Here is a 57,671-nt window from a genome sequence, read left to right on the forward strand (position 1 = left end):
AGGGATATCCGATACACATTACGTAGGCGGGCTCTGTGTGTGGACAGCTTACGGTTGGGTTGAAAAGCGGATATTTCTATTTGGGACCTACACAAAAAATAATGATAATTTGTATTATGTAAATTATTGGATAAGCGCGAATCCAAAGGATTGCAGCGCTTCACCGCCATTTACGGCAGTGAACAACACATACGCTTCACTACATTGCATCTTCGTGCAGCCAGACTCCCGCGCCTCATCGCGCATTCGGCCAAATTATCCGGGCCAATATACGCGATGAAGAACGGTTGGGCCGACAGAACGACAGCGCCAACCGCCCAGCTTTCAGATGCGTCCCACAGCGTGCGTCACGCCTTCCTGACGAATTCCGATTTCAGACTCATTGCGCCAAAGCCATCCACTTTGCAGTCGATGTCGTGGTCGCTATCGACCAAGCGGATGTTCTTTACCTTCGTACCCATCTTGATCACGCCGCCCGAGCCTTTGAGCTTGAGATCCTTGATGACCGTCACCGTATCGCCGTCCTGCAGGACATTGCCCGCTGAATCGCGATAAACCTTGGCACTGGGTTCGGTCGAAGCAGCTGCTTCCGCCACGGGCCATTCGTGGGCACACTCCGGGCAAATATAGACGGCGCCATCTTCATACACGAATTCGGAATGGCATTTCGGACACGGCGGCAATACGTTCATAAGTCGACCCTCGCACCTGCAACGGCGTTGGTTTTTGATCTGTAAAAAAAAGTCCTGCGACAACGCGCAGGCGGATATGAGCGCGGGGCGCTCTGCCTTTTCGGGCAGGCTGGACGCGTATGGGATTTACCGGCGCACCCGCGTCCCGACGGTGCTTTTCGTCTTGTACGTCACGCCGTGCTGCGCGAGGTATTCGCGGATCAATTGACGGACGACTTGTGAAGGAGTCAGATCCTGCGCCGCGCACAGTTCTTCGAATGCGGCCTTCTTGGCGGGGTCAATCAGTATCGTCAGTCGGGCGCTTTTGGTTTCCATCACGCGGAGGCTTGCCGTCCAAATATGTTAATCAAATTACAATCGATGCCGGACGGCAGCGACCACAACATGGCCTGGCTGCGGCGTCCCGCGACGGCGGCAGCTTAGCATACTGATCCAGGCGGGAATGCACGCCGTGCCTGAAAGCCACAACCAGTTCGCGCAAGCCAGCAGCGCGATCCATGCCGCTCAAGCCGCGTCTGCATGCCTGTGCCCCTTGACCAGAAATTCCCGCAATCGCATGTCCCACTGAGGCTCGCGCACGGTAATCGCGTCGGATTCGATGCACGTCATGTTCCGATCGAAACGCATGGCGCAAAGCTGGTGGACCGGCATCTCGCGAACAAAGAACAGGCCGGTATCGTCGAGTAACAGGCTCGGCCTGCGCCTGTAGCGCGCCGCCATGACCGAAAGCGCGTCCTGCGCATGGCGCGCGGCTTTTGCCGGATAGACGAACACGACGTTGACGCCCGTCGCATCGAGCCTGTCGCATGTTGTCTCGAAGCGATGGAGCAACTGAAACCCACGCCCGCTTGCTTGACCGACGCACACGGCGACAAGCCCCTGCTCGCCCGCCGCCTCGCGCAGAGACAAGCGTCGGCAGTCGTGCGACAGCAATGGAACCTCGACGTCAACCATCCCAAACCCCTTTCGGCTCGCTGCGCCGGCGTCTTCATTGGCCAGCTCATTGGCCAGCTCATTGGCCAGCTCATTGGCCAGCTCATTGGCCAGCTCATTGGCCAGCGGCAGGCAGCCCTGCTGTCGTTACACGAGTGTAATTGCATGTTAATGTCATTTGCATGATATGTAAATGCAGCCACGCTGTTCCTGCGTAACGCTCCGCTCTGGTCATGCCGGAGCAGTTCTGCTAGCCTGTTCATGCCGTTAACATACGGTGTTAACCAAATGCGCTCGCAAATGCGCTCGATATGACACGAGTCACCTGCACACCACGCATGCATAGTTGGCGGAATCCGGCGTTGTCATTCTGCTCAACGCCCGGCTTGATTCTGCTCGCTCCGATGCTCGCAGCATCGACTCGTGCGAAGATCGATACACGCGAAAGCGTGCTTTCGGGCGGCCTCGATCCTGGCGTTGGCGCGTACGCGAAGCACATGAAGAAACACAACGAAATAGCTTGCGGCGCCTAGCTGACGCGACAGGAGACCAGGTTCGATGGAACATCGCTTCGTGATCCAGCTCGCTCTGTACGTTGTCGCCGGCTGGCTGGCGATCGGGAGCGCGGGTCTCGCGAACCTGCGCCGCACACGCGTGGTGGCACACGCGCTGTTCCCCGCGGGCGCCCTCCTCGGCATGCTGATGTTCGGCCTCGGCGTCGCCGGTATGACCGGCGACGTACAAACCATCGTGCTGCCGCTCGGTCTCCCCGGCTTGCCATTCCACTTCCGCCTCGATGCGCTCTCGGCCTATTTCCTCGCCGTGCTCGGCATGGTGAGCACAGGCATAAGCGCATTCTCCGCAGGCTATTTCCGCAAAGGCGAAGGCACCTCACCCGGCCTGCTGTGCTTCGAATATCACGTGTGCCTCGCGAGCCTTGCGCTCGTGCTCCTCGCCGACGACGCCTACAGCTTCCTCGTCGCCTGGGAAGCGCTGACGCTTTCCGCCACGTTCCTCGTGATGAGCAACTCGCGCATCGCCGAAATCCGCAGCGCGGCTTTTCTCTACTGCCTGATCTCCCACGTCGGTGCGCTGGCAATCCTCGTCGCTTTCGGATTGATGCAGGCCGATACCGGCGACTACACTTTCGCCGTCATGCGCGCGCAGCACCTCGCGCCCTTCCCGGCGTCGGTCGCTTTTGTGCTTGCGCTCGTGGGCTTCGGCGCAAAGGCAGGCATCTTTCCGCTGCACGTGTGGCTGCCCGAGGCGCACCCCGCCGCCCCCTCACCGGTTTCCGCACTCATGAGCGGCTTCGTGCTGAAGGCCGGCCTCTACGGGCTGCTGCGCACCGTCTTCGATCTGCTGCACCTGCAAATCGCCTGGTGGGGCGTGCTGATGCTCGCGCTCGGTCTGTTCAGCGCGCTGCTCGGCGTCGTGTTCAGCGCGATCCAATCGGACATGAAGCGGCTGCTCGCGTATTCGTCGATCGACAATATCGGGCTGATGTTCGTGAGCCTCGGGCTCGCCGTCCTGTTTCGCGCGTTCGGCATGAACAGCCTCGCCGCGCTTGCGATGACCGCGTTGCTCTATCAGATCGCGAGCCACGCGGCGTTCAAGAGCCTGCTGTTCGTCGGCACGGGCGCCGTGCTGCATGCGACGGGCGAGCGCAATCTCGGCCGCCTCGGCGGCCTGATTCACAGGATGCCGTGGACGGCCTGGACGGTACTGGTCGGCGCACTGGCAAGCGCCGGGTTGCCGCCGCTTTCGGGTTTCGTCTCCGAATGGCTGTTGCTGCAGAGCTTTCTCTTCACGCCCGCCCTGCCCAATACCTTCCTGAACATGGCCGTGCCGGTCATCGCCGCGCTGGTCGCGCTCGTTGCGGCGCTCGCGGGCTACACGATGGTCAAGTTCTTCGGGATCGTCTTTCTCGGACAACCACGCGAAGCCTCGCTCACGCGTGCACGCGATACCGGTGTGTGGGGGCGCGTGGGCTTCTGCTGGTTCGTCGCCGCAACCGTGCTGCTCGGGTTGCTGCCCGTGCAGATCGTCCGCCTGCTCGCACCCGTCACGCGCCAACTCGCAGGCGCCGATCTCGGCGAGGCGGTGTCGGCAAGCCGCTGGCTGCTGCTCGCCCCCACCAGCGTCGATCGCGCGAGCTACATGCCCGCCGTCTTCCTTGCGTTCTTCCTCGGCTGCTGCGCGCTCGCGTGGCTGCTTGTGCGGCGCTTCTATCACGGCCGGTTGCGTCGCTCGGCGCCATGGACCTGCGGCAATCCGTTCGTGACCGCACGCATGCAGGATACGGCGGAGGGCTTCGGCCAGCCGATTCGCGAAATCTTCACGCCGCTCTTCAAGATCGAGCGCGACACGCCCTCGCCGTTCGACACGCAGCCGACCTACCGCGTGGTAATCGCCGACCGCACGTGGGGCTGGCTCTACGCGCCGCTCGTACGCACCGTACAGCGCATCGGCGCGCTCGCAGGCAAGCTGCAGACCGGCCGCATTGCCGTCTACCTCTCGTACAGCTTCGCCGCGCTGATCGTTTTGCTCATTCTGGTGCGCAGATGATCACGTTTTCCGGACTGCTCTCGCAAGCGCTCGAAATCCTCGTGGCACTCGCCGCGGCGCCGCTCCTGTCGGGCTGGGTCGCCATCTGCCGCGCACGGCTGCAAGGCAGGCGCGGCCCCAGCATCTGGCAGCCGTACCGGACGCTGCACAAGCTCTTCAACAAAGAATCGGTCGTGGCGCAGCACTCGAGTCCCATCACGCGCCTCACGCCCTATGTCGTCTGGGGTGCGATGACGCTTGCGTGCGCAATCGTCCCCACGCTCTCGACCGATCTGCCGCTTTCGCCGGCCGCCGATGCAATCGCGCTCGTCGGGCTGTTCGCGCTCGCGCGTGTCGCGACTTCGCTCGCCGCGATGGATGCAGGCACAGCGTTCGGCACGCTCGGCGCGCGTCGCGAAATGCTCGTAGGCTTCCTCGCCGAGCCCGCACTGCTCATGGTGCTGTTTTCCGCCTCGTTGATCACGCAATCGACGCTGCTCACGCGCATCGTCGCCCTGCTCGGCCATGGCCAGCTGGCCATCTATCCGAGCCTCGCGTTTGCGGGCATCGCGTTCACCATGGTGTCGCTCGCCGAAAACGCGCGCCTGCCGGTCGACAATCCCGCGACGCACCTCGAACTCACGATGATCCATGAGGCGATGCTCCTCGAGTACTCCGGGCGCCATCTCGCGCTGATCGAATGGGCATCGAGCCTGAAGCTCTTCGCGTACTCGTGCATCGGCCTGGCGCTCTTCGTGCCCTGGGGCATCGCCGAGGCGGGCAACCCGCTCGCGCTGCTGTTCGCCGTGCCCGTGCTGTTCGCAAAGCTCCTCGCGGGCGGCGCGCTGCTCGCGCTTGTCGAGACGCTCAACGCCAAGATGCGGCTCTTTCGCGTGCCCGAATTCCTCGCGACGGCGTATCTGCTCGCCGTCATCGGCATGCTCGTCCATTTCCTGCTGGGGGCGTAATGCACGGGCTTGCCACGCAGATCATCAATCTCCTCGCCGCGATCCTGTTGTTGATCTCCTTCGCGATGCTGAGCCAGCGGCGCATTCTCGCGCTGATCCATCTGTACACGCTGCAGGGCCTCGTGCTTGCCCTTGCCAATCTCGTGCTCGGCTCCCTGCTCGCCGACACGCACCTCTACGTCTCCGCCGCGCTGACGCTCATGCTCAAGGTCGGGCTGATTCCGTGGATTCTCTATAGGCTCGTGCAACGCCTGAACGTGACGAGCGACATCGAATCGCTGCTCAACATTCCCGCCACGCTGCTCACGGGCATCGTGCTCGTGATCGTCGCGTTCAACGTCGCGCTGCCGCTCACGCAGTTCGCTTCGTCGGTTGCGCGCGGCACGCTCGGCATCGCGCTCGCGTGCGTGCTGCTCTCGTTCCTGATGATGATCACGCGCGCGAAAGCGATCCCTCAGGTGATCGGTTTTCTCTCGATGGAAAACAGCCTCTTCTTCGCGGCGGCGGCCGCCACGAACGGCATGCCGATGCTCGTCGAACTCGGCATCGGCCTCGACGTGCTCGTGGGCATGCTGATTCTCGGCGTGTTCATGTTCCAGATCCGGGAGCAGTTCGACAGCCTGGATATTCCCCACCTCGGCGAGCCCGACGATGATTAACGCCTGGAGTGTCGCCTGGAGTTTCGTCTGTTGTAGCGCCTGGATTCTCCCGGCGGTGCTCGCGCTGCCGCTCGTGGCGAGCGCGACGCTCGCGCTGGCAGGCGCGCATCGCATCGCACCTGTCCTGAACGCCGGGTTCAGCCTCGTGACCTTCGCCGCCACGCTCCTGCTTGCACAGAACACCGTGGCGCACGGCCCGGCATTCGCGTTCGGCCAGTTGTTCTACGTCGATCCGCTCAACGTTTTTCTCGCGGCGCTAACCGCATTCGTCGGCTGGACCACGGCCGTTTTCTCGAAGCCGTACATGCGCACCGAGCGCGACCGCGGCCGGATGAGCGCGGGCCGCACGCGGCTGTATCACGCGATGTACCAGTTGTTCGTGTTCGCCATGCTGCTCGCGCTCCTGACCAACAACATGGGCGTGTTGTGGGTTTCGATGGAAGCCGCGACGCTCGCGACCGTGCTGCTCGTAAGTGTCTATCGCACTGCGGCCAGTATCGAGGCGGCGTGGAAATACTTCATCCTGTGCGGCGTCGGCATCGCGCAAGCGCTCTTCGGCACGATCCTGCTTTACCTCGCTGCAAGCCGAGGCCTGGGCGGCAGCAACGCCCTGCTCTGGACCAGCCTCAATGCCGCCAAGGCGAGCCTCGACCCCGTCATCGTGTCGCTCGCATTCGTGTTCCTGCTGATCGGCTACGGGACCAAGGTCGGCCTCGTGCCGATGCACAACTGGTTGCCCGACGCCCACGCCGAAGGCCCGACGCCGATCTCCGCCGTGTTGTCCGGGCTGCTGCTCAACGTCGCGCTCTATGCGGTGCTGCGCTGCAAGGTGCTCGCCGACGGCGCGCTCCAGAACGGCCTGCCCGGACGGCTGCTCGTGGGCTTCGGGCTGCTCTCCGTGCTCGTCGCGACGTTCTCGCTCCTCAGGCAGAAGGACGTGAAGCGCCTCTTCTCGTTCTCGTCGATCGAGCACATGGGCATGATGAGCTTCGCGTTCGGGCTGGGCGGACCCGTGGCGACGTTCGCGGGCCTGCTGCACATGACGACGCATTCGCTGATCAAATCGGCCATCTTCTTCACGGTGGGCCACGCCGCGCAAAAAACCGGCACGCAGTCCATCGACGGCATTCGCGGGCTCGTTCGCGTGAGTCCGCTCGTCGGCTGGGGCATGATCCTCGGCACGCTCGGGATTCTCGGCATGCCGCCGTTCGGTGTTTTCACGAGCGAATTCCTGATTCTCACCACGGCGATCCATGCGCAACCCTGGGCCGTACCGCTTCTGATGCTGGCGCTCGCCGTCGCGTTTGCAGTCATTTTCCGGCACGTGCAAGGCATGGCATTCGGCGAACCGACTGCGCGCCGCCTCGACCATCGGCCCGCCGTGCTGCCGGTATTCATTCATCTGGCCATCGGGCTTGCGCTCGGGCTCTACATCCCCCCCTGGCTTGCGGCGTGGTATCACGCGGCCGCGGCCATGATTGCAGGATGATTCATGCGGATCGACGCACTCCAGTTACCCGGCCTCAGCCCCCTCGCACACTTCGCCGATCGGCCGGTCACGTTCGTTGCACAGGCCGATGCCGCCGCATGGATCGACGTCGCCAACCTCGTCGCGCAGGACGGCGGCCGGCTGGTCACGATGTGGGGCGCCGAAGAGCGCGATGGCACGTTCACGATATGCGCGGCCTATGCCGTCGAAGACGGCCTGCTCTGGGTCCGGCTGCCGCTTGAAAAAGGATCGTCCGGGCCCGCCGAGTACCCGGATCTCTCGGCGCGCTTTGTCTGCGCAGCCCGCATGCAGCGCGCCGTCCACGATCTGACCGGGCTGCGCGCATGCGGGGCGGACGACACGCGCCCGTGGCTGAATCACGGCAACTGGCCCGCCGACTACTTTCCGTTGCGCAAGTCCGCATCCGGCCTGGAGCGCTTCGAATCGAACGAAGCGGATTACGCGTTCACGCGCGTCACCGGGGACGGCGTGCACGAAATCGCGGTGGGGCCCATTCACGCGGGCACCATCGAACCGGGGCACTTCCGTTTCTCCGTCGTCGGCGAAAAGGTGCTGCGGCTCGAAAAGCGGCTCGGCTACGCCCATCGCGGCGTCGAGCGTCTGTTCGAGCGAACGCCGGCACTGGCAGGCCATCGCGTCGCGGGCAGGATCGCGGGAGACAGCAGCGTAGCGTTCGCATGGGCGTACTGCATGGCGCTCGAGCGTGCGCTCGGCACGACCATTCCGATGCGCGCGCAATGGTTGCGTGCGCTACTGCTCGAACGCGAGCGCGTCGCCAATCATCTGGGCGACCTCGGCGGGCTCGGCAACGATGCGGGCTTCGCCTTCGGGCTCGCGCAGTTTTCGCGGATGAAGGAGGACTGGCTGCGCCTGAACGAGCAGGCCTTCGGCCACCGTTACCTGTTCGACGCGGTCGAGCCCGGCGGCGTCGCGCGCGATCTCAGCAAGGCTTGCGCCGACGCGATCGTCGCCCAGAGCGAGCGCATCGAGCGCGAGGTCCGCTCGATGCGACGCATCTACGACGATCACCCGGGATTGCAGGATCGCTTCACGAACACCGGCATGCTGAACCCGCAGATGGCCGCCCAGTTCGGCGTATGCGGGCTCGCCGCGCGGGCGAGCGGCGCCACCATGGATCTGCGCAGCGATCATGGACCGGTCCCGTATAGCGAGATTGGCGCGCGCCATGCCAGCGACAAACGCGGCGATGTCGCCGCCCGCGTTGCGCTGCGGTTTAGCGAAATCGATGAATCGCTGCGCCAGATTCGCGCGATCGTCGCGGGGCTGCCAGGCGGCAGCGTTGCCGTTCTACCTGAAATCGCGCGCCCGCCTTCATATGGCGCCGGGTGGATCGAAGGCTGGCGCGGCGACGTGCTGGTCGCGCTCGAAACCGGCGAGGACGGAACGCTCGCCCGCTGCCATTGCCATGACCCGTCATGGCAAAACTGGCCTGCCGTCGAAGTTGCGATCATCGGCAATATCGTTGCGGATTTTCCGCTCATCAACAAATCGTTCAACCTCTGCTATGCGGGGCACGACCTGTGACGTGGCAACTTCTCAAGCGAATCGCGAGCACCCGCGCACCGGCCGAACCCGTCCCCGAGGGCGGCAACGACTGGCGCACGGAATCCCAGCAGCTGCACCAGCAAATCCTCGACGTGCTGGGCCGCGCCCTGTGTATCCGGCAGATCGACGCGGGCTCGTGCAACGGCTGTGAACTGGAGATTCACGCGCTCAACAACCCGTACTACAACATCGAGGGACACGGGATCCGCTTCGTTGCGAGCCCCCGGCACGCAGACATGCTGCTGATCACCGGACCGCTCGTATCGAACATGCGCGAGGCCGTGCGACTGGCCTACGAGGCAACGCCCGCTCCCAAGCTGGTGGTGGCCGCCGGAGAGTGCGCGTGCACCGGGGGGATATTCCGGGACAGCTATGCCGTCTGCGGTCCGCTCGCGCGGTTGCTGCCCGTCGATGTCACCATACCGGGCTGCCCGCCTTCGCCGGTCGAACTCCTGAGAGGCATTTTCGCCGCCGTTCGCGCTTCGAAGGGTTAGGCGGGGAATTCGTATTTCGCAATCCCGGGAAGATCTCCGATGTAGTCGTGAAGTCCCGAGTGAGTGACAGTGACATTTGTCGCGCCACGCACTGTGCCGCCGTGACGAAGAACCAGTTTGCAGAACGCAAAATCTTCTCCAAGGCCAGGGCGTGACTGAAAATATGAGTCGCAACGCAACCCATCATATTCATTCATATAATAAGAAGTGAGTTTGGCCACTCTTCTGAGACGCTCGAAACATGAGCGCGAAACAAGCATCAACCCCGAGCCGACAGCATCGACGGGAATCAATTGTCGCCCGACGGAAACCGTCGCCGCATTGTTCGGTATGGAAAACATACCTTCATAGATACCGCCGAGATTAGCCAGGTGCGCTGGATTGATATCGGGATTAGCCAGCACGATCTTCTTGATACGATGCCAGTCGATTTTTCGCTTTGGACAGATGACACCGACCACATCGGCATCATTCACCTGCTCGAACATCGCAATTAACTCATCGACGCTAAATCCTATATCGTCATCGACAAACAAGACATGCGAGCAATTCGTTTCTTTCAGAAAAATACTAACCAGCAAATTTCTGGCGTGGTCTATCGGGCTGACTCCGTTGAGAATTTTGATGTCGAATCCAAAGCCCCTGGAATAGCACTTTGCCTGCAGCTCGGAAATGGATCGCACGTAACTTGACGACATCATGGCCCGGAGACTTGGGGTGGCAATGCAAATGGAAAAGTTTTCCATTCCGCCGACTTTCATAACAATTCACCTCTTGCGCCGCTGAACGTATCGACAATCTGGCCTCCCGTTCTCGCGCCCTGCCTGCGCAACCGGCACTCGAAACCCTGCGCGGCAAGAAGCAAGAGAGAGAATATTTCTGGAAGCCCCGGCTATCCCCGACAACGTCCGAAATCTGTTGAAAGTAGTGTGAAATTTCCGTAGGAGTCCAGTAACGCCAGACGTCTGAGCCAAACTCCAGAATTGAAGCAACCGTGGAGTGAAGGCTACCACGACACCCAATCGCAGAGTCGGGTCCATGCATGAATGAACAGCACATCATGCTGTTGAAGTTGGCCTTCGACTCCGATTGTCATAACGATCCAGCAGTTGGTTAGTCATACTGACGCCCCGACAACGTGTATCACTTTTCATCCAGACACACCGGAGATCAGAAAATGACAGCACCTGAATCGAGGCCCCAAGCCGTACCGACAAAATCGTCCGACCCTGGGCTTCAATCCTGCCACCGCGTCCGCCACTGGCTGGCCTGCGGCGCACTGCTCCTCTCCATCGCCCCGAGCGCTTTCGCGTGGGGCGATGGAGGGCACCGGATCGTCGCGAAGATCGCCGACCACTACCTGACGAGCAGCACGCGTGCCGCCGTCAACGCAATGCTCGCAAACGACAGCACTGGCCTGACCGCGACAGACATGGCCAGCGCAGCGAGCTGGGCCGACCGCTATCGCAACAAACATCCTGAAACTGCGAACTGGCACTTCGTCGACACTGAAATCAGCGACGGCGACATCGATGCCGCGTGCTTTGGCCATCCGCCATTGCCGCTCAACACGCCAGCTTCCGCCGGCCCGGCTACTGCATGTGTGGTCGATAAAGTGGATCAATTCACGAAGGAACTGGCGGCGCCTCAGACCACCGACGCCGAGCGTCTGCTCGCACTCCAGTTCCTGCTGCACTTCGTTGGCGACCTGCACCAGCCGTTGCATGCAAGCGACAGCAGCGACCGCGGCGGCAACGACAAGCTGGTGTCGGCACCCGGCATCGCGCCTGGCAAGCTGCATAGTTACTGGGACACGGCGTTCGTCAAACGGCTCGGCAGCGACACCAATACGGTCGCCAGTCAATTGATCGGCAACATCACCTGCGACCAGGCCGCAATCTGGCAGACGCGGACACCGCGCGACTGGTCTCTGGAGGCGTTCGACATCGCGAAGCAGGATGTGTACGGCAAGCTGCCCGCGCCGAACAGTTCGGGAACCTATGCGTTATCGGACGACTATGTCTCCACTGCACAGCAAGACGTCGCTCTGCAATTGAGCCGCGCGGGCGTGCGGCTCGCGATGGTGCTAAACGGCGCAAATCTGAAGATGCTGGGGGCGACAAGCCCGCCGGGCTCGACCAACCCGCCGGGTTCGACAAGCCCGCCGGGCGATGGCGTTCTGGTGTGGGTCAACACGAAGACAGGCGTTTATCACTGCCCTGGCTCGGCGTATTACGGTAATACGCAGCAGGGCGTCTACATGTACGAAGATCAGGCGAAAGCGGGCGGCTATCGTCCAGCGGGAGGAAAAACCTGCTCGGCCTGATGAGGCCGCTGAGTGACTTACCGATGCACCTCCGTCCGCTTTGCCACTGACGGAGGTGCATCGGTTTCACATCTTCGAATGGTAAAGCAACGAACCCTATTGCCCAGAAGGTCCACGCCGCGCCCTCCCGATCCGCCTGGCCACCGTTTATTCCACGTTGCCGCCGATGCGTAATTTATGAGACGCGCCGGTCACGCACGCATTTACAATGCCGCGCTTCAGTTGAAATTTTCCAGCCAACGTATTCTGGGCAGATTAATTGCGCATGAAAAAATTGCTAAAGCGAATCGGCATTATCTTTGCCATATTTGTAGCATTGCTTATTGTCGGCGCCTTGCTTTCCCCCGAGCAACCGGCAACTCATACGGGTGCTGCGCACGGTGCTTCCAAAGTCGCGATTTCAATGACCGACAGCGTGTACGCACCATCGAATAGCCTTCGCTGCACTACGTGATGGCGGCGTCAGCCGCCATCGGCACGCCGCTTATTCCAGCCTCCGAATATGCTTGAGGCCAGCCGCTCCGTCTTCGAGCAATGTGCGCGCGAGTTCGTGAACAGCATGTGCGGAGAGATTCTCGTTATTCGCGGGCACCGCAAGCAGATGGCAAGCTGCCTCGCGTGCCTGGCGCTGCTGGTCGGATGCGGGCAGTGCAGCCGCGTTGGGATCCTGCACGACGAAAAAGCCATACTTGCGCAGTGAACGCAACGCCGACGATATGTTCAGCGCCCAGCGCTCGTGCTCGCTGTCGATGATGTGCTGAAGCTGCTCGCTCATAACTTTTCCCTGGAGTTAAGTCGCCTGTTCCCCGTGCGCTGTTGCACGTGCTCGTGATCGCAGCCCGTCCGGCCTAAACCGGCATACAAGCGCATCAGGGACGTCATGCCGAACCTTTACTGCATAACGGCATTGTTAGCGTCGTCTTTAGTCTCGCCTGCTTCCCGCCTGATAACGACTGCAACCTTGTATCGCGTCTTCACAGACTCGATCAGATTGATAAATTCCGGCCGAATGTGAATTCCACGATATAAACAGGATAGAGAGAATTCGCCGATTCAATAAATATTGATATCGCGTGTGGCCAATAAAATTGATTGAAACATCAAAATCAAATTATCACACCACCAGGCTTAATTGCATTTACGCAACTCATTTGAGAAGGCAATTTAACGGTTTAGTTTTGCGTCGTACATGGGTTGCCGCAATTGCTCGACGTTTCGCCGCATCCTCTGTCAGCAAAAGATCGTTCCGTGCTCTGCACGGCTTGTGGCCGTTGTGGCCCCGATGCCACGGCGCAACACCATGGCGCAACACGATGGCAACAATTACGCGCACCTGGGTTTGCCGTTCCGCAAAGCGCTTCTTTGTGCTCGCCTCTTCTCCGAAAACGGACGTTACCCGGCTCCCTGCCGGCCCGGTTTGCAGGGGGCGGATCACGGTTATCGCATTTACTCAAAACAGATTAAAAACGATGCGTAAATGATGTTTATAAGTATAAAAATCATACAAGTTCAATGTATAAACCCAATAAATTTTGATACTGTTCGTGTCGCATTCCGCTAATTGCCTTCTCTAAATTTTGACTTCACCGTCAGATTAATTCGAACCGCATTGCGCAATGCATCCGGCGGATCCGTTCGGCTGTTTAATTTTTGCAAAGCAACCATTCATCGCATTCAGGCGGTTGCCTTATTCACGAGGTAAGGTATCAGGAATGTAAAATGAATAAAATATATCGTTCGATCTGGAATGAAGCGCTGGGCGCATGGGTTGCGGGATCTGAAATCGATGCCGTTCGCGGGAAATCTGCCGGCGCCGTCAATAAGAAAGCGATTGCGGCTGCTGTTTCATTGGCGGCACTTTTCGTTTCCAGCCCAGCCATGGGCCAATACTCCGCTGGGGGCGGTAACGCAACGGGGGCCAACTCGATTGGTATTGGTACCAATGCCAGTGCAGGCGGGGCTTACGGCGTTGCGGTGGGTAACAACTCCACCGCATCGAATGCGGGGACCGTCGGCTTGGGCTCGGGCGCAAGCAGTGGCGGCGTGGGATCTGTTGCACTGGGTAACGACACCCGCGCAGCCGGAGACAGTTCGGTTGCAATTGGTGGAGGCAACAATACCGGCACTGGCGGAGCGAGTGCCCAGGGTGTAAATGGCGTTGCTATTGGCCGCAACGCTTTAACCGATTCGACTACAACCGGTGGTGTGGCGATTGGCTACGGCGCAACGGCTACAGCGGGCGGACTCAACGGCGCTATCGCAATCGGTACGTCCGCAGTGGCGTCAAATGCGTCGGCCGCGGTGTTTGGCCCCAATGCAACCGCCTCAGGCGCAAGCAGTTCGGCTCTCGGTAACAAAGCAACCGCCTCAGGCGCAAGCAGTGTGGCTCTCGGCAACTGGGCGTTAGCCAACGGCTCCACGACGACAGCCCTTGGCCCCAATGCCACAGCAAGCGTCACTGGATCGGTTGCACTGGGTCAGGCAGCCACTACGGTTGGAACGGCGACATCGGCGACCGCCGGTATCGGCGTGTATAGCAGCGCAACGATCGGAAACCTCACTTTCGGTAACTTTGCTGGTTCAAGCGGTGCGGCAGGCGTGGTCAGTATCGGCGGCACCGGTACCGAGAAACGTCTCCAGTTTGTCGCGGCCGGTTTGGTCACCCCCACGAGCACCGATGCAATCAACGGTAGCCAGCTTTATTCTGTCGCAAGCACGACGGCGTCGAGTATCGCCAGTTTGTCTACTTCCGACTCGACAGCGTTGAGTTCTCTGTCGACCGGGCTCAGTACAGCCGATAGCTCGATCACGTCGTTGTCGACGTCGACCTCGACCAACGCCAGTTCTCTGTCGACCGGACTGAGTTCCACCAACAGTTCTCTCACCTCGCTGTCGACGTCGACCTCGACCAACGCCAGCTCCCTGTCGACCGGACTGTCGACAGCCACCAGTTCGATTACTTCGCTGTCGACGTCCACGTCGACCGGTATAAGCTCGCTGTCGACCGGATTGAGTTCGACAACCAGCACCGTCACATCGCTATCGACGTCGACCTCGACGGGACTCTCAACGGCCACGAGTTCGATCACATCGCTGTCCACGTCCACGTCGACCGGTATCAGCTCGCTATCGACCGGATTGAGTTCGACCACCAGCACCGTCACGTCGCTGTCCACGTCGACCTCGACGGGATTGTCAACGGCCACTAGCTCGATCACTTCGCTGTCGACGTCCACTTCGACCGGGATCAGTTCCCTGTCGACCGGATTGAGTTCGACCACCAGCACCGTCACGTCGCTATCGACGTCGACCTCGACGGGATTGTCGACGGCAACCAGTTCGATCACTTCCTTGTCGACGTCCACTTCGACCGGTATCAGTTCGCTGTCGACAGGATTGAGTTCGACCAACAGCACTGTCACGTCGCTATCGACATCGACATCGACGGGATTGTCGACGGCAACCAGTTCGATCACTTCCTTGTCGACGTCCACTTCGACCGGTATCAGTTCGCTGTCGACAGGACTGAGTTCGACCAGCAGCACCGTCACATCGCTATCGACATCGACATCGACAGGATTGTCGACGGCAACCAGTTCGATCACTTCCTTGTCGACGTCCACTTCGACCGGGATCAGTTCGCTGTCGACGTCCACTTCGACCGGGATCAGTTCCCTGTCGACCGGACTGAGTTCGACCAGCAGCACCGTCACGTCGCTATCGACATCGACCTCGACGGGATTGTCGACGGCCACTAGCTCGATCACATCGCTGTCGACATCCACGTCGACCGGCATTAGCTCTTTGTCGACTGGGCTGAGTTCAACGAGCAGCACGGTCACCTCGCTGTCCACATCGACCTCGACGGGAATCAGCTCTCTGTCGACGGGCGTCAGTTCGCTGTCGACCGGACTGAGTTCGACCAACAGCACCGTCACGTCGCTATCGACCTCGACCTCGACCGGACTCTCAACGGCTACCAGTTCGATCACATCGCTGTCGACCTCCACCTCAACCGGTATTAGCTCTCTGTCGACTGGACTCAGTTCGACCAACAGCACGGTCACATCGCTGTCGACGTCCACGTCGACCGGTATCAGCTCGCTATCGACTGGACTGAGTTCAACCAGCAGCACCGTCACGTCGCTATCGACGTCGACCTCGACAGGGTTATCAACGGCAACCAGTTCAATCACTTCCTTGTCGACGTCCACTTCGACCGGTATCACCTCCCTGTCGACCGGATTGAGTTCAACCAACAGCACAGTCGCCTCGCTATCGACGTCGAATTCGACTGGCGTCAGTTCCTTGTCGACCGGACTGAGTTCGACCAACAGCACGGTCACGTCGCTATCGACTTCGACCTCGACCGGACTCTCAACAGCGACCAGTTCGATCACTTCCCTGTCGACCTCAACCTCATCGAGCGTCAGCTCGCTGTCCACCGGTTTGAGTACGGTTGTGGTCACAACCAATAACCTGGGCACCACCACGGCTGCAGCGCTCGGCGGGGGCGCAACCTACAATGCCGCCACCGGCGCCATCTCCGCGCCGTCGTACACGATGTACAACGCGAACGGCACGACCAGCAGCGTCAGCAGCATCGGCTCAGCCATCGACCATATCAACAGTCAAGGCATCAGGTACTTCCACGCCAACTCGACCGGCGCGGACAGCCAGGCACTCGGCACGAATTCGATCGCGCTCGGGCCGAACGCCGTCGCAACCAACGCCGGTGACGTCGCGCTTGGCGCAGGCTCGACCACTGCCGCACCCAAGCCGACAGCCGGCACGACACTCGGCGGCACACCCTACTCTTTCGCCGGTTCGAATCCATTGAGTGTGGCGAGCGTTGGGGCTGCCGGGGCGGAGCGTCAAATCACCAATGTTGCGGCCGGCGAGATCTCCTCGACGAGTACCGATGCCATCAACGGTTCGCAGCTTTACGCGACCAACACCGCGCTCAATGCGCTATCGACGGGCATTTCGACGGGCACCAGCACGCTTGATTCACTGTCGACCGGTTTGAGCACGACCAACAGTACCGTCACCTCGCTGTCGACCGGATTGAGCACGACCAACAGCACGGTCAGTTCCCTGTCGACCGGCCTGAGCACGACCAACAGTACCGTCACCTCGCTGTCGACTGGATTAAGCACGACCAACAGCACGGTCAGTTCCCTGTCGACCGGCCTGAGTTCGACCAACAGCACCGTCACGTCGCTATCGACCTCGACCTCGACCGGACTCTCAACGGCCACCAGTTCAATCACTTCCCTGTCGAGCTCAACCTCATCGAGCGTCAGCTCGCTGTCCACTGGTTTGAGTACGGTTGCGGTCACAACCAACAACTTCGGTAGCAGCACGGCTGCAGCGCTCGGCGGGGGCGCAACCTACAATGCCGCCACCGGCGCCATCTCCGCGCCGTCGTACACGATGTACAACGCGAACGGCACGACCAGCAGCGTCAATAGCATCGGCTCAGCCATCGACCATATCAACAGTCAAGGCCTCAAGTACTTCCACGCCAACTCGACCGGCGCGGACAGCCGGGCGCTGGGCACGGATTCGATTGCGCTCGGACCGAACGCCGTCGCAAACTACGCCAATGACGTCGCGCTCGGCGCAGGCTCGACCACCGCTGCGCCCAAGCCGACAGCCAGATCCATCGCGACAGTCGGCGGCGTACCCTACTCTTTCGCGGGTTCGAATCCATTGAGTGTGGTGAGCGTTGGGGCTGTCGGGGCGGAGCGTCAAATCACCAATGTTGCGGCCGGCCAGATCTCCGCGACGAGTACCGACGCCATCAACGGCTCGCAGCTCTACGCGACCAACACCGCGCTCAATGCGCTGTCGACGGGCATTTCGACGGGCACCAGCACGCTTGATTCACTGTCGACCGGTCTGAGTTCGACCGACAGTACCGTCACCTCGCTGTCGACCGGATTGAGCACGACCAACAGCACGGTCGGCTCCCTCTCGACCGGCCTGAGCACGACCAACAGCACGGTCACGTCGCTATCGACGTCGACCTCCACCGGCATTGGCTCACTGTCCACCGGACTCGTATCGGCCAACAGTTCCATCGCGTCACTGTCCACCTCGACTTCGACCGCCGTAGACGGCATAAAACCGCATTACGTCAGCATCAACGATAACGGCACGCAACAGGGTAACTGGAACAATGACGGCGCAACGGGCGCCAATGCACTGGCCATCGGCGTGAACACAACCGCGGCGGGCGGCGGCGGCGTAGCCGTGGGCGATGGCGCAGCAGCGGAATCGAGTGGCGCCGTAGCCATCGGGCAGCAGACGATGGCCACGGGCGGCGAGTCCGTGTCGATTGGCTTCACCAATACCGCGAGCGGTATTAAAGCAATCGCTATCGGCAACGCAATCGTTGCAACAGGCGACAATTCGATCGCACTCGGCAGCAGTTCGACCGCAACCGCTGCCGACTCGCTCGCATTCGGCGCAAACGCCGTCGCGAACAATGCGGGCGCTGTTGCACTAGGTGCCGGTTCGATCACCGCTGCTCCGAACCCGACATCGAATGCGACGATTGGCGGCGTCACCTATGCGTTTGCCGGTGGCGCTCCGCTCAGCGTGATCAGCGTCGGCGCGCTGGGCGCAGAACGCCAGATCACCAATGTCGCCGCGGGGCGCATTTCCGCCACCAGCACGGATGCTGTGAACGGCAGCCAGCTCGACGCGGCGTATCGAGTGGTCAATTCATTGTCCACCTCGGTATCTTCGTTGAGCACGGATTTGAGCACGACCACCAGTATCGTGGATACGCTCCCGCCGCTTGCCGGCGGCAACGAATCTTTGTCGACAGGTTTGAGCACATCGGAAAGCTCGATCGCTTCGCTTTCGACAGGCATGGCGGACTTCAACAGTTCCCTGGCGTCGCTATCAACATCTTTGGCGAATCAGCCTCCTTCGTCCGGCGCTCCGGGCACGGGCGCCGACATGAGCATCCCGGGCAGCGTCGCACCGACCGTCACGCCAGGGTCGAATTCAGTTGCGCTAGGCGCAGACTCCACAAACAGCGGTCGTTCAAACGTCGTGTCGGTAGGCAACGATACGCAGCAACGTCAGATCATCAACGTCGCCCCAGGCACAGAAGGCACGGACGCTGTCAACCTTAACCAGCTCAATGCGCTTTCGACGTCGTTTACGCATTCTGCGCAGAATCAGCAAATGCAAATCAATAGCTTGAGCGCTGAACTACAAAACACCAACAAGATGGCGCGGCAAGGCATTGCCGCGGCCACTGCCCTGACCATGCTGCCGCAGGTCACACCGGGCAAAACGTTCACTGTCGCGGTTGGCGTAGCGCGTTTCGCCGGGCAATCCGGTATGGCCTTCGGCGCGAGCGCGAATCTGTCGTCGAACGCAGTGTTGAAGGTCGGCATCGGCATATCGGGAGACAACAAGACGTACGGCGCGGGATTCGGATATGGCTGGTGAGCGTAGCTACGCTCAGGGCACATTGGCTCTCTAAATTTTTTGCATGACTAAACACATGGCAAACATGCTCATAAAATCATCCCTGACCATCATTGCACTCGCCGCTGCTTTAAACGCACACGCACAATCCAATGGCGAGTCGGCCAACGAACTGCTGCAGGAGGCAGACGTCGTATTTCGTCACCTGGACAACGGGCAGATCAGAGTCGTGTGGAATGGGGCGGCCAAATTCGTGAAAGACCGTATCGAACGGGATAAATTCGAAACCAGCATCCTGGAGACCAGGAAAAAACTCGGCACGGTCAGCCGTCGTGGCTGGGCACAGATCACCCGGATCATCTACACGAACGCGCTCGAACTGCCCGACGGGCTGTATGCGAATATCGACTACGCAACGACACTCGCAACCGGTGCGACAGTGTTTGAAAAAGTGAGTTTTCGCCTCGAAGACGATGGTCGCTGGCACTTTACCGGCTACGTGCCTCGCCTGCAGCAGGGTGCTGTGCAGTGAGATATCCACGCAATCGCGGGAATCACCAGGATCGACATGGTCATTGACGTCATAATTGCCGACGATCACCCGACGATCGTTGCTGGCGTCGTCTGCATACTCGGTGCAGTCAAAGCAATAAGAATCGCCGGAACCGCGAATAATCCCGACGAGCTGGTTAAATTACTCGAAACGAAACCGTGCGATGTCCTGGTATCGGACTACATGATGCCGAACGGAACGTTTGGCGACGGCTTCGAGATGTTTTCCTGGCTGCGCCGGCGGTATCCTGATTTAAGAATCGTCGCCTTTACCGTCATCGATAGCCCGGCCATCGCGCGGCAGCTCACGCAGATCGGTGTGCGTGCATGCATCAACAAGTCTGTTGACCCAAGCTACCTGATCGCCGCCATCCACACTGCATGCGCGGATGACGCTTCCTTTTCACGCCGCGCCGTCTGCAAGGCCTGGACGCAAGAACCTGCTGTCAACGGTCTTGGCCTATGCATGGGTTTATCGAAGCCTGAGGCACAGGTGATCCAGCTCTATGCGACCGGCATGTCGACCGTCGAGATTGCGCGCAAGCTTGACCGGTCCAGACACACCATCGACGCACTGAAGGCAACTGCCATGCGCAAGCTCGGTATCGCTGACGATGCTGAATTGTTGTCTTATGCGTTCAAGGTCAGCTTTCACGGCGCAGTGCACTGAGCCTGCCCCGAAAAGCTGACGCATCGACGTCCGGATAGTTTGACGGCCCGATGGACAGGCGGCGGCTAAACCCTCAACGATGGCGGCATATAACGGCATTCATAGCGCTTGCGCACCGTGCCGTTCTCATCGACGCTCTCCAGGTACACGTCGAACTGCCACAGCCTCACCATGTGGCGCAGCACTTCATCGGTGTCGTTGGAAAGATGGCGGTTGTCGCTCATGAAGTGGCGCAGCGTGAGGCTTCGGTCGCCGCGCATATTGACCGACCAGACCTGGATGTTCGGCTCGCGATGATGCATGTCGTATTGCCGCGAGAGCGCCTGGCGCACGTACTGGTAGCCGCTGTCGTCGTGGATCGCGGAGACTTCGAGCGCGTCGCGCATGTCGTCGTCGAGCACGGAAAAGAGCCGCATTTCGCGGATCAGATGTGGCGAGAGATATTGCGCGATGAAGCTCTCATCCTTGAAATTGCGCATCGCGTAGTGCAGCGATTTGAGCCACGGGCTGCCCGCCAGTTCGGGGAACCACTTGCGGTCTTCGTCGGTGGGGTTTTCGCAGATGCGGCGAATGTCGCTCATCATGGAAAATCCCAGCGCATACGGATTAATGCCGCTGTAATAGTGCTTCGTTACGGGCGGCTGATACACGACGTTGCTGTGCGAGTGCAGGAACTCCATCATGAAGCCGTCTTCGAGTTTGCCTTGCGCATACAGCGTATTGAGCAGCGTGTAATGCCAGAACGTGGCCCACCCTTCGTTCATGACCTGCGTTTGCCGTTGCGGATAGAAATACTGACCGATCTTGCGCACGATGCGAATGACTTCCCGCTCCCACGGCTGCAAGAGCGGCGCATTTTTCTCGGCGAAATAGAGCAGGTTTTCCTGCGGCTCGGGCGGGAAACGCTCTTCCACTTCCTCAGCGAGCGGCCGATGCCTCGCGGGCAGCGTGCGCCACAGATCGTTGACCTGCGACTGCAGATAGGCTTCCCGTTCGCGTCGCATCGCGGCCTCGCGCTCGAGCGAAAGCTTTTGCGGACGTTTGTAACGGTCCACGCCGTAATTCATCAGCGCGTGGCAGGAATCGAGCAGTTCCTCGACGCGATCAAGGCCATAACGCTCTTCGCATTCGGCAATGTAGTTTTTCGCGTAGACGAGATAATCGATGATTGCGTGGGCATCCGTCCAGAGACTGAACAGGTAATTGCCCTTGAAAAACGAATTGTGACCGTACGCGGCGTGCGCGATGACGAGCGCCTGCATCGTCATCGTGTTCTCTTCCATGAGGTACGCAATGCACGGATTCGAGTTGATGACGATCTCGTACGCGAGCCCCATCTGGCCGCGCCGGTAACTCTTCTCGGTCGCGAGGAAGTGCTTGCCGAACGACCAGTGCCGATAGTTCACCGGCATGCCAACCGATGCGTAGGCGTCCATCATCTGCTCGGCACTGATCAGCTCGAGCTGGATCGGGTACACGTCAAGCTCATATTGCTCCGCAACATGCGCGATGTGCGTGTCGTATTCCTCGATCAGTTCGAAGGTCCAGTCGGACGGGCACGGCAACGGCCGTCTATCGGCTAAGTCCATGTGCACTTCCCTTGGCTCGCGAAGCCCACGCTCCGGCTCGCGAGCGGGTTCGGAAACATGACCCGGTTCCCCGGCGGCGGGCGCAGTGGCGTCCTCCCTCACACCACGGTGCCCCTTATCGTGGCCACCAGTCTTCCGGCGCTCGGGCTGATAGCCGCGCGCTTCGTTGTGCAAGTGGCGTGTCGTCATGATGTTTCCACCTGCTTTTCAAACAACTCCCGGAAAACCGGGTAAATATCCGCCGCGGAGTCGACTTTCTTCATCGCCAGATGCGGCTGCGTAAGCGCCAGTTGCGCGTATTCGAGCCAGAGATTCTGCTCTTCGGGCGTCACCTGGATATACGCAAAATAACGCACCTTCGGCAGGATGTCATCCAGGAGGATCTTACGGCACTTCGGCGAATCGTCCGTCCAGTTGTCCCCGTCCGACGCCTGCGCGCCGTAGATATTCCATTCGCTCGGCGAATATCGGTCCTCGATCACCTCTTTCATGAGTTCCAGCGCACTGGAAACGACCGTACCGCCGCTCTCGGTGGAATGGAAAAAGGTGTCTTCATCCACCTCTTCGGCACGCGTATGGTGACGGATGAACACCACCTCGATGCGCTCGTAATTACGCTTGAGAAAGAGGTAGAGCAGGATGAAAAAGCGTTTGGAAAGATCCTTGCGCTGCTCGTCCATCGAACCGGACACATCCATCAGACAAAACATCACAGCCTGGCTCGAAGGCTGTGGCTGTTTGATGCGGTTCACGTAGCGCAGATCGAAGGGATCGATGAACGGAATGCGCCAGATGCGGCCGCGCAGATGGTGGATCCGTTCTTCGAGGTCGCGGATTTCTTCGCGCCGGTCGGCCGGATCGGCCTTGAGCACCTCGAGTTGCTCCTCGAGTTCATGAAGTTCGCTGGCGAGCGGCGCACCCAGCGCGATGCGCCGCCCGAGTGCGCTGCGCAGCGAACGTACGACATCGATGTTGTTGGGCGTGCCCTCGGCGGCCCAGCCCATGCGGATGCTCTTCCAGGTGGGCACGGCCATCAGATGGGTTTTGACGAGGCGCGGGAGTTCGAGGTCGTCGAAGAAGTACTGCATGAACTCTTCGCGCGACAGTTCGAACACGAAGTCATCCTGGCCTTCGCCTTCGTTGCTCGCCTGGCTTCCGCCGCCGCCCGCGCCGCCTTGCGGACGCGGAATGCGGTCGCCGCGCACATAGTCCTCGTTGCCCGGATGCACCATCTCGCGCCGCCCGCCTGGACCGTGGCGGAACGACGGTTCGGCGATATCCTTGCGCGGGATCGTGATGCTCTGGTTATTCTGGATGTCCTTGATGCTGCGATCACGCACCGCTTCCGATACGGCGTGACGAATATAGTTTTTCACGCGGCGCAGAAAGCGCTCGCGGTTTGCAATGCTCTTGTTCTTGCCGGCCAGCCTGCGGTCGATGATTTGATGAAGCACATTCAGTCTCCCGCTCCAGTTTCGAATGAGCGAGGCGCAGCGCGTTGTGCATCTGCGTCGCGCTTATGGCCATGCGGCCCGCGCCCCGCCGGAAGCCCGTGCGACCCGCCGCCGTAAAGCAGTGGCGGCGCGGCGCACGGACGGTAAAGCTTCCTCGCTCATGATGACTTGCGCACCCGCAGATACCAGTCGCACAGCAACCGCACCTGCTTCGGCGTATAGCCCTTCGTCACCATGCGGTTGACGAAGTCTTCGTGCTTGCGCTGCTCTTCCGCCGAGCCCTTCGCATTGAACGAGATGACCGGCAAGAGCTCTTCCGTGTTGGAGAACATCTTCTTTTCGATCACCACGCGCAGCTTCTCGTAGCTGATCCATGCTGGATTCTTCCCGGCGTTGGCGGCCCGTGCGCGCAGTACGAAGTTGACGATCTCGTTGCGGAAGTCCTTAGGATTGCTGATGCCAGCCGGTTTCTCGATCTTCTCCAGTTCGGCATTGAGCGCCGCGCGGTCGAAACTTTCGCCCGTGTCATGGTCGCGGAATTCCTGATCCTGGATCCAGAAATCGGCGTACGTGACGTAACGGTCGAAAATGTTCTGCCCGTATTCCGAATACGATTCGAGGTACGCGGTCTGAATCTCCTTACCGATAAACTCGGCGTAACGCGATGCCAGCACGTCCTTCACGAAGGACAGGAATTTCTGCTCGGTTTCCGGCGGGAACTGCTCGCGCTCGATCTGCTGTTCGAGCACGTACATCAGGTGCACCGGATTCGCGGCTACTTCGGTGGAATCGAAGTTGAACACGCGCGAGAGAATCTTGAATGCGAAGCGCGTGGAGACGCCGTTCATGCCCTCGTCCACGCCCGCGAAATCGCGGTACTCCTGATACGACTTCGCCTTCGGATCGGTGTCCTTGAGATTTTCGCCGTCGTAGACCTGCATCTTCGAAAAGAGGCTGGAATTCTCCGGCTCCTGCAGGCGCGTGAGCACGGAAAACTGCGCCATCATCTTGAGCGTGCCCGGCGCGCAGACGGCCTGGGCCAGCGACGAATTGCGCAACAGCTTCTCGTAGATCTTCATCTCTTCCGAGTAGCGCAGGCAGTACGGCACCTTCACGACAAAAATCCGGTCGAGCAGCGCCTCATTGTTGCGGTTGTTGCGGAATGCCTTCCACTCCGACTCGTTGGAGTGCGCAAGGATGATGCCGTTGAACGGAATTGCACCGAACCCTTCCGTGCCCTTGAAGTTGCCTTCCTGGGTTGCGGTGAGCAGCGGATGCAGCACCTTGATCGGCGCCTTGAACATTTCCACGAATTCGAGCAAACCCTGATTCGCGAGGCACAGGCCGCCCGAGTAGCTGTAGGCATCGGCATCGTCCTGCGCATACTGTTCGAGCTTGCGGATGTCGACCTTACCGACGAGCGAAGAAATGTCCTGATTGTTCTCGTCGCCAGGCTCGGTCTTCGCAATTCCCACCTGCCGCAGAATCGACGGATAGCGGCGCACCACGCGGAAGCGCCGGATATCGCCGTTGTATTCATGCAGGCGCTTGACTGCCCAGGGGCTCAGAATGCTCTTGAGATAGCGGCGCGGAATGCCGTACTGCTCTTCGAGGATGGGACCGTCTTCGTCGTAGTCGAACAGGCCGAGCGGCGATTCGTTGACGGGCGAACCCTTGATCGCATAGAACGGCACACGTTCGAGGAGCTGCTTGAGCCGCTCGGCGATCGACGACTTGCCGCCGCCCACGGGACCGAGCAGATAGAGGATCTGTTTCTTCTCTTCGAGGCCCTGCGCTGCGTGGCGGAAATACGCGACCACCTGTTCGATCACGTCCTCCATGCCGTAGAACTCGCGGAATGCCGGATAGACCTTGATGACCTTGTTCGCAAAGATGCGCGACAGGCGTGGATCGTTACGCGTGTCGATCTGTTCGGGTTCGCCGATTGCCGTCAGCATGCGTTCGCCCGCTGTGGCGTACGCACTGGGATCTTCCTTGCAGAGCGCGAGATACTCCTCGAGCGAGAGTTCTTCCTCTCGCGTTTTTTCGAAGCGGGTCGCGAAGCTGCTGTAGATATCCATGCTACCTCCTCGCTAGATCTTCGACCGATGTCACGCGCGGCGCGCCCGTCGGAAACGACATCGCTCGAATTCATCCTAAACCCTTTTCTATTTTTTTTCACAGAGAAATCGCGCCGGATAAGGCCAGGTGAAAGACTGCTTGGAGCACGACCGGGCACGCCGTACAATCAGTTTCCTCTGGACGAGCAAAATCCAGGCCGCGTCCGCAATCGACGCGCAGCAAACGCCGCTTTCGGCTTTCGCCTTTCGGCTTTTGCACCTTTGGGCGTTCGCCGTCTCATGCCTCCACTGGACGCTTCTTTTTCGCAGGCGTCTGCGCGTTATCCCTCACGTCCCCCACTTTCCGTCATGGGCGGCAGCACCTGATTTGTCCATGCTGTTGTCCCTGCGCGTCACCGTTTATTTTTCTTTTATTTTTGGTGCAGCCCGCATCCGTTCTGCATGCGCGCCAATCATGCGATTCGCGCGTGCGGACGTTAACTGTCCCTACCAGCAGTAGTGGCTTGGACCGCGCGCGAAACTGGCAAGCCAGACAGCTTGCGCGGGCAAAACACGCAACCCGAAAAAAAACCGCCTCGCGTTACGCGAGGCGGTTTCTCGTGTTCAATACCGGAGCGCGGCAGCGCCCCGCGCACTAGACGAACTCGATCTCCACTTCGCCAAGTCCGTCGATGTGCCCGTGCAGCAGTCCCGGCCCCGCGATACGATGCGCGCCGACATAAGTGCCGGTTGTCACCGTCCACTCGGGTTCGATCGTGATGCCCATGGCGGCGCAGTGGTTGACGAACCACACCAGCAATTCACGCGGGTCGCCTGCCGGGTTGCCGGGCGCCTCGGGCACGAGCGATGCCCCGTCGAAGGAAAGCTCCAGCTCGGGTGCGACGAAGTCGAGCGAGCGCGCGAGCGCCGCGTAGGGCAGCGCATGGCCGGTCACCAGCGCGCCGTTGTTCTGTGCGTCGGCCAGTTGTGCAAGCGGCGCAACATTCGGCCACTCTGCGAAGCGGCTGTCGACAATCTCGATGGCCGGCAGAATCTGCCCGACCCGCGCAAGCACCTCGTCGCGCGCGTAGGCATCGGCGCGTGGCGCGATCGGCTCGGCAAAACGGAACGCAATTTCCAGCTCCACCAGCACGCGGAAAAACGCTTGCCGTTCGAGCCGCACGGGTGAGGCGTAGATGAGCGTCGCCGGAATCGGCGCACCGGACGCCGGTCCGCCCGGCGCGCGCGCACCGACCTTCCAGCCGCCGGTAGTCGTGCCGAGGCCCGCCATGACGGCCTGCTGGATGGCGTAGGCCGTAGCCGCATCGGGCGGCAGGCACATGGGCGCTGCCGTGTCGATCAGCTGATGCTGGCGGCGCGCATTCACGAGGCGCTGCGCGAGGTCGTCATGCGTCATGTCTGGGTCCTTTTGTTCTATTAGGCGTGACCGGCACGGATGATCCATGCAGTCGGATGTCGTTGTGTCGGGGTGCTTGCTCGCCGTGGGCGCGCCCATCGGCAAGCCGTGCGCGCGGCTCGGGTACTCGCGGCCTGCGCCGGGGTAACCGACGCGCGAGTGTACCGCGCGAATTGGGCAGCGCTCATGACACCGCTCATCAATGTACCGTAACTGCGCAGGCGTAGTGTGCGCACCAGCATTGAGCCGAACCCCAAAAAAGCCGCTGCAATGCAACAGCGTTTCAGTTCAATGGCGCGCGTTCTGGCGTGTCCGATGCAGCGGTGCAAGCACACCGTCGACACCGGCCTGGCAGGCTTCCAGCTTTACACCGTTGACGCCAAACGTTTGGCCGCCTTGAAAGGGTTTCAATGGTATGAAGATTGCGGGGTCTACAGGGGAAACTGCAGGGGAAACGCCAGCCGAACACCCAGGTGACGACGTGGCGCAAACGCAGTGCGGCAGTCGAGGGACTCAGGCTGGCACTTCGTCCAGGCCCGGGATCGACGGTTGCGCGCCCGCGCGCGTGACGGAGACGGCCGCCGCACGCAGCGCGAACTGCACCGCCGCCGGTGCCGCGACGCCGTGCGCCAGCCTCGCGGCCAAAGCGCCGATAAACGTGTCGCCCGCTGCAGTCGTGTCGATGGCCGTGACGCGCGGCGCGGGCCAATGTGCGGGCGGCGCTTCGTCGAACAACGCGCAGACGCCCTGCGCGCCGAGTGTCACAAGCACGTTGTGCGCGCCCTGACTGCGCAACGCGAGTGCGGCACGTACCGCGTCGGCGGGCGTGCTCGCAGGCAGGCCCGTGAGCGCTGAGGCTTCGAGTTCGTTGGGCACGAGGTAATCGACGAGCGGCAGCCAGTCGGCCGGAAGCGCTCCCGTGGCGGGCGCGGGATTGAGAATAGTGGTTTTGCCGAGCCGTTTTGCTGCGGCAAGCGCTGCGCGCACGGTGTCGGGCGGCGTCTCAAGCTGGCAGACCACGACATCCGCCTGCGCGAGCACCGCTTCGTGCTGCGCAATCGTGACAGGCGTTACCTCGCCATTGCTGCCCGCGACGATGACGATCGTGTTCTGGCTCGCCTCGTCGACGACGATCAACGCCACGCCCGTAGGCGCGTGCGGCGAAGTTTCCAGCGCGGCGCAGTCGATGTCTTGCGCGACGAGTCCCGCGCGCAGTTGCTCGCCGTTGGCATCGGCGCCGACGCAGCCGATCATGGCGACCCGCGCACCAAGGCGTGCGGCGGCCACGGCCTGGTTGCCGCCCTTGCCGCCCGCCACCTGCGCAAACGCGCTGCCTGCGAGCGTTTCGCCCGGTTGCGGCAGGCGCGGCGCGCGCACGACCAGATCCATGTTCAAGCTGCCGACCACCGCAACGCGTCCGCCTGCAGGCCGTGTGAATATCCGTGCCGTCACGGTTGCTCCTGGTTCAATGCGATGCGTCGTACGGCGCGCGTTCCGGTGTACGCCCCGTTTTTCGCGACGCTCTCTGCGGATTGCTTCGCATGTTCCCTGACGCGTCCCGCCTCAGGCGGCGAGCGACTTCACGTCCGAGACGCTGACGAGCGGCCCGGTCGATTCGCGTGCGATGAGGCGCGGCGCCATCAGGCGCCGTCGTCCGGGCGCGCCGGCTTCAGCGGCGCCCGAGATCCGTTCGATCAGCGTCAGTGCGGCCATCTCGCCGAGCGCGCGCACCGATTGTCCCACCGTCGACAGCGTGGGCCAGGTGAAATGGCCGAACTCGATGTCGTCGAAACCGATGACCGAGCAGTCTCCCGGCACCGAAAGACCGCGCTCGGCCGCGGCGCGCAGCGCGCCGATGCCCATCATGTCGTTGCAGGCGAAGATCGCGGTGGGGCGCACCGTATCGAGGAGCTGCGCCGCGGCGCGATATCCGCCCGAGCCCGAAAAGTCGCTTTCGACGATCGCGCCCGGCGGGATTTCGATGCCGCGCCCGGCCATCGCGCGCAGGAAGCCATGCACGCGCATCGCGCTTACAGCCGTCGAAACCGGTCCGGTGATGCAGCCGATTCGCAGGTGGCCGAGTTCGATCAGATGCCGCGTCGCGAGCCACGCGCCGCGCTCATGGTCGATCTGCACGAGATCGGCGTCGAGCCCTTCGATGTTGCGATCCACGACGACAAGCGGCTCGCGCGCTTCGGCAAGGGTCGCCGCGAGCACGGCGTCGTCGCCTGCCGACGCCAGGATCAGCCCGTCGATACGCTTTTCCTGCAGCACGCGCAGATAGCTGCGCTGCTTGGCCGGATCGTCGTCCGAGTTGCAGAAGAACACGCAGTAGCCCTTCTGTGCGCAACCATCCTCGACGCCGCGCGCAAGCTCCGCGAAATAGGGATTCGTGCCGTTCGGCACCAGCAGCCCGATCGTCGCCGTTGCCCGCGCCTTGAGCGAACGCGCCACCGCCGAAGGCACGTAGTTGAGCTCGCGGATCGCGCGCTCGACCTTGGTCCGCACGTCGGCCGACACAGGCCGCGAATTGTTCACCACATGCGACACCGTCGTGAACGACACCCCTGCCACGGCAGCCACATCCTTGATCGTCGCCATCTTTCTGTTGCTCCTGCCTCGTTTGCTGCCTGTTGCGGCCGTCTCGCCGTGCGCGCTCCACCTCCAACCGCGCGCCGCGATGCGGCTATTGCCCTCGACGGTCCACCACTGCCGCGCAGACCGCGCCCTCTGTCGATTGTTATGTCCTTCGTATGCAGCTGCTGCGCCCGTCGAGCACCGATGCCCCGAACACCGCGCCGGCAATGATGCGTTCCATCGCTTCCCTCAGGCCCTTGAGGCCCTTCAGCTCCTTCTGTCCGCTCGCGCCGGGCGTATCGTAAGTGAGCAGGCGCAAGCCGGGCCGGAAGAACAGCGTGAACATTGTCACGGGTGAGATTGCATTCAAAAAATCGCTGTGCGCCGGACCGGCATATGCACCTTGACTAGTCTGCGGGACAGACCTGGCTGGTTGCGCGGCCAACGGTTTGTTCGTCATGGCGCCGCGCTCGCTCGCGGGGCGTCGAGCCGATCGGTGACGCAGGCGGAGTGCGTCACTCACGCGACGGCACGCGACCACCCACGCCGACGCCTCGCCCGCGCGGCGGTCGAGGCCGGTACCGGCGTACGCCGGTTGCTCGTCAGTCTTGCCGACACGCGTCTTCCTCAGCATTTCAGCCGCTGCAGACATCACGTCGGGGGCAATTGCATCCATCACGATCCTGTAGTCGCGAGCCTGGCCGCGCGCGACGCGGGTAGCGAAGCGCACGCAGCACCCGCGCAGACCGGTTCAATCCACCGGCACACGCAGCACGCGGGCATTTGGGCGGTGGCGCGCGAAGCGCAGCACTCACGGCCACGTTCCGGCCGCACGCGCTAGTTTCGTCACCAACACGTATCGCATAACGGCCTGGCGGCGCATTTCTTGAGCGCATATTTCACTGTGCGATGCCGAAGACACGATGGCGAATGCGCAAAACCCGCGTGGCGAGTCTCCCGCTTTGCCGCAATTTGCGCGCTGATGCGTCATGCAATCACACCGATTCATCGCAAGCCGGGTTGCTTGAGAATTGCAAATCCGCGCTTGAGTCAACCCGCATGCCAGGCGATCGTGCGAATCGCTTAGACGCGTGCCTCCAGACGACGCATTCGCATGCATGCATGCGGCATCGTCATGGTGGAACAAGTCGCGAGAGAATCATCGTGCGATGCGGCGGATCAGGATGCGATGGTCGGTACCGAACGATACATTCGCGATGTTCGTATAGCGCGGATCGACCACGAAACGGATCTCCACCACGGGGTCGAACTGCGTCGTCACGCCGATGCGGTGCACGCCGGCGCGCAGGTACAGGGCGACGTGCTCGCCGTTCATCAGGTCGGTGACCCGCTCGCCATCGACATAGAGCGGCGCATCGCGAAACTTGACGACCAGATCCTTGGTGCGCTCGCGCCGCACATCCACGGCGAAGCGCCCTTCCCCCGGTTGCGTATAGCCGGGCAACGCGATGCGCTCGGCGGGCACCGGCCTGAAAGGCACCGGCCTCGCGGCTGTTTCGGCGCAGCCGCTAACCGTAAGCGCGGTGAAGGCAACGAGCATGGCAAGCGCTATTGCCCGGGCTGCGGCGCGCAGGCTACGGCATGCCCCATGACGCGTCATTGCGCACGGTGCGAGCAATGCATGGAACACACGCGAAAGCATGAAATGCGTCCCCTGTCTGTGTCGGTCTGCCGGGTCGTTTCGGATTATTTCCGTATATTTCTATTTATTACCATTGGGTTTTACCGGCAGGCGCTGCGCGCGTGTTCATCATGCCTGTCCGCGACAAGGCGCATTCGTGTGCGCTTGCACGGTACGTGCATAACGGCGATGATCAATGTTACCGACCTGGCAACGTGCGTGGCGCGCCCGCGCCGCTACGCGCACAAGGAGACTGAATCAATGCTGTATTTCTCGTGGATACCCGGCATCGGCATCGTCGACGCGATGTGGCTGGACGCGAACGCTCGCGGCGAAGACGTGCAATCCACCGATGCGGAGAACCACCGTTCGTGACACGCCTCGTTTTCATCTGCGGCCACGCTGGCACTGGCAAGACAACGCTCGCGAAACGCCTGATCGGACCGCTTGGCCGCGCGACGGGCGAAGCGTTCTGCCTGCTCGATAAGGACACGCTGTACGGCCGTTACAGCTCCGCTGCCATGGGGGCGCTCACGCATGATCCGAACGACCGCGACAGTCCCCTCTACCTGAAGCACCTGCGCGACCCCGAGTATCAGGGCCTGATAGATACGGCGCGCGAAAACCTCGAACTCGGCGTGAGCGTGATCGTCGTCGGGCCGCTCTCGCGTGAGATTCGCGACCGGCGGCTCTTCGACCGCGCGTGGCTCGACATCGGGCCGAAGGTGGCGCTCGCCGTGGTCTGGGTGCAGACAGCGGAAGACACGGCACATCGCCGCATCATCGGGCGCGGCAATCCGAACGATGCCTACAAGCTCGCCCACTGGGACGAATACCGGCAGCGCCGCTTCGTGCCCTCGGGCGCGCAGCTCGAAGGCCTCATCGTCTTCGACAGCACGGCGCCCGACGAGTCCGACTACGACGCATTGCTGCAGCGCATCGTGCAGGCGGCGGCGACGCCCTGAGGCCGCCCGGCGCCGCCTGCGATTCCCTTACGCCACGCTCGTCAGTGCGCGGGCGTCGAGTGTCGCGCCCTCGTACACCTGTCCAAAGCGGTTCGCGAGGAACTGATCGAGCACCACCTGCTCCTGGCGCACGAAGCCGTGTTGCGGCAGCTTCTTCTCGCGGAACAGATCGAGCACGGCGCACATCGCGCCCGCCGTGGTGATCTGGATCGCACTCATCGGCACGCCGCACACCGTCTTGGCGAAAATCTTGCGCGTCAGCACTTCCTGCACGAGCCGGCCGTTGCGCATGCCCGTCACGGTCATGAAGATCAGCACGACATCCTGCTCGGTCTCGGGCACCGCGCGGCGCAGGATCGACTTGAGCGTGTCGCGATCGGTGGCAAGGCGCAGGTCTTCGAGCAGGAACTGCATCAACGCGCGATGTCCCGGATAGCGCACCGACTTGTAGTCGAGCGATTCGACGCGCCCGGCCAGCGTCTCGCACAGCGTGCCGAGCCCGCCCGAGGTGTTGAACGCCTCGTACTCCACACCGTCCAGCGAAAAGTGTTCGAGGCCTTCTAGCGGCTGCACCCATTGCGTGCGGCTGTCGCGAATTGCTTCGCACGGCTGGCAGTACTCGTTGATGAGACCGTCCACGCTCCACGTCAGGTTGTATTTGAGCGCGTTGGTCGGGAATTGCGGCAGCGCGCCCACGCGCATCTTGACGTCGCGGATCTCGGTGAAGTGGCTCGCAAGCGCGTGCGCCGCGATGCCGATAAAGCCGGGTGCGAGGCCGCACTGCGGCATGAAGACGTGATCGGCGCCCTCGGCGAGCGTGCGGATCGCGTGCGTCGCGCGCACGTCCTCGGTGAGGTCGAAGTAATGGACGCCCGCTCCCTTCGCCGCCGACGCCACGTTCACGGCGAGGTAGTACGGCAGCGCATTCACGAGCGCGTCGTAGCCGGCAAGCGCACTGCGCAGCGCGGCGCCATCCGCGGAGTCGACGCGCTCGACGGGAATGCCGTCCGCAGCGATTTTTTCGAGCGCCTTCGGGTCACGGTCGAGGGCAACCACCTCGTAGTCGCCGGTCTCGCGCAGCATGTGGGCAATGGTGTGTCCAATCAGGCCTGCGCCGGCAATTGCGACTTTCATTTTGTATCTCCTTTGCTTGGTTATTTGGTTCGGGGCAGTGCCGCGCCCGCTAAGGACAGTCTAGGGATATGCGGAAATGGTTTATAGACGCAAAGTGCTGCGCTTCGACCTCGATTTTCGACAATTCGACCAGGTTATTCGACGATTCGTCAAAACAGGCTAAAACAGGCCGAAACAGGTCAAAACAGGCCGATGCGGGCCGAAACGAGTCGAGCGCGGCTCGCGCTGCGCCTTCAGCCCGCGACCATGCCGCGATCGATCTTGCGCGCGAGCACGATCGAAGTCGTCGTGCGCTCGACGCCGGGGATGCCGCCGATCTGGTCGAGCAGATCATTGAGGCGGTCCGGCGTTTCGGCGCGCAGCCAGGCGACGTAGTCGTATTCGCCGCTGACCGCGCAGAGTAGTTGCACCTCGTGCATCTTGCCGAGACGCTTCTGCACGTCGGCGCCATGCTTGGGCGCGATGATGAGTCCCACCCACGCCTGAAGACTCGCATCGAGCACGTCCTGGCCGAGCCGCACGCCATAACCCGCGATGACCTGCGAGCGTTCGAGCCGCGCGATGCGCGCAAGCACCGTCGTGCGCGCGACACCGAGCCGGCGCGCGAGGTTTGCAACGCTCTCGCGTGCGTTTTCCTGCAGCAGCGCGACAAGGCTGCGGTCGAGGTCGTCGAGTTGGTCGAGGCGCGGCGGTCTCATCGATGGGACGTCTCACAGTCGAAAGGATGTGGCGTCATTATCGCGCGCCGGGCGGCGCACGAGACATTGGCCGATGGCAGCGAACCTGCCTGCACTTGCGTTTCATCGTGCGCTCGCACGTGATTGCAGCGATTTCGGCGCGTATCACTTGTAAGCAGTTGTCGCGCCGCCATCGCAGCCCGACGTTATCGTGGTACTAATATCGGCTGCAATTGGCCCGGCATTAAGCCCTGATCGCTACGAAACGCTACGTAACGCCACGAAATGAACCGAGGAGCAAAAATGAAGAAAACTTTGGCCGTCCTTGTTGCCGCGCTTTCGATGAGCGGCGCCTTCGCGCAGACCGCAGCGACGCCCGCCGCGCCCTCGGCGCCCGCAGCGGCAACCCAGGAAGCGCGCGCCGCCGAGCACCAGCAGCGCGTCGAGGAACGCATCGCCTACCTACACTCGACATTGAAGATCACGCCCGAGCAGGAACCGCAGTGGAAGACCTTCGCCGATCAGATGCGCAGCAACAGCCAGAGCATGGCCGATCTGTTCAGGCAGCGCGCGAACGGTGAAACCACGCGTAACGCGCTCGACGACATGAAGCAGTACGCGCAGATCACCCAGGCCCACGCCGAGGACATGCAAAAACTCGTCACGGCGTTCGAGCCGCTGTACAACAGCTTCTCGCCGGAGCAGAAGGCGCTGGCCGACCAGACCTTCCGCCACCACGGCCGGGAAGCCGGCGGCAAGGGCGGCCCGCATTCGAAGCGCCGGGGCACGGGGCGCGCGAAGCCGGCGAGCGACGCCGCAGCGGCGCAGTAACGCAGCGCACACCGTCGCGCATGCGCTCACGCACAAGCGGTGCGCAAAACGGCGTGCGCGGCCGCCCGATTCAAGGTACCCTTGCGGACCGCATGACGGCCGGACAGTTCAGTCCGGCCGTCGTTTCATCTGGAATACGCTTTTTCGATGCAGTTCCGCTGCCGCCATCATGATTGAACTTGCCCAACTCGACCTGCGCGCCGACGCCGCTGCCCAGCGCGTCGTCAAGGACGAAACCGTCGCCGTGACCTTCGCCGCCGAACCCGGTGAACTGATGAGCCTCGAAGGCCCGAATCGCTACGCACTCGGCGACGCGATCATTACCGGCTCCACCGGCGAGCGCTGGGTCGTGTCGCGCGAACGTTTCGACGCGAAATACCTGCCCGCCGATGCGGCGCTTGCGCACGGCACGCCCGGCGCGTATCGCAACCGGCCCGCAGTCGTGCTCGCCCGGCGCATGGACGAACCGTTCACGATCGTGCGCTCCGCAGGCGGCGACCGCCTCACCGGCGCTGCGGGCGACTGGGTCATGCAATACGCGCCCGGCGATTACGGCGTCGTGAAGGCAGAGCGCTTCGCCAAGGTCTATCGTCTTGCCGACTGAGCATCGAACGCCCGCATAACCACGCGCATCACGCGCATCACGCGCAATCACGCGCAATCACGCGTGATCGGCGAGGCGCGTCACGCGAAATCCTCATCCAGCTCCAGCGTCACCTCACGCGCCACGCTCTCGCCTTTCGCGTGCTGCTCTTCCAGCGAACCGATCGTCGCTTCCACATACGCGCGCAGCACCGCAAAACTGCGGCCGCGCAACCGTGGCGGCAATGCCCGGTAGCGCGCGAGCGCGCCAGGCGCAATCGCAATGCTCATCGTCATGCGTCGCGCGGCCGAGCCGAAGCGCATCGCCACCCAATGCACCGTCAAGAGCGGCGCGCCGTTTTCGGCAGGCTGCTCGGTAAAGCGCGTCTGCTCGGGAAAGAGATCGGCGATCACGCGCGCGAACTCCTCGAAATCGGGACTCGCGCATTCAAACAGATAGTCTTCCATCCAGACCAACAAAAAAGGTGAGAAAACGCGCCGGTCGAACCCGGCTTACGCAGCGGCGTCCGCACGACGCGCCGGCCGGCAAACGCGAAACAGCACGGCAACAAGCGCGATTGCAACGGCCGCATAGACGCCATCGACCATGAGCAACGGCAGCATGCGCGCCTGAAACATCGCAGCAGGAACGTCGAGCAGTGCGTGAAGAACGATCGCGAGCGGCAGGATACCCTTCCATCGCGCACGCACGCCGCGCCACATCAGCACGGACAAGCCGATCTGGAACACGAACGCCGCAGTGCGTTCGACAACGAATACGCCTGCGAGCGACGGCGACAATCGATCGAGGATCAGATGCACGCGCAATACGGCGTCCATCGGGAGGTTGGTGAGATGCTCGTCGAGTTCGCCGCGATTGGCGAGCACGGCGAACACGATCCATTGCAACTGCACGATCACGCCAACGAGCCACGCCTCAGCGCCGCCATGCCCGATGCCGTAACCGATGCCCGTGCTGTCGGTGGACGGCTGCGCGGTCGCGGCATTCGGCGCACGTCGCGCAAGCATGCGCATCGCGATATAACGGCCCACCTCTTCGCACACACCGGCGGCGAGCGCCCCATAAACGACGAAAGCAAGCGGGTTCGCAAGCCACGCGGCGGTCGCGGGATTGACGTGCAGCATATAGCCGTTGAGCGCCCGCTCGATCACGGTCGCGAACAGCGCAAATACGGCAATGCCCGCAACCGTGTCGCGCCAGCCGAGCGCGAAAGGACGGTGCAGCCGACGATAAAGCAACACGGGCAAAAGTGCGACGAAGAGTGTCGCGAGTGAGAGGCTGATCAGCGTGGTCGGGGCTACGAACATGAGGCGCCTTATAACATCCGGCACGCGCCAACGCGCGCCGCAGCCCGAATCATCGCAGATAGCCGGACAGCGGCAAACTACTTCGCCGCGCTGACGGCTGCGGTTTCGCCTGCCTCCTCCGCGAGACACAGATCGAGAAACACCTGAGCGACCCGCGAGGCCGCGCCCGCGTGCGGCACGAGAATCGAAAAATGCCGCGCGAGCGGCTGCGGTCCGAGCGCGAGCTGGCACAAGGCACCGTCTTCGTGACGCATCGACATGGCCGATACGAAGCCAATGCCCATGCCCGCGCGCACCGCCTCCTTCACGCCCTCCACGCCCGCGATTTCCAGCGCAATCCGCATCGGCACGCCCGCTTCCATGAACGCGCGCTCCACGATCTGACGCACGCCGGAACCGTCCTCGCGCAAAACGAGCGGGTACTCGCCGAGCGTAGCGAGCGGGACGCGCGCGTCGGGCACATCGGCATGCGCGTGCGCAGCAACGGGATGCCCGCGTGGCGCGATGGCGACAATCTCGTCGTCGTGCCACGGATGCACGATCGTATCGGACGGCAACTGCGCGCCGACCGGGCCTTCGATCAGCGCGACGTCGAGCGAGCCGAGCATGCCGATGACATCCGACGTATTGCCGTTCATCGTTTCGAGCTTCACCTCGGGGAAACGCCGATGAAATGCCGCCGCCAGATACGGCAGCAAGTAGCTCGCGGGCGTCGTGCTTGCGCCGATGCGCAGCGTCCCGCGCTCCAGCCCGCGCAGCGCGTCGCGCAACGCATAGGCGTCGCGCCAGCAGTCGCGCAGCCGCGTCGCGTGCGTCGCCAGTTGCTCGCCGGTGGGCGTGAGACGCACACCGCGGCCATCGCGCACGTAGAGCGCCTCGCCGAAGGCGTCCTGCAATAACCGCAACTGGCCCGAAACCGCAGGCTGCGACAAATGCAGTGCCTCCGCGGCACGGCTGATGTTGCGATGCTCGGCGACGGCGGCAAAAGTTATCAGCTGTTCCGGGGTCATGGCGAGTAATTATAGGGTTGACCTATATTTTACGTCACAAATGACGATTATTCATATCGATATACATAAATTAGGATTAGCGCATTCGTTCTCTACCCGATTCCCGAATCGCCATGTCCGCTTCCCCTTCAACGACACTTGCGCATCAGCCGTCCTCCGCACGCGGTCTGCTCAACGGCGTCCTGTTCGTCTCTCTGCTCGCAGCGGCCGTCACCCGCCTCGCCGCGTTGCCCGCCATCGCCGGCCTGGGCCTGAGCCCGCTGATCGTCGGCATCGTCGCGGGCGCGGTCTACGGCAACGTCCTGCGCGACGGAATGCCCGAAAGCTGGGCCGCCGGCGTCAATTTCTGCGCGCGCAAGCTGCTGCGCATCGCCGTCGCGTTTTTCGGCCTGCGCGTGAGCCTTCAGGAGATCGCCCAGGTCGGCCTGCCGGGGCTCGTCGAATCGGCTGTGATCGTCGTGAGCACGCTGTCGATCGGCACCTGGGCCGGCATGAAGCTCATGAAGCTCGACCGCGACACGGCCTTGCTCACGGCCGCAGGCGGCGCGATCTGCGGCGCAGCCGCCGTGCTCGCCTTCGAATCGACGCTGCAATCGAAGCCTCACAAGAGCGCCATGGCCGTCGGCAGCGTCGTGCTGTTCGGCACGCTCTCCATGTTTCTCTATCCGGTGCTTTACCGCGCGGGCTGGCTCCATCTCGATACGCTCGGGGCCGGGCTCTACTTCGGCGGCACGATCCACGAAGTCGCGCAAGTCGTGGGCGCGGCAAGCAATGTGAGCCCGGAAGCCACGCATGTCGCCACCATCGTCAAGATGACCCGCGTGATGCTGCTCGTGCCGGTGCTGCTCGTACTCGGCGTGTGGCTCAATCGTCGTCAGGCGCACGGCCACGGTCACAGCGACAGCGCGGGGCACGCGGCGCGGGGCGCGCGCAAGATCGCGGTGCCGTGGTTCGCGCTCGGCTTCCTCGCGTTCGTGATCGTGAACTCGCTGCACATGCTGCCAGAAGCTGCGACGCAGACCGTCAACACACTCGACACTTTCGCGCTCACGATGGCGATGACCGCCCTCGGCATCGAAACGCGAATTTCGCAGGTCCGCCAGGCCGGTCCGCGCGCGCTGACTACCGGGCTCGTCGTCTATGCCTGGCTGATCGGCGGCGGTCTCGCGATTACCTGGGCAGTGGAACGCCTGTTCGGCTGACGTCCGACGCGCCGTCAGCATGCCGCCCGGATTGCCACACCGATCTCGATCTTCCCCCGGCCCGCTGGCAACGCCAGCGGCTCGCCCCGCCGCGCGCGGGGCTTTTTGCGTTTCGGCTCGCGCCCTGCCGCGTGTGTCGCGTGTGTCGCGTGTGCTGATCGGGCGTGCGGCATCCGTCGAACAACGGCGCCGGTTGCGCGCGATACTGTGCCGTACCGCCCATCGCACGGGCAGGCGTCATGGCAAAGGGGCAACCGATGGCATACGAACTGTATTACTGGGATGGCCTGCAGGGCCGCGGCGAATTCGTGCGGCTCGCGCTGGAGGAAGCACAGGCGGACTATGTGGACGTGGCACGCGGAGAGAAATCGGCGGGCCTCGGCATCGGCGCGATGATCGCCGAGCTCGACAGCCGCGCGGGCGCGTATCCGCCCTTCGCGCCGCCGTTCCTCAAGGACGGCGATCTGCTGATCCCGCAGACCGCGAACATCCTGTTCTATCTCGGACCGAAGCTTTCGCTCGCGCCGCGCAACGAAGGTCTGCGCTACGTAGCCAATGGCCTGCAGATGACGATCGTCGATCTCGTCGCCGAAGTGCACGACACGCATCACCCGATCGCAAGCGACCTCTACTACGAGGACCAGAAACACGAAGCGAAGGCGCGCGCCGCCGACTTCCTCGCGCATCGCATGCCGAAGTTCCTCGGCTACTTCGAGCGCGTGCTCGCGCAGAATCCGTCCGGCGCGCGGCACATGGTCGGCGACGCGCTCACGTACGTCGACCTGTCGATCTTCCAGATCGTCGAAGGGCTGCGCTACGCATTCCCGAAAACGACGAAGCATCTCGCCGAACGCTATCCGCACGTCTGCGCGCTGCACGATGCCGTGGCCGTGCGCCCGAACATCGCCGCGTATCTCGCTTCGCCGCGCCGCCTGCCGTTCAACGAAACCGGCATCTTCCGGCACTACCCGGAACTCGACCACACGACGCGCTAGCCACGCGCGCGCCCTCTGCCCGGCTTGCGCGCGACGGACGTCGACCACGGCTGCCGACGGCCATGCGCCGCGCCGCGTTACGCCATTTCCCCGCCGGGCGCAATGCTATGCTTGCGCCCGGCGCCGATTCCTCACACTTACACTCGTAACCTGTCCGCCGTGCTGTCATTCCTGCTGAAACTGCGCACTCGCGCCCGCAACCTGTTCCGCCTCTCCGACGCACACACGATGCTTGTCTGGTCGGTCATCGTCGGCGTCGCCGGCGCGTTCGCGACCGTGATCTTTCGCGAAGGCATCGCACTGTTGCAGCGCCTGTTTTCCGGCACGTCCGGCAGTCTCGTCGAAATGGCCAGGCATCTGCCGTGGCAGACCCGCATCTGGTTGCCCGCCGCGGGCGGTTTCATCGCGGGCTGCCTGCTGATGCCCGCCAAACGCAAGGCGCCCGGCGACGACGCGCGCACCGTTCATACCGACTATGTGGAAGCGGTGGCAATCGGCGACGGCGTGATGCCGGTCGGCAAAAGCCTTTGGCGTGGTGCGTCGTCGCTCTTCACGATTGCGAGCGGCGGCTCGATCGGCCGCGAAGGTCCGATGGTGCAGCTCGCGGCGCTCGCGGCCTCGCTGATCGGCCGCTGGGTCCACTTCGATCCGCAGCGCATGCGCCTGCTCGTCGCGTGCGGCGCGGCGGCCGGTATCACGTCGGCCTATAACGCGCCGATTGCGGGCGCCTTCTTCGTCACCGAGATCGTGCTCGGTTCGATCGTGATGGAAAGCTTCGGGCCGATTGTCGTTTCCTCGGTCGTCGCGAACATCACGATGCGCGAGTTCGCGGGCTACAAGCCGCCGTACGAAATGCCCCCGTTTCCGGCTATCTCGGGCATCGAAGTCGTGCTCTTCGTCGTGCTCGGCCTCCTGTGCGGCGCACTTGCACCACAGTTCCTCGCCCTGCTCGACGGCACGAAGTCGCGCGTCGCGCGCCTGAACCTGCCGCTGCCGGTGAAATTCGCACTGGGCGGCCTCGTCTGCGGCGTCATCTCCGTATGGACGCCCGAGATCTGGGGCAACGGTTACAGCGTCGTCAACTCGATCCTCCACTCGCCCTGGACGTGGACCGCGCTCGCCACCGTGCTCGTCTTCAAGCTCATCGCGACGACGGCGACGATCGGCTCGGGCGCCGTGGGCGGCGTCTTCACGCCGACGCTCTTCATGGGCGCCGTGTTCGGCAGTCTCTTCGGCCAGGGCATGCACGCACTGTTTCCGCACGGCACCTCGGCGCCGTACGCCTACGCGATGGTCGGCATGGGCGCGTTCCTGGCGGGTGCGACCCAAGCTCCGCTGATGGCGATTCTCATGATCTTCGAGATGACGCTCAGCTACCAGGCCGTGCTGCCGCTCATGCTTTCGTGCGTGGTCGCGTATTTCGTCGCGCGCGCGACGGGCAAGTCGTCGATGTACGAAATCACGCTACACCGCAATCGCGAGGTAGAAGAACGCACACGCCTGCGCGCCACGCAGATGCGCGAACTGATCCGCCCGGCCGATACCGTCGTGCAAGCCGACGCAACCGTCTCCGACATGACGCGCGTGTTCCTCGAATATCCGGTGAAGTATCTCTACGTCATCGACGCGTCGGGTCACTTCCTCGGCGCGGTCGCGCTCGCCGATATCACCTCGGATCTGCTGCAAAAACGCGATACATCGCAAAAGCGCGCTTCCGACTACGTGCAGATGCCCTTCAACGCGCTCACGCCGGACATGTCGCTCGCGGCGGGCCTCCAGCATTTCATGGCGTTCCGCGGCGAACGTCTGCCGGTCATCGAGAGCGTGCAACAACCGACGCTCAGCGGCGTCGTCTACAAGACCTCGCTCCTCGACGCGTATCAGCGGCTCGACCCCGAGCGCTGAAGCTGTCGCGCACGCGGTGCCGCGCGCCTCGTGCGCGCACCGCCATCGCCCGGAAAACCGCATGTCCCGTGGCTCTTCACGCCACGCACCGCCTGTCAATGCGCAACGGATTTTCTACAATGGAAATCAGCCTTGCGCGCCCCCGTGTTTGCGGGGTCCGCGAACCGGGCCGGCGCCGATCGGCAGAATCGGCCGAAAGGATGCAAACCGGAGCGAAGATGAGCGAACCGTCTCTCGATGCCGTCCGACGCGATCACGCGGGCTGGATCTTCGTTCACCTCGAAGGCGAACCGTACGACCGCGGCGAGCAGCACGGCCAGTTGCTCAGCAACGAGATCCGCAACGCGATCCGCACGGCGCGCTACCTCGCGAAATGGGACACCGGCGAGGACTTCGAGACCTTCGTGAACGCCGCCGTCACGCAGTTCGCGCCGCGGATCGACAACGAATTCGCCGACGAAATCCAGGGCATCGCGGACGGCGCGAAGCTGTCGTTCGCCGAGGTGCTTGCCTGGAACGGCTATATGGATCTGCTGCAGGGCTGGTGGCCCACGCATGCGGCGGCGCAGCAACCGCAGCAACACGTGAAGCCGTGGCGCGGACGGCGCGGCCATCACTGCAGCGCCTTTATCGCGACCGGCAGCGCGACGCGCGACGGCCGCATCGTCATGGCGCACAACTCGTGGGACCGCTACGCGGCAGGCGACGCCTTCAACGTGGTGTTCGACATCGTCCCCGAATCGGGCCATCGCATTCTCATGCAGGGTCTGCCCGGCTGCATTTCCAGCCTCACCGATTTCTGGATCACCTCGGCCGGGCTGATGGTCACGGAGACGACCATCTCCAACTTTGTCGGCTACCGCACGAGCGGCGCACCCGAGTTCTACCGCTCGCGGCGCGCGACGCAATACGCGTCGAGTATCGGCGAATGGTGCGAGATGTTCGCGATGGCGAATAACGGCGGGTACGCGAACAGCTGGCTGCTCGGCGACGCCAAGACGGGCGAAATCGCGCGCTACGAACTCGGGCTGCAGCACGCGGGTTTCGAAATCACGAAAGACGGTTTTTTCAGCGGCTTCAACGCCGCGAGCGATCTCAAGATCCGCAATCAGGAATGCGTCGGAGAAGGCGACGATTTTACGGACGTGCGCCACAACGGCGCGCGGCGGCTGCGCTTCATGCAGCTTGCCGAGCGGCACCACGGCAAGATCGACGTCGAACTGGCAAAAGAGATGATCGCCGACCATCACGACGTCTATCTCGACCGCGACGACAATCCGTGCTCGCGCACGATCTGCGGCCATCTCGAACTCGACGACGCGCGTTTTGCCGGCTCGGATCACGGACCGTTCAATCCGTGGGGCGCGAACGACGGCAAGGTCGTGGATAGCGAAATGGCCCGCGATCTCGCGTTCTGGGCGCGCTGGGGCCATCCGTGCGGAAGAGCGTTCGACGCGCAGGCGTTCATGCAGCGTCATCCGCAGTGGAACTGGCTGAACGGCTATATGCGCGACCGGCCGTCGTGGCCCTGGACCCGCTTCGAGGTCCTGCGCCCCGGCGTCTGAGCCGCATCAAAAAGCACGCACGTTCGAGACGCATTGCCGCATTTCCTGCCATGATGGAACTGTCGCAATTTCGGGATGGCGGGCTGACCGTGTACCGCTCCGGGGTGCGGCACAGCGTTTGCTGCAGCCTGTGGGCTGCATGGAAAGGAGGTCGAGCGATGAAAGCCTCGACACTGATGACCAGCGTTCTCCTCTCGGCATCGTGCTTCGCAGCGCCTGTGCGTACGGCGCAAGAAGCTCCGGTTGAACCAGCGAGTGCAGGAATGCAGTTCCACCGGGACGACGCTCCGGTCGCCCCGCCCGCTCCCAATGTCCCGGCTGCCGTGGGCGGCGGCCACGAGCATTGGGAGTATCTGAGCCTGCCGAAGTCGCGGCGCCTCGATCAGGTACTGAGCCCGGAGCTACACCAGCAGACGTGATACATAACGCACACGCAGCGACGGCGTTCGGCAGCGATTCTGTATGCTCGCCGTGCGTCGCGCTCCGCCTGACACATCGCACTGAGCGCCCGCCGCGCAAAGGACACTCCGCATGCCCGCCTCCCGCATTCCCGACGAACCCATCGATCTTCAATTCACCGACGTGCTGCGCGAGGTGCGCTGGCCGGCCAACAAGGATGATCTCGTGGCTGCCGCACGCAACGCGGGCGCCAGCAACGAAGTGGTGGGAATACTGGACGGGATGCCCGAGCAGGACTACGTGGATGTCGCTTCAGTCACGCGGCTGATCGGCAGCAACTACGGCCCTGGACTCGGTTCGTAAGTCCGCTGCTTTTACGGTTCAAGCACGTAGTACAGATGCGCGGTTCAGACGCGCAGTTCAGACGTCGCGCCCGAACACCACCCGTGCAAAAAATCGGGCCAGCACTTCTTCGACGACGGGCGGCGTGACGTGCTGCGGATCGGCCGTGGCGAGAAACTGCACACCGTCGCACAGTCCGATCAGGCCGATCACGAGCCGGTCGGGCGCAAGCGGTATGGGCGTGCCGGCGCGCGCCGAAAACTCCTCGATATACGCGGCCAGCTGGTCGCGTTTTTCCTTCATGAACGCGTTAAAGCGCGTGCGAAAGCGCGCGTCGCGCGCAGCCAGCAGCTTTGCCTCCATCCATAGCAGAAAACCCTTGTTGTCCTGCGCCATGCGGCTGTAGTAGGCGATCACGCGCGCCTCCATGTCCTCGCGCGTGGTTTCGGTTTCGAAGATCGCGCGCAGATCGGCCTGCATCGCCTCGTGGTCGCGGCGCAGCAGCTCGACGAGCAGCTCGGCCTTGCTGGCGAAGTTCGAATAGAACGCCCCGCGCGTGTATCCCGCGGCAAGCGCGATGTCTTCGACGCTCGCCCCCACGAAGCCTTTGGTCATGAAAATGGCGTGCGCAGCGTCGAGCAGGCGCTCGCGCGTCTGGTCACGGCTTTGTTCGCGGGTCAGTCGGATACGAGTCATGGGCGAGAGTCTAGCACCGAACCATTCCTCGAATTCATCTGCGCACTCAGATACAACCTTGTATTAGAATCCACTGCATCATCTGTAGCCGGTGCGCCACGCGCATCGGCGCGAGTCCGTTTCCGCAGTGCCGTGCCATGGCACGCGCAGCGCACACAGCCGCGCACTTGCGCATGTGTGCGGTCCAGCAAGTCGAGGTCCATGTGAATCATTGCGGTCGTGGCGCATCGAGCAGGATGCGCAGGCAGTCCAGTCGGTCATCGCGCGGCATTGAATGGCGCCGCCTCGCCGGTCTCCTCTCCTTGTGCGGCGCCGCAGCGCTTGCGGCATGCGGCAAGCAAACCGCCGCACCGCCCGAACCGCGCCCGGTCGTCTCGATGACCGTACACCCCGATCAGGACGGCGCGCTGGCCACGTACCCCGGCGAGGTCGAAGCGCGGTATTCGACGCCGCTCTCGTTTCGCGTGAACGGCAAGATCATCGAGCGCAGCGTGCGCCTCGGCGACGCCGTCAAGCCCGGTCAAATGCTCGCGCGCCTCGATCCGGCCGACTACGACAAGAACGCCGCGAGCGCCGCCGCGCAATTCGAGGCCGCACAGCATCGCTATGGGTTCGCGAAACAGCAGCTCGAACGCGACACGGCGCAGGCCGAGGCCAATCTCATCGCGAAAGTGCAGTTCGAACAGACGCAGGATGCGTACGCGTCGGCGACCGCGCAGCGCGATCAGGCGCAGCAACAGCTCGCGCTCGCCGAGAACCAGCGCCGCTATACGCAGCTCGTCGCCGATCACGCGGGCATCATCACTGCCGAAAACGCCGATACCGGCCAGAACGTGCAGGCGGGCCAACCCGTCTATCAACTGGCGTGGTCGGGCGATATCGACGTGTTCTTCGACCTGCCGGAAAACACCGTCACCGGCGTGAGCATCGGCGAGCACGCGCAGGTGAACCTGCCGGCGCTGCCGGGCAAGCGCTATACGGCGCGCGTGCGCGAGATTGCAGCGGCCGCCGATCCGCAAAGCCGCACCTGGCGCGTAAAGCTCACACTCGACGAACCGGATGCCGCCGTTCGGCTCGGCATGAGCGCGAACGTCGTGCTCGCGGCAAAGCACGCAGGCGCCGCGGGCGCATTTACGATTCCCGCCACCGCCCTCTTTCATGACGGCAACGCACCCGCCGTCTGGATCGTGCACCAGCCCGACAACGTGCTGCAGTTGCGCCGCGTAACGATCTCGCGCTACGACGCGAGCACGATCACCGTGACGAGCGGCCTCGACGACAACGACCAGATCGTCCTGCAAGGCGTCCACACAGTCACGACGGGCCAGAAAGTGCGCCCGGTTCCGCCGCTTCATCCCGAGGACTTCGCGTCATGAGCACGCCTCACGAAGAGGGGCGCTTCAACCTGTCTGCGTGGGCGCTGCGCCATCAGGCGCTGGTCGTCTTCCTCATTGCGCTCGCAACGATCTTCGGCGCCCTCTCCTATACGCGTCTTTCGCAGTCGGAAGATCCGCCGTTCACGTTCCGCGTGATGGTGATCCAGACCTTCTGGCCAGGCGCTACGTCACGCCAGGTCGAGGACCAGGTGACGAGCCGCATCGGCCGCAAGCTTCAGGAAACGCCGCATATCGACTTCCTGCGCAGCTACTCGCGCCCGGGCGAGTCGCTCGTGTTCTTCACGATGAAGGACTCCGCGCCCGTGAGCGAGGTGAAGGAAACCTGGTACCAGGTGCGCAAAAAAGTCGGCGATATCGCCGCGTACCTGCCGCCCGGCGTCCAGGGCCCGTTTTTCAACGACGAATTCGGCGACGTCTATACCAACATCTACGCGCTGGAGGGTGACGGTTTCTCACCGGCCCAGTTGCACGACTACGCCGACAACCTGCGCGAAGAACTGCTGCGCGTGCCCGATGTCGGCAAGGTCGATTACTTCGGCGATCCGAACCAGCGCATTTACGTCGAGATTTCCAATACGCAACTCACGCGCCTCGGTATCTCGCCTACGCAGATCGGGCAGATCATCGGCGCGCAGAACAGCGTTTCGGCGGCGGGCACGCTGACCACCGCCGACGATCGCGTATTTGTGCGCCCGAGCGGCCAGTTCAAGGACGTGAAGGCGCTTGCCGATACGCTGATCCGCGTGAACGGCCGCAGCTTTCGTCTGGGCGACATCGCCACGATCCGGCGCGGCTACGACGAGCCGACCGTCACGCAGATGCGCTACGAAGGCAAAACCGTGCTCGGCATCGGCCTGACGATGCAACCGGACGGCGACGTGATCCGGCTTGGCCGCGCGCTCGATGTGCGCGTCGCGCAATTGCGCGCCCAGTTGCCCGCAGGTTTGCGGCTCGTCGAAGTATCGAGCATGCCGAAGGCGGTTTCGCGCTCGGTCGACGACTTCGTCGAGGCCGTCGCCGAAGCCATCGGCATCGTGCTGCTCGTGAGCCTTGTCTCGCTCGGCGTGCGCACGGGCACGGTCGTCGTCATCACGATTCCGATCGTGCTCGCCGTCACGTCGCTCGTCATGTATCTGTTCGGCATCGGCCTGCACAAGGTTTCGCTCGGTACGCTGGTGCTCGCGCTCGGCCTGCTCGTGGACGACGCAATCATTTCGGTCGAGATGATGGCCGTGAAGCTCGAGCAGGGCTGGAACCGCACCAGCGCCGCCGCATACGCCTATACGAGCACCGCGTTTCCGATGCTGACCGGCACGCTCGTCACGGTCGCCGGTTTCCTGCCGATCGTCCTCGCGAAGTCGAGCACCGGCGAGTACACACGTTCGATCTTCCAGGTCTCCGCCATCGCACTGATCGCTTCGTGGTTCGCGGCAGTCGTGCTGATTCCGCTGCTTGGCTACCGCCTGCTGCCCGAGCGTCAGCGCGCGCCGCACGAGCCCGACGGCCACGAACACGACATTTACGACACGCGCTTTTATCGCCGCTTCCAGCGCTGGATCGGCTGGTGCATCGACCGAAAACTGGTCGTGCTGGGCATCACCATCGTGCTCTTCCTGATGGCGCTCGCGGGCTTCACGCTCGTGCCGCAGCAGTTTTTCCCGAGTTCAGATCGGCCGGAACTGCTCGTCGACGTGCGCCTGCCGGAAGGCGCATCGTTCGACGCCACGCTGCGCGAAGCGAAGCGGATCGAAGCCGCACTGAAGGGCCGCCCCGAAATCGACCATTCGATCACCTTTGTCGGCACCGGCGCGCCGCGCTTCTATCTCCCGCTCGACCAGCAATTACAGGTGCCGAACTTCGCGCAGTTCGTGATCACGGCGAAATCGGTGGAAGACCGCGAAAAACTCGCGACCTGGCTGCAAGGAAAACTGCGCAACGACTTCCCCGCGATTCGCACGCGCCTCTCGCGGCTGGAAAACGGACCGCCCGTCGGCTATCCCGTGCAGTTGCGCGTCAGCGGCAATGACATCGCCGTCGTGCGCGGCATTGCGGACCGCGTCGCCGCCACGATGCGCGACGATCCGCGCACCGACAACGTCAACCTGGACTGGGACGAACCCGCCGAACGCTCGCTTCGCTTCGAGATCGACCAGCAGCGGGCGCGCCAGTTGAATGTGTCTTCGGAGGACGTCGCGAATTTCCTGCAGATGACGCTCTCGGGCTACACCGTCACGCAGTACCGCGAGCGCGACAAGCTCATCAGCGTCGATCTGCGCGCGCCCGCGGCTGAGCGCGTCGATCCCGCCCACCTGCTGACGATGGCGATGCCGACGCCCAACGGCCCCGTGCCGCTCGGCTCGCTCGGCCACCTCGTCAACGACCTCGAATACGGCGTGATCTGGTCGCGCGACCGGCAGCCCACCATCACGGTGCAATCCGACGTGAAGGCAGGCGCCCAGGGCATCGACGTCACGAACGACGTCGTGAGGCGACTGCAGACAGTCCGCGCCACGCTGCCGACCGGCTATCGCATCGAGGTCGGCGGCTCCGTCGAGGAAAGTGCGAAAGGCCAGGCGTCGATCAACGTACAGCTGCCGATCCTCGTGATCGCCGTGCTCACGCTGCTCATGATCCAGTTGCAGAGCTTCGCGCGCGTGATGATGGTGGTGCTGACCGCGCCGCTCGGCCTGATCGGCGTCGTCATCGCGCTGCTGCTGTTTCGGCAGCCGTTCGGGTTCGTCGCCATGCTCGGCGTGATTGCGATGTTCGGCATCATCATGCGCAATTCGGTGATCCTCGTGGACCAGATCGAAACGGATATCCGCAGCGGGCACAAGCGTTACGACGCTATCGTCGGCGCGACCGTGCGGCGCTTCAGACCGATTACGCTGACCGCTGCCGCAGCCGTGCTCGCGCTGATTCCGCTCTTGCGCTCGAACTTCTTCGGCCCGATGGCGACAGCGCTCATGGGCGGCATCACGAGCGCGACCGTGCTCACGCTCTTCTATCTGCCTGCGCTCTACGCCGCCGCGTTCCGCGTGCACAGCAACGAGACAGACGAACCCGGCGGCGATGGCCGCCACGCGGAGAATGCATCATGAAACGGTCCGCGAACACGATGACGATGCGCGTGCGTAATGGAGGACGTAATGGACGCAGTGGACGTAATGGACGTAATGCGTCCGCGCCCTGCCGCGGCGCTTGCGCAGCCGCAGCCGCGCTCGCTTTCGCATTTGGACTCACAGGCTGTGCCTGGGGTCCAGGCGGACAAGCGCCCGCAATGCCGCAACCGGCGCACTATGGCGCGCAGCCTCAGCCGGCGCAAACTGTCGCCGCACAGGGTGTCGCGCAGCAGTTCGTGGTGGGCGCGAAACCCGTGCCGCAATGGTGGACGCTGTACGGTTCCGATGCGCTCGATGCGCTCGTCGACGAGGGTCTGCGCAACAGTCCGAATCTCGCCGCCGCCGATCACAGCCTGCAGGCCGCGCGTGAACAGTTGCGCGGCCAGATCGGCAGTTCGCTGCTGCCGACCGTCGACGCACTCGGCATCGCACAGCGCCAGCGCACGCCGGGGGTGCCGCAACTGGGCGTCGACAAGCTGCAGTACGACATCTTTGCCGGTCTCGTCCAGGTGCGATACACGTTCGATCTGTTCGGCGCGACACGGCTCAATAACCTGGCGCTCACGGCGCGCGTCGACATGCAGTTGTTTCAGTTCGACGCTGCGCGGCGCGCGCTCGCAGCCAACATCGTGGCCGCGGCGATCGGCGCCGCCACGCTTCACGAGGAAATCGACACGACCGAGCGGCTCGTCGCACTCGCCAACGCGCAGGCCGACGATATGGCGAAGCGCTATGCGCTCGGCGCGGTCTCGCATACGGACCTGTTGAGCGCGCAACAAAGTGCGGCGTCGCTCGCGACCAGTCTGCCGGTTCTGCGCCAGCAATCGAGCACGACGCGCCACGCGCTTGCGGTGCTGCTCGGCCGCACGCCTGACGCGGCGCCGCCCGATCTCGATCTCGCGAGCCTCACACTGCCGCCGCAGGTGCCCGTGGTGGTGCCATCGGAACTGTTGAAGTCGCGGCCCGACATCCAAGCCGCCGACGCCGCGCTGAAGGCCGCCGCCGCCAATGTCGGCGCGGCCACGGCGCAGATGTTCCCGAGCATCACGCTATCGGCTGCGCTTGGCCAGGCCGGTTTTTCGTGGCCGATGGTGACTTCCGGCGCGGGCGCGCTGTGGGCCATCGGCGCTTCGCTGTCGCAGCCGATCTTCCACGGCGGCGCACTCCTCGCACAGCGGCGCGCGGCGCTACAGTCGTACGATGCGGCGAACGCGTCGTACCGGCAGACGGTGCTCGCGGCGTTCCAGAATGTCGCCGATCAACTCGCAGCGCTAGAGCACGATGCGCAGGCGCTCGATTCGGCTAGCTTGTCCGCGCGCTCTTCCGAGGGCGTGTACGAGGAGACGAATGCGCGTTATCGGCTCGGCGCGGTGCCCTGGTACGCGGTGCGGCAAAGCGAGCAGCAATGGCGCAACGCGCGGCTCGACGAGATCCGCTATCGCGGCTCGCGGCTTTCGGATACGGCGGCGCTGTTCCAGGCGATGGGTAGCCCGCCTGTTGCGGCGGATGCAGGGAAGTCGTCCGCCGGTGCTGCCGTGAAGGTTGGTGCTGCGAGTGAGTAGCGATGGTGGATCGATGAGTATTTTTTTGATCGACGAAGGTAATGGACTAGTCGAAAGAATACGGGCATTGTTACCAACGTCATATCAACTACCGCTATCAGAGTCCCCGCCCTCGCGGCTCTTTTGGGTACATACACTCAAATGGCCTAACAATCCTTAACCTTCCGGCTCGCGCGAACTTGCTACGATGGGTCCCCGAAAACGAGTTGGGAGAAAGCATGCCGTGGGATCCCAGAGGGGCAGCGAGCCGGGCCGAACAACGTTCGCGAAGCACCAGTCAAGGTAGATGCGCGGAGTATGTCCGTCTGGCAGTCGAAGCTGGCGGAATCGTCCTGTCACGTCACGCCGACGCAAAAGATTACGGACGGAGCCTCGAAGACGCGGGCTTTTATCGCGCTAATGGGGAACCGCAGGTTGGCGATGTCATAGTCATTCAACCCGCACCAGGACATGCACACGGTCACATGGCCATCTACAGCGGATCAATCTGGATTTCTGATTTCAAACAGCTCAACGGCTTTTATCCCGGGCCGGCATATCGCACTGCCCGGCCGTCCTACCAGATATACCGGCACAACTGAGGTCGCATATGAACCGGGACATTCGCTCTCCATTCCCCGCACTGTGGGCTGCAATCTGCCTCACTCTCGCGTTTTCCGTGCAAGCGCACGCGCAAAGTACGCCTGCGGCGCCAGAAGCATTCGTCACTACGTTTTATCAATGGTTCTTCAAGCACGACAACGATCAGACTGCGCCGTTGCGCGAACACGCGATATACAACTATGTTGCGCAGCGGACCGTTGACCGGCTCAAAGACGAATACAGCCGCACTGGGCCACCGCAAGGCGTGGACTATTTTCTGAAAGTCCAGGACTATGATCCGCGCGACTGGGCCGCGCACATTGCGACGCAGCGGCCAATTGCGCTCGGGGATGTCACGATCATCCCCGTCACATTCGGCTCGAAGGATAAAACAAGCATCCTCGTGTTTCTACGCAACGAGCACGGACACTGGAAAATCATAAAGATCGACGACACCCTGGACTACAACTAATCCCAGCCGATCTCGTTCTTGCCCTTCGACGTGCCGCCGCGCCGATCAAAAATACGGTGCGTTGTCACCAACGCGCCGTATTAACCATCGCTATAACAGAGCTTCGCATGGCGAAACTCTGCACGCTCAACGCAGGTGATCTTGCACCTTCTGTTCGTCCGTTACGCCAAGATCAGCAAAATTACTGATCCTGACATCGCCATCGGGAAAGCGTGCAACGACGTCAAGCTGGCCGCCCATCGCTTCAATGTGGCTACGCAACATCGAAATGTACATGTCTGTCTGCTTCTCGATAGCGCCCCTTGATGTTCTACGTATCGTCTCGCTTCTCAACGCCCTGATATCCGGCATCGCACCCGCATCCTTGCCTTGCACTAACGTGTGGACCTGGATCACGTCATTCACGTTCGCCGCCGACCCGACCACCGCGCGCACCAGACCTCCGTCAGTATCAATGCGCGATATGCGCGCTCATACCAAAATACCGCTGATCATCGCCGCCTCATTCCGACGTATCGGACTCCGGTTTCCGCATAAATTACTTGAAGCGTGTTAGACACTTTGGATAACGGGTCCGGCATGAATAAATTCCGTTATGCTTATCAACCACATAGAATCACTGCCCGCCCCTGAGACTCGGAACATGAATGAGCTAGTCACCCCGCAGCAAGCAAGTAGCCCAATCTATCCGCAAGCGCTGACGGTAGAGGACTTTCGCCGCAACCTCGCTGAGGTGCGCAATCGCATCACCCGTGCCTGCAAGCGAGTTGGCCGCGCACCATCTTCGGTTCGTCTGTTACCGGTGAGCAAGACGGTCGATGAAGCGCGCATCCGACTGTCCTATGAGGCGGGCTGCAAGGAACTAGGTGAAAACAAGGTGCAAGAGGCCTATCGCAAGTGGGGGGCCATGTCCGATCTCACAGACTTACGCTGGTCGGTAATCGGCCACCTCCAGACAAACAAGGCCAAGTTGGTCGCTCAATTTGCTTCGGAATTTCAGGCCCTCGACAGCGTACGTGTCGCGGAAGCGCTAGAGCGACGCCTGCAAACGGAGGGACGTGGTCTCGACGTATTTGTCCAGGTCAACACGTCCGGCGAGGCTAGCAAATATGGCTTGCCCCCGGATGAGGTAGTGGCCTTTGTGCGAGGACTGGTGGCATATCCAGCCCTTCGGGTGCGCGGTCTGATGACATTGGCATTGCTGTCATCGGAAACCGCACGCGTGCGCGAGTGTTTTGTCCTCCTGCGGGATCTGAAAAACCGCATTCAACATGATCTGCCCCAAGGGAACGAGGTCACTGAGTTGTCGATGGGCATGTCAGGAGACTTCGAAACCGCCATCGAAGAAGGAGCCACGGTGGTCCGCGTCGGGCAAGCTATTTACGGCGCTCGCAATCTGCCAGATAGCCATTTTTGGCCTACTGAAGGGGCATGACACGAACACATTCAAGTCCAATTGATCAGTCATACCGCTTTGGGCGGCAGCGGAGTGACTAGCTTTAACGCAAAAGGCCGCAGATTCTGTAGAAAAGATCTCAACGCTGCTAATTGGAAATTCCAGGTTACGCAAAGCATAGAGGAACTAGCGCTACGGCCCGTTCCAATCTTAGATAGGAGTTAACCTCGTGAAAATTTATCGTATCGTCGTTCGTCAAGATGGCCGCTTGCTGGGTCACTTCGAGTCGGAGGTGCCATGGGCGCTAGAGGCAATCAGCATCGTTGAGGCTGAATTTGCTAAAAATCCCGGCTTCCAGTTCGAGCGCCTGGTCGCGGAAGAGGAACGTAGACTCATACAGGCCGGTCCCGAGGGGGTACGCGTTCTTAATAGAGAATTAGTCTTCAAACCAATTCCATGACCGAATTGCACGATGTTTTTCGGCGTGTCGCCAAACAACAGAACGAGCACAAACGGCACCGGAATAGAAATTCGACGAGCATTTTGAGTAGGTTTACTACAATATTTTCGATAACGGGCTCCCTGACCATATGCGGAGTTATATGGCGCGGGTACCTCGGTGGGGCGATTTTTTTAGTGATTGGCGCCGCGCTTAGCTGGATTGTGGTGAAAGCGACCGAGTCTTTTATTTGTGATTTGCCCGAGGATGCGGAATAGTGGCAAAAACGACAACGCATCTCCGCCGACTCCCCTCTTGTCCATCGACGTACCAACCGGCTAGCCGGAAAAACAAAAAAATACGGCGCGTTGTCACCAACGCGCCGTACCGACCACCTTTATTTTTACCCCCCCCGCTTATCAGGGCTTGTTCGATTCGAACAGGTCCATGATCCGTTGCTTCTCGTTCGACGTCACGTTCGGCGGCGTCATGCCGGCCGGCGCCATGCCGCCAACGGCCTCGCCGGCCCCACCCGCCAGATTCGACGAATCGACGCCGATGCTCGCCACGAAGCCGCTACCCGGCGTCATGTCCGTGAAATACAGCTCGCCGGCAATCGTCGTCACGCCTTCGGGCGGCGGCGGATCCTCTTGCGGCACGCCGCGCAGCGCGTGCTGCATGTATTCCACCCAGATCGGCAGTGCGAGCTGCGCACCGAATTCGCGGCTGCCGAGGCTCTTCGGCTGGTCGTAGCCCATCCACGCCACCGCAACCAGCGAGCGCTGATAACCCGCAAACCAGCCGTCCTTGGCATCGTTGGTCGTACCGGTCTTGCCGTGCAGATCGCTACGATGCAGAACGTTCGTGCCCGCGCCCGTGCCCGAGGTCGCCACCGTATGCAGCAGGCTGCCCATCACGTACGCGTTGCGCGGCGAGATCGTCTGCGGCGCATTCTGGCCCGCGACGAGCGGCTGCGCGCGCAGGATCGGGCGGCCGTGCGAGTCGTCGACTTCGGCGATCAAATACGGGTTGATGCGATAGCCGCCATTCGCGAACACCGAGTACGCGCCCGCCGACTGCAGCGGCGTGACGAGCCCCGCGCCCAGCGCCATCGGCAGATACGGCGGCGTCTTGTCGGCATCGAAGCCGAAGCGCTGCGTCACGAAGTCCTGCGCGTATTTCGTGCCGATGTACGAGAGGATGCGGATCGAGACGAGGTTCTTCGATTTCGCGAGCGCGAGACGCATCGGCATCGGACCTTCCGGCTGATCGTCGTCCTTCGGCTCCCACGCGTCGCCGCCAGGCGTGCTGGGCGGGAAGAACAGCGGCGCGTCGTTGATGATCGTCGCCGGTCCCAGGCCCTTTTCGAGCGACGCCGAATAGATGAACGGCTTGAAGCTCGAACCCGGCTGGCGCCACGCCTGCGTGACGTGGTTGAACTTGTTCTTGTTGAAATCGAAGCCGCCGATCAGCGCGCGAATCGCGCCGTCCTGCGGCGTGAGCGAGACGAGCGCGCCTTCCACCTGCGGCAGCTGCGTGATCTGCCAGTTGCCCTTGTCGTCGGGCAGCACGCGCACGATCGAGCCCACGCGGATGTGCTGCGCCTGCGAAGCGCGCGGCGACAACGCCGCCGCCACGAAGCGCAGGCCTTCTCCGCTCATGGTGACGGTCGTGCCGTCGAGCAGTTGCGCCTTGACTACCTTCGGATTCGCCTCGGTCACGACAGCCGCGACGATCGCGCCGTTGTCCGGGTGGTCGGTGAGCGCGTCTTCGATAGACTGCTCGCGGTCGTCGCCGCTCGCGGGCAACTGCACGAAGCCTTCCGGCCCGCGATAGCCGTGGCGGCGCTCGTAGTCCATCACACCCTTGCGCACGGCGTTGTAGGCGGCTTCCTGATCGGCGGAATCGATCGTGGTCGTCACGGTGAGGCCGCGCGTGTAAGTCTCATCCTTGTACTGTGCATACATCATCTGCCGCACCATTTCGGAGATGTATTCGGCATGCACGCTGTATTCGTTGCCCGCGCTCTTCGTCACGAGCGGCTCCTTGATCGCCGCGTCGTACTGATCCCGGGTGATATAGCGGAGATCGAGCATGCGCTTGAGGATGTACTCCTGGCGGATCTTCGCGCGGTGCGGATTGACGATCGGGTTATACGCGGACGGCGCCTTCGGCAGCCCCGCGAGCATCGCGGCCTGCGCGAGCGTGATGTCCTTGAGATCCTTGCCGAAGTACACGCGCGCCGCGGCCGAGAAGCCATAGGCGCGCTGCCCCAGATAGATCTGGTTCATGTACAGCTCGAGGATCTGATCCTTCGTGAGCGCCCGCTCGATCTTGTACGCGAGCAGCATCTCGTAGACCTTGCGCGTATAGGTCTTCTCGCTCGAGAGGAAGAAGTTGCGCGCGACCTGCATCGTGATCGTGCTCGCGCCCTGCGCCGCGCCGCCGTGGGTCAGGTCGGCGAGGCCCGCGCGCAGGATGCCGACGAAGTCGACGCCGCCGTGCTCGTAGAAGCGGTAGTCCTCGATTGCGAGCACCGCTTTTTTCTGGATATCGGGGATGTCCTGGAAGCGCACGATCTGCCGGCGTTCCTCGCCGAACTCGCCGATCAGCACGTGATCGGCCGTATAGACGCGCAGCGGAACCTTCGGGCGATAGTCGGTGAGCGCGTCGAGCGACGGCAGATGCGGCCCCATCACGACAAGCGCATAACCGGCGATCAGTGCGCCGACCACAAGCAGCGTCACGATCAGGCCGACGAACCAGAGCGCGATCGACGCGCCGATCGAGCGGCCGCGCGTGGCGCCGCCGTTCGCACCATCTGGCGGCGTGTGACGTTCCGGCTGCTGGTGTCCTTTGCGGAAGGCGGGTTCCCGATCGTCGTTCGGATACTGCGAAGAAGGCGGCTGTTTAATGATAGGCATGACTGGAATGATTGGCGCGTCCGGTGCGCGCCCCCGTTTGTGCCCGGTTGGGCCTGCTTTGGGCCTGCTTTGGGCCTGCTTGCGCCCGTTTGTGCCCATATGTGCGCGTCTCTCTCGCGCACAAGGATCGTGGTCATGGCGTCATGGCGCCAATGCGGCGACCGGCAGCGCCAGCCCTGTGACCGTCGCTGCAACGCGGCGGACTACGCCCCCGTCCCGCCGCCCGGCACGCGCTCAAAGCGCGCCATCACGCAATGTAACAGCGCATTCTAAATAAATCACGCGACGCGGGACGGCGATTTTGTAAAAAAAAATGTTGTCGGGCCACGTGCGGTAAGCGGCACATACGACCGCCCGCATCTTCAAACCGGCTTTTCAGCAATAAAAGGCGGCTCTGTGCGCCATCCGATGCGTTCTTCGCAAAAGGTTTTCAGACAAAGCGCCGTTGAGCGCCGGAATGCGCGCCGCACGCCGGGGTTGTCAGCATATTGTTGCTTCGCGTGTCGCCATGGCGCGCACACCCGGGCATTGCGCGTCGGGCGTCAAGCCGTATGATGCGTAGCTGCGACACGCTCCACCCGGCCCGCATGCGGTTTTCGCAAGACAGCCTCACGCGCGCCCCGGGCGGGATCCCGGGGTCACCCGAAGCCGACCTGGCAGCCGACCATGAACAAGCCTAGCGAACGCATCGTCGTCTTCGTCACGCCCGCGCAAAAGCGCGCGATCTCGGCTGCGGCCGACACGCTCGGCATCAGCATCAGCGAGCTGATGCGCCGCGCCGTGCTCGCGTTTGGCGCGACGAGCGATCAGGTGAAAGCCGCGAGCATCGTCGACTGGCTGAACGCGCCGCGCGAACCCGATACGCTCGCCCAGGTGCTGCACAAAGCCACGAAACCGTTGCGCCCGCGGCGCGGGAGCGCGCTGCGTCTCACCCCTTCCGCGGCTCCCGCCCAGGACGGCGAACCTGAGCCAGCGCAACTCGCACCGAAAGACGAAGCCACTGCACCCGCGCAAACGGATCGTGACCTCGCCGCGAC

The 57,671-nt window shown here is 62.5% G+C and carries 49 protein-coding genes and 3 pseudogenes (1 of these 52 running past the window's edge); 29 read left to right on the forward strand and 23 right to left on the reverse strand.

Annotation, left to right across the window (positions count from 1 at the left end; all coding sequences use genetic code 11):
• Nucleotides 1–347 precede the first annotated feature (347 nt).
• From EPN59_RS00180 to EPN59_RS00190, 3 genes are all read right to left on the reverse strand, one after another.
• Nucleotides 348–692, reverse strand: coding sequence for a zinc ribbon domain-containing protein YjdM (locus EPN59_RS00180; protein WP_293042554.1), 345 nt, complete (start codon nt 690–692; stop codon nt 348–350).
• A 126-nt stretch (nt 693–818) separates the two neighbouring features.
• Complete coding sequence (locus tag EPN59_RS00185) at nt 819–1,007, reverse strand: ribbon-helix-helix protein, CopG family (protein ID WP_293042551.1); 189 nt, start codon at nt 1,005–1,007, stop codon at nt 819–821.
• Between the two features lie 189 nt (nt 1,008–1,196).
• Nucleotides 1,197–1,646, reverse strand: a complete 450-nt coding sequence (locus EPN59_RS00190; RefSeq protein ID WP_293042549.1) for a hypothetical protein — start codon at nt 1,644–1,646, stop codon at nt 1,197–1,199.
• A 537-nt stretch (nt 1,647–2,183) separates the two neighbouring features.
• Here EPN59_RS00190 and hyfB point away from each other — a divergent pair.
• The 6 genes from hyfB to EPN59_RS00220 are packed head-to-tail and all read left to right on the forward strand — an operon-like array spanning nt 2,184 to nt 9,369.
• Nucleotides 2,184–4,193 carry a hydrogenase 4 subunit B gene (gene hyfB, locus EPN59_RS00195; protein ID WP_293042546.1) on the forward strand — a complete coding sequence of 670 codons (2,010 nt, stop codon included), beginning with the start codon at nt 2,184–2,186 and terminating at the stop codon, nt 4,191–4,193.
• On the forward strand, nt 4,190–5,140 hold the full coding sequence (locus EPN59_RS00200) for an NADH-quinone oxidoreductase subunit H (protein ID WP_293042544.1): 951 nt from the start codon (nt 4,190–4,192) through the stop codon (nt 5,138–5,140). Before hyfB ends, EPN59_RS00200 begins: the two co-directional genes overlap by 4 nt.
• Nucleotides 5,140–5,799: a formate hydrogenlyase gene (locus tag EPN59_RS00205; protein WP_293042541.1), complete on the forward strand. Its 660-nt coding sequence runs from the start codon at nt 5,140–5,142 to the stop codon at nt 5,797–5,799. The genes EPN59_RS00200 and EPN59_RS00205 overlap by 1 nt, the downstream gene beginning before the upstream one ends.
• Nucleotides 5,792–7,288 (forward strand): hydrogenase 4 subunit F, encoded by a 1,497-nt coding sequence (locus EPN59_RS00210; protein WP_293042539.1) that lies wholly within the window; start codon nt 5,792–5,794, stop codon nt 7,286–7,288. The genes EPN59_RS00205 and EPN59_RS00210 overlap by 8 nt, the downstream gene beginning before the upstream one ends.
• Nucleotides 7,289–7,291: 3 nt before the next feature.
• The gene (locus EPN59_RS00215; RefSeq protein ID WP_293042537.1) at nt 7,292–8,854 is read left to right on the forward strand and encodes an NADH-quinone oxidoreductase subunit C; all 1,563 of its coding nucleotides are present in this window, start codon (nt 7,292–7,294) and stop codon (nt 8,852–8,854) included.
• Nucleotides 8,851–9,369 carry a formate hydrogenlyase gene (locus EPN59_RS00220; protein WP_293042535.1) on the forward strand — a complete coding sequence of 173 codons (519 nt, stop codon included), beginning with the start codon at nt 8,851–8,853 and terminating at the stop codon, nt 9,367–9,369. The genes EPN59_RS00215 and EPN59_RS00220 overlap by 4 nt, the downstream gene beginning before the upstream one ends.
• On the opposite strand, the gene EPN59_RS00225 is transcribed toward EPN59_RS00220, so the two are convergent.
• A complete protein-coding gene (locus EPN59_RS00225; protein ID WP_293042533.1) occupies nt 9,366–10,130 on the reverse strand; it encodes a hypothetical protein in 765 nt (254 codons plus the stop codon). The two genes, EPN59_RS00220 and EPN59_RS00225, sit on opposite strands and share 4 nt — an antisense overlap.
• 416 nt (nt 10,131–10,546) lie before the next feature.
• On the opposite strand from EPN59_RS00225, the pseudogene EPN59_RS00230 reads away from it, so the two are divergent.
• Nucleotides 10,547–11,452: pseudogene (locus EPN59_RS00230) on the forward strand (S1/P1 nuclease); the annotation flags it as partial.
• Nucleotides 11,453–12,179: 727 nt separating this feature from the next.
• Here the strand turns inward: EPN59_RS00230 and EPN59_RS00235 are convergent.
• A complete protein-coding gene (locus EPN59_RS00235) occupies nt 12,180–12,470 on the reverse strand; it encodes a hypothetical protein (protein WP_293042531.1) in 291 nt (96 codons plus the stop codon).
• A 1,004-nt stretch (nt 12,471–13,474) separates the two neighbouring features.
• Here EPN59_RS00235 and EPN59_RS19670 point away from each other — a divergent pair.
• Nucleotides 13,475–14,404, forward strand: a pseudogene (locus EPN59_RS19670) (hemagglutinin); the annotation flags it as partial.
• Here the strand turns inward: EPN59_RS19670 and EPN59_RS19675 are convergent.
• A complete protein-coding gene (locus EPN59_RS19675) occupies nt 14,395–16,164 on the reverse strand; it encodes a hypothetical protein (protein ID WP_363928518.1) in 1,770 nt (589 codons plus the stop codon). The pseudogene EPN59_RS19670 and the gene EPN59_RS19675 overlap by 10 nt on opposite strands.
• Here EPN59_RS19675 and EPN59_RS19680 point away from each other — a divergent pair.
• From EPN59_RS19680 to EPN59_RS00250, 3 genes are all read left to right on the forward strand, one after another.
• Entirely contained in the window at nt 16,157–19,168 is a 3,012-nt protein-coding gene (locus EPN59_RS19680; RefSeq protein WP_363928529.1) for a YadA-like family protein, read from the forward strand. The two genes, EPN59_RS19675 and EPN59_RS19680, sit on opposite strands and share 8 nt — an antisense overlap.
• A gap of 64 nt (nt 19,169–19,232) precedes the next feature.
• Nucleotides 19,233–19,679 (forward strand): DUF4019 domain-containing protein, encoded by a 447-nt coding sequence (locus tag EPN59_RS00245; RefSeq protein WP_293036202.1) that lies wholly within the window; start codon nt 19,233–19,235, stop codon nt 19,677–19,679.
• Between the two features lie 36 nt (nt 19,680–19,715).
• Entirely contained in the window at nt 19,716–20,369 is a 654-nt protein-coding gene (locus EPN59_RS00250; RefSeq protein WP_293036194.1) for a response regulator transcription factor, read from the forward strand.
• Between the two features lie 65 nt (nt 20,370–20,434).
• On the opposite strand, the gene EPN59_RS00255 is transcribed toward EPN59_RS00250, so the two are convergent.
• The 8 genes from EPN59_RS00255 to EPN59_RS00290 all read right to left on the reverse strand — a co-directional run bounded on the left by EPN59_RS00255 (nt 20,435) and on the right by EPN59_RS00290 (nt 31,027).
• Nucleotides 20,435–22,147 carry a SpoVR family protein gene (locus EPN59_RS00255; protein WP_293036191.1) on the reverse strand — a complete coding sequence of 571 codons (1,713 nt, stop codon included), beginning with the start codon at nt 22,145–22,147 and terminating at the stop codon, nt 20,435–20,437.
• Nucleotides 22,144–23,412 carry a YeaH/YhbH family protein gene (locus EPN59_RS00260; RefSeq protein ID WP_293036188.1) on the reverse strand — a complete coding sequence of 423 codons (1,269 nt, stop codon included), beginning with the start codon at nt 23,410–23,412 and terminating at the stop codon, nt 22,144–22,146. Before EPN59_RS00260 ends, EPN59_RS00255 begins: the two co-directional genes overlap by 4 nt.
• 158 nt (nt 23,413–23,570) lie before the next feature.
• On the reverse strand, nt 23,571–25,493 hold the full coding sequence (locus tag EPN59_RS00265) for a PrkA family serine protein kinase (protein ID WP_293036186.1): 1,923 nt from the start codon (nt 25,491–25,493) through the stop codon (nt 23,571–23,573).
• A gap of 634 nt (nt 25,494–26,127) precedes the next feature.
• Nucleotides 26,128–26,889 (reverse strand): hydratase, encoded by a 762-nt coding sequence (locus EPN59_RS00270; protein ID WP_293036183.1) that lies wholly within the window; start codon nt 26,887–26,889, stop codon nt 26,128–26,130.
• Nucleotides 26,890–27,402: 513 nt separating this feature from the next.
• Nucleotides 27,403–28,341 (reverse strand): ribokinase, encoded by a 939-nt coding sequence (rbsK, locus tag EPN59_RS00275; protein WP_293036180.1) that lies wholly within the window; start codon nt 28,339–28,341, stop codon nt 27,403–27,405.
• 111 nt (nt 28,342–28,452) lie between these two features.
• Nucleotides 28,453–29,490 (reverse strand): LacI family DNA-binding transcriptional regulator, encoded by a 1,038-nt coding sequence (locus EPN59_RS00280; RefSeq protein WP_293045326.1) that lies wholly within the window; start codon nt 29,488–29,490, stop codon nt 28,453–28,455.
• Nucleotides 29,491–29,629: 139 nt separating this feature from the next.
• Entirely contained in the window at nt 29,630–29,926 is a 297-nt protein-coding gene (locus EPN59_RS00285) for a hypothetical protein (RefSeq protein WP_293045329.1), read from the reverse strand.
• 699 nt (nt 29,927–30,625) lie between these two features.
• On the reverse strand, nt 30,626–31,027 hold the full coding sequence (locus EPN59_RS00290; protein ID WP_293035087.1) for a hypothetical protein: 402 nt from the start codon (nt 31,025–31,027) through the stop codon (nt 30,626–30,628).
• 81 nt (nt 31,028–31,108) lie between these two features.
• Here EPN59_RS00290 and EPN59_RS00295 point away from each other — a divergent pair, with 81 nt between their 5' ends.
• Together EPN59_RS00295 and EPN59_RS00300 are read left to right on the forward strand one after the other, a co-directional pair.
• Nucleotides 31,109–31,483, forward strand: coding sequence for a hypothetical protein (locus EPN59_RS00295; RefSeq protein ID WP_293035089.1), 375 nt, complete (start codon nt 31,109–31,111; stop codon nt 31,481–31,483).
• Nucleotides 31,480–32,073, forward strand: coding sequence for an ATP-binding protein (locus EPN59_RS00300; protein ID WP_293035091.1), 594 nt, complete (start codon nt 31,480–31,482; stop codon nt 32,071–32,073). Before EPN59_RS00295 ends, EPN59_RS00300 begins: the two co-directional genes overlap by 4 nt.
• 27 nt (nt 32,074–32,100) lie before the next feature.
• Here EPN59_RS00300 and EPN59_RS00305 read toward each other — a convergent pair whose 3' ends face one another.
• Together EPN59_RS00305 and EPN59_RS00310 are read right to left on the reverse strand one after the other, a co-directional pair.
• Nucleotides 32,101–33,207 carry a saccharopine dehydrogenase C-terminal domain-containing protein gene (locus tag EPN59_RS00305; protein ID WP_293035093.1) on the reverse strand — a complete coding sequence of 369 codons (1,107 nt, stop codon included), beginning with the start codon at nt 33,205–33,207 and terminating at the stop codon, nt 32,101–32,103.
• A gap of 233 nt (nt 33,208–33,440) precedes the next feature.
• Complete coding sequence (locus tag EPN59_RS00310; RefSeq protein WP_293035095.1) at nt 33,441–33,905, reverse strand: Lrp/AsnC family transcriptional regulator; 465 nt, start codon at nt 33,903–33,905, stop codon at nt 33,441–33,443.
• Nucleotides 33,906–34,187: 282 nt separating this feature from the next.
• On the opposite strand from EPN59_RS00310, the gene EPN59_RS00315 reads away from it, so the two are divergent.
• Together EPN59_RS00315 and EPN59_RS00320 are read left to right on the forward strand one after the other, a co-directional pair.
• The gene (locus tag EPN59_RS00315; RefSeq protein WP_293035097.1) at nt 34,188–34,715 is read left to right on the forward strand and encodes a Spy/CpxP family protein refolding chaperone; all 528 of its coding nucleotides are present in this window, start codon (nt 34,188–34,190) and stop codon (nt 34,713–34,715) included.
• A 169-nt stretch (nt 34,716–34,884) separates the two neighbouring features.
• Complete coding sequence (locus tag EPN59_RS00320) at nt 34,885–35,319, forward strand: PGDYG domain-containing protein (RefSeq protein ID WP_293035099.1); 435 nt, start codon at nt 34,885–34,887, stop codon at nt 35,317–35,319.
• 80 nt (nt 35,320–35,399) lie between these two features.
• Here EPN59_RS00320 and EPN59_RS00325 read toward each other — a convergent pair whose 3' ends face one another.
• The 3 genes from EPN59_RS00325 to EPN59_RS00335 form a co-directional block, all read right to left on the reverse strand.
• Nucleotides 35,400–35,765 (reverse strand): DUF3022 domain-containing protein, encoded by a 366-nt coding sequence (locus tag EPN59_RS00325; protein ID WP_293035101.1) that lies wholly within the window; start codon nt 35,763–35,765, stop codon nt 35,400–35,402.
• A gap of 45 nt (nt 35,766–35,810) precedes the next feature.
• Nucleotides 35,811–36,626 (reverse strand): YhfC family intramembrane metalloprotease, encoded by an 816-nt coding sequence (locus EPN59_RS00330; RefSeq protein WP_293035103.1) that lies wholly within the window; start codon nt 36,624–36,626, stop codon nt 35,811–35,813.
• A 77-nt stretch (nt 36,627–36,703) separates the two neighbouring features.
• Nucleotides 36,704–37,636 (reverse strand): LysR family transcriptional regulator, encoded by a 933-nt coding sequence (locus EPN59_RS00335; RefSeq protein WP_293035105.1) that lies wholly within the window; start codon nt 37,634–37,636, stop codon nt 36,704–36,706.
• Between the two features lie 113 nt (nt 37,637–37,749).
• On the opposite strand from EPN59_RS00335, the gene EPN59_RS00340 reads away from it, so the two are divergent.
• The 6 genes from EPN59_RS00340 (at nt 37,750) to EPN59_RS00365 (ending at nt 44,065) form a co-directional block, all read left to right on the forward strand.
• Nucleotides 37,750–38,838: a putative sulfate exporter family transporter gene (locus tag EPN59_RS00340; RefSeq protein ID WP_293035107.1), complete on the forward strand. Its 1,089-nt coding sequence runs from the start codon at nt 37,750–37,752 to the stop codon at nt 38,836–38,838.
• Nucleotides 38,839–39,095: 257 nt separating this feature from the next.
• Nucleotides 39,096–39,833, forward strand: a complete 738-nt coding sequence (locus EPN59_RS00345) for a glutathione S-transferase (RefSeq protein WP_293035109.1) — start codon at nt 39,096–39,098, stop codon at nt 39,831–39,833.
• Nucleotides 39,834–39,992: 159 nt separating this feature from the next.
• Nucleotides 39,993–41,738 (forward strand): ClcB-like voltage-gated chloride channel protein, encoded by a 1,746-nt coding sequence (locus EPN59_RS00350; protein ID WP_293045332.1) that lies wholly within the window; start codon nt 39,993–39,995, stop codon nt 41,736–41,738.
• A 218-nt stretch (nt 41,739–41,956) separates the two neighbouring features.
• Nucleotides 41,957–43,303 (forward strand): C45 family peptidase, encoded by a 1,347-nt coding sequence (locus EPN59_RS00355; protein WP_293045334.1) that lies wholly within the window; start codon nt 41,957–41,959, stop codon nt 43,301–43,303.
• Nucleotides 43,304–43,566: 263 nt separating this feature from the next.
• Complete coding sequence (locus EPN59_RS19685) at nt 43,567–43,722, forward strand: hypothetical protein (RefSeq protein ID WP_363928519.1); 156 nt, start codon at nt 43,567–43,569, stop codon at nt 43,720–43,722.
• Between the two features lie 112 nt (nt 43,723–43,834).
• Complete coding sequence (locus EPN59_RS00365; RefSeq protein ID WP_293034254.1) at nt 43,835–44,065, forward strand: DUF2795 domain-containing protein; 231 nt, start codon at nt 43,835–43,837, stop codon at nt 44,063–44,065.
• 57 nt (nt 44,066–44,122) lie between these two features.
• Here the strand turns inward: EPN59_RS00365 and EPN59_RS00370 are convergent, their stop codons facing one another.
• Nucleotides 44,123–44,740 (reverse strand): TetR/AcrR family transcriptional regulator, encoded by a 618-nt coding sequence (locus tag EPN59_RS00370; RefSeq protein ID WP_293034255.1) that lies wholly within the window; start codon nt 44,738–44,740, stop codon nt 44,123–44,125.
• A 236-nt stretch (nt 44,741–44,976) separates the two neighbouring features.
• Between EPN59_RS00370 and EPN59_RS00375 the strand changes: the two genes are divergently transcribed.
• The 5 genes from EPN59_RS00375 to EPN59_RS00395 all read left to right on the forward strand — a co-directional run bounded on the left by EPN59_RS00375 (nt 44,977) and on the right by EPN59_RS00395 (nt 51,875).
• Complete coding sequence (locus EPN59_RS00375) at nt 44,977–46,116, forward strand: efflux RND transporter periplasmic adaptor subunit (protein WP_293034256.1); 1,140 nt, start codon at nt 44,977–44,979, stop codon at nt 46,114–46,116.
• Complete coding sequence (locus EPN59_RS00380; RefSeq protein WP_293034257.1) at nt 46,113–49,238, forward strand: efflux RND transporter permease subunit; 3,126 nt, start codon at nt 46,113–46,115, stop codon at nt 49,236–49,238. Before EPN59_RS00375 ends, EPN59_RS00380 begins: the two co-directional genes overlap by 4 nt.
• A gap of 23 nt (nt 49,239–49,261) precedes the next feature.
• The gene (locus EPN59_RS00385) at nt 49,262–50,821 is read left to right on the forward strand and encodes an efflux transporter outer membrane subunit (RefSeq protein WP_293045420.1); all 1,560 of its coding nucleotides are present in this window, start codon (nt 49,262–49,264) and stop codon (nt 50,819–50,821) included.
• Nucleotides 50,822–51,039: 218 nt separating this feature from the next.
• Complete coding sequence (locus EPN59_RS00390) at nt 51,040–51,402, forward strand: CHAP domain-containing protein (RefSeq protein ID WP_293041537.1); 363 nt, start codon at nt 51,040–51,042, stop codon at nt 51,400–51,402.
• A gap of 8 nt (nt 51,403–51,410) precedes the next feature.
• Nucleotides 51,411–51,875 carry a DUF3828 domain-containing protein gene (locus EPN59_RS00395; RefSeq protein WP_293041534.1) on the forward strand — a complete coding sequence of 155 codons (465 nt, stop codon included), beginning with the start codon at nt 51,411–51,413 and terminating at the stop codon, nt 51,873–51,875.
• 126 nt (nt 51,876–52,001) lie between these two features.
• Here the strand turns inward: EPN59_RS00395 and EPN59_RS00400 are convergent, their stop codons facing one another.
• Together EPN59_RS00400 and EPN59_RS00405 are read right to left on the reverse strand one after the other, a co-directional pair.
• Entirely contained in the window at nt 52,002–52,226 is a 225-nt protein-coding gene (locus tag EPN59_RS00400; protein WP_293041531.1) for a hypothetical protein, read from the reverse strand.
• A pseudogene (locus tag EPN59_RS00405) lies at nt 52,189–52,386 on the reverse strand (transposase); the annotation flags it as partial. The pseudogene EPN59_RS00405 and the gene EPN59_RS00400, both read right to left, overlap by 38 nt.
• A 132-nt stretch (nt 52,387–52,518) precedes the next feature.
• Between EPN59_RS00405 and EPN59_RS00410 the strand changes: the two are divergent.
• Nucleotides 52,519–53,310, forward strand: a complete 792-nt coding sequence (locus EPN59_RS00410; RefSeq protein ID WP_293041528.1) for a YggS family pyridoxal phosphate-dependent enzyme — start codon at nt 52,519–52,521, stop codon at nt 53,308–53,310.
• A 190-nt stretch (nt 53,311–53,500) separates the two neighbouring features.
• A complete protein-coding gene (locus tag EPN59_RS00415) occupies nt 53,501–53,731 on the forward strand; it encodes a cytoplasmic protein (protein ID WP_293041525.1) in 231 nt (76 codons plus the stop codon).
• 398 nt (nt 53,732–54,129) lie between these two features.
• Here the strand turns inward: EPN59_RS00415 and EPN59_RS00420 are convergent, their stop codons facing one another.
• Nucleotides 54,130–56,634, reverse strand: coding sequence for a penicillin-binding protein 1A (locus EPN59_RS00420; RefSeq protein WP_293041522.1), 2,505 nt, complete (start codon nt 56,632–56,634; stop codon nt 54,130–54,132).
• A gap of 666 nt (nt 56,635–57,300) precedes the next feature.
• Here EPN59_RS00420 and EPN59_RS00425 point away from each other — a divergent pair.
• A protein-coding gene (locus tag EPN59_RS00425) for a hypothetical protein (protein WP_293041519.1) crosses the window boundary here: on the forward strand, nt 57,301–57,671 show its 5' portion. It continues 325 nt past the right edge of the window; 371 of the gene's 696 nt are visible here — the first part of the coding sequence; its start codon is at nt 57,301–57,303; its stop codon lies off the right edge, out of view.

It is taken from the genome of Paraburkholderia sp. (assembly GCF_004298475.1).
In the GTDB taxonomy this organism is placed as follows: Bacteria; Pseudomonadota; Gammaproteobacteria; order Burkholderiales; family Burkholderiaceae; genus Paraburkholderia; species Paraburkholderia denitrificans.

Excerpts from the sequence above, each read along its gene's own strand:
- EPN59_RS00420 (WP_293041522.1), bottom strand. The coding sequence starts at position 56,634 with ATGCCTATCATTAAACAGCCGCCTTCTTCGCAGTATCCGAACGACGAT.
- EPN59_RS00200 (WP_293042544.1), top strand. The coding sequence starts at position 4,190 with ATGATCACGTTTTCCGGACTGCTCTCGCAAGCGCTCGAAATCCTCGTG.
- EPN59_RS00365 (WP_293034254.1), top strand. The coding sequence starts at position 43,835 with ATGCCCGCCTCCCGCATTCCCGACGAACCCATCGATCTTCAATTCACC.
- EPN59_RS00355 (WP_293045334.1), top strand. The coding sequence starts at position 41,957 with ATGAGCGAACCGTCTCTCGATGCCGTCCGACGCGATCACGCGGGCTGG.
- EPN59_RS00280 (WP_293045326.1), bottom strand. The coding sequence starts at position 29,490 with ATGGCGACGATCAAGGATGTGGCTGCCGTGGCAGGGGTGTCGTTCACG.
- EPN59_RS00325 (WP_293035101.1), bottom strand. The coding sequence starts at position 35,765 with ATGGAAGACTATCTGTTTGAATGCGCGAGTCCCGATTTCGAGGAGTTC.
- EPN59_RS00305 (WP_293035093.1), bottom strand. The coding sequence starts at position 33,207 with ATGAAAGTCGCAATTGCCGGCGCAGGCCTGATTGGACACACCATTGCC.
- EPN59_RS00250 (WP_293036194.1), top strand. The coding sequence starts at position 19,716 with ATGGTCATTGACGTCATAATTGCCGACGATCACCCGACGATCGTTGCT.
- EPN59_RS00185 (WP_293042551.1), bottom strand. The coding sequence starts at position 1,007 with ATGGAAACCAAAAGCGCCCGACTGACGATACTGATTGACCCCGCCAAG.
- EPN59_RS00380 (WP_293034257.1), top strand. The coding sequence starts at position 46,113 with ATGAGCACGCCTCACGAAGAGGGGCGCTTCAACCTGTCTGCGTGGGCG.
- EPN59_RS00400 (WP_293041531.1), bottom strand. The coding sequence starts at position 52,226 with ATGCCGGATATCAGGGCGTTGAGAAGCGAGACGATACGTAGAACATCA.
- EPN59_RS00190 (WP_293042549.1), bottom strand. The coding sequence starts at position 1,646 with ATGGTTGACGTCGAGGTTCCATTGCTGTCGCACGACTGCCGACGCTTG.
- EPN59_RS00265 (WP_293036186.1), bottom strand. The coding sequence starts at position 25,493 with ATGGATATCTACAGCAGCTTCGCGACCCGCTTCGAAAAAACGCGAGAG.
- EPN59_RS00330 (WP_293035103.1), bottom strand. The coding sequence starts at position 36,626 with ATGTTCGTAGCCCCGACCACGCTGATCAGCCTCTCACTCGCGACACTC.
- EPN59_RS00395 (WP_293041534.1), top strand. The coding sequence starts at position 51,411 with ATGAACCGGGACATTCGCTCTCCATTCCCCGCACTGTGGGCTGCAATC.
- EPN59_RS00310 (WP_293035095.1), bottom strand. The coding sequence starts at position 33,905 with ATGAGACCGCCGCGCCTCGACCAACTCGACGACCTCGACCGCAGCCTT.
- EPN59_RS00345 (WP_293035109.1), top strand. The coding sequence starts at position 39,096 with ATGGCATACGAACTGTATTACTGGGATGGCCTGCAGGGCCGCGGCGAA.
- EPN59_RS19685 (WP_363928519.1), top strand. The coding sequence starts at position 43,567 with ATGCAGTTCCACCGGGACGACGCTCCGGTCGCCCCGCCCGCTCCCAAT.
- EPN59_RS00320 (WP_293035099.1), top strand. The coding sequence starts at position 34,885 with ATGATTGAACTTGCCCAACTCGACCTGCGCGCCGACGCCGCTGCCCAG.
- EPN59_RS00245 (WP_293036202.1), top strand. The coding sequence starts at position 19,233 with ATGCTCATAAAATCATCCCTGACCATCATTGCACTCGCCGCTGCTTTA.
- EPN59_RS00315 (WP_293035097.1), top strand. The coding sequence starts at position 34,188 with ATGAAGAAAACTTTGGCCGTCCTTGTTGCCGCGCTTTCGATGAGCGGC.
- EPN59_RS00205 (WP_293042541.1), top strand. The coding sequence starts at position 5,140 with ATGCACGGGCTTGCCACGCAGATCATCAATCTCCTCGCCGCGATCCTG.
- EPN59_RS00285 (WP_293045329.1), bottom strand. The coding sequence starts at position 29,926 with ATGACGAACAAACCGTTGGCCGCGCAACCAGCCAGGTCTGTCCCGCAG.
- EPN59_RS00375 (WP_293034256.1), top strand. The coding sequence starts at position 44,977 with ATGCGCAGGCAGTCCAGTCGGTCATCGCGCGGCATTGAATGGCGCCGC.
- EPN59_RS00410 (WP_293041528.1), top strand. The coding sequence starts at position 52,519 with ATGAATGAGCTAGTCACCCCGCAGCAAGCAAGTAGCCCAATCTATCCG.
- EPN59_RS00215 (WP_293042537.1), top strand. The coding sequence starts at position 7,292 with ATGCGGATCGACGCACTCCAGTTACCCGGCCTCAGCCCCCTCGCACAC.
- EPN59_RS00290 (WP_293035087.1), bottom strand. The coding sequence starts at position 31,027 with ATGCTCGTTGCCTTCACCGCGCTTACGGTTAGCGGCTGCGCCGAAACA.
- EPN59_RS00340 (WP_293035107.1), top strand. The coding sequence starts at position 37,750 with ATGTCCGCTTCCCCTTCAACGACACTTGCGCATCAGCCGTCCTCCGCA.
- hyfB (WP_293042546.1), top strand. The coding sequence starts at position 2,184 with ATGGAACATCGCTTCGTGATCCAGCTCGCTCTGTACGTTGTCGCCGGC.
- EPN59_RS00370 (WP_293034255.1), bottom strand. The coding sequence starts at position 44,740 with ATGACTCGTATCCGACTGACCCGCGAACAAAGCCGTGACCAGACGCGC.
- EPN59_RS00270 (WP_293036183.1), bottom strand. The coding sequence starts at position 26,889 with ATGACGCATGACGACCTCGCGCAGCGCCTCGTGAATGCGCGCCGCCAG.
- EPN59_RS00225 (WP_293042533.1), bottom strand. The coding sequence starts at position 10,130 with ATGAAAGTCGGCGGAATGGAAAACTTTTCCATTTGCATTGCCACCCCA.
- EPN59_RS00235 (WP_293042531.1), bottom strand. The coding sequence starts at position 12,470 with ATGAGCGAGCAGCTTCAGCACATCATCGACAGCGAGCACGAGCGCTGG.
- EPN59_RS00180 (WP_293042554.1), bottom strand. The coding sequence starts at position 692 with ATGAACGTATTGCCGCCGTGTCCGAAATGCCATTCCGAATTCGTGTAT.
- EPN59_RS00385 (WP_293045420.1), top strand. The coding sequence starts at position 49,262 with ATGCGCGTGCGTAATGGAGGACGTAATGGACGCAGTGGACGTAATGGA.
- EPN59_RS00210 (WP_293042539.1), top strand. The coding sequence starts at position 5,792 with ATGATTAACGCCTGGAGTGTCGCCTGGAGTTTCGTCTGTTGTAGCGCC.
- EPN59_RS00295 (WP_293035089.1), top strand. The coding sequence starts at position 31,109 with ATGGAACACACGCGAAAGCATGAAATGCGTCCCCTGTCTGTGTCGGTC.
- EPN59_RS00390 (WP_293041537.1), top strand. The coding sequence starts at position 51,040 with ATGCCGTGGGATCCCAGAGGGGCAGCGAGCCGGGCCGAACAACGTTCG.
- EPN59_RS00255 (WP_293036191.1), bottom strand. The coding sequence starts at position 22,147 with ATGACGACACGCCACTTGCACAACGAAGCGCGCGGCTATCAGCCCGAG.
- EPN59_RS00335 (WP_293035105.1), bottom strand. The coding sequence starts at position 37,636 with ATGACCCCGGAACAGCTGATAACTTTTGCCGCCGTCGCCGAGCATCGC.